Below are 57,671 nucleotides of genomic sequence, written 5' to 3' on the forward strand. Positions count from 1 at the left end.
CCATTTTTCACGAAACCATCCTCTCCTACGACATCGGCCAGCTCTACCAGCACTATCCACCCCTCATCAGCCTGTGCCTGAACCAGCCATCACCGCGGGCGGCGCTAGAGATGCTGCTGGCCTATCGCCCCATCATCGGCAGTTGTGACGAGCTGCGGGTGCGGCGGGGGGCGCAGGCCAGCCAATACCTGTATGTCAATCAGGGGCCCGCCAGCCTGGGGGCGAGTCAGGCCATCCCCAACTTCATCATGCTCTACCGGATTTTGCGGGTCTATCTGGCGGATCCTCGGGTCTCGGTGGGCTTCACGGGGCGGCCGCCACCGCGCCATCAACTGCTGGACCAGTTCTTCGCCACTAGCTGCCGCTGGGAGCAGGGGGAAAACACCCTGACCATCGACAATGCCCAACTCGACTGCCCCAGCCACTGCTACAACGAGCCGCTGGGTCGTCTGCAACTGGCCCAGCTGGCGCAGATCTGCGCCGACATCGCCGAGCGGGCCCCCTTTGCCTGTCTGGTGGGGGAGCGGATCCGCCACAAGATCCGGGAAGGGGAGCTGGAGAGCAACGAGAGCCTGCTCAAGGAGGTGTGCGCGGCCATGAATGTCAGCCGCTGGACCCTGAATCGCAAATTGCAGGGGGAGGGGAGCAGTTTCTCGACCCTGCTGAGGGAAGCGAGGGTGAGCGAAGCCTGCCGCTTGCTGGGTGAGGGGGATCAACCGCTGCAGAGCATCAGCGATCGGGTCGGTTTCTCGTCCCAGAGCGCCTTCAACCGCTTCTTCAAGGCCAACACCCGGATGACGCCGCTGGCCTATCGCAACGCCCGCCAATAAAAACGGGACCGGTGCAAGGCCGGTCCCGTGGGCGGGTCATTGCTGGGCAATGTTCGGGCAAGGCCGGGCTGGGGGCCCGGCCGTGCCTGCCTTTGTTAGCGGGTGATGGTGGTGACGCTGGCGGGATCCACCCCGGTCGGCAGTGCCAGTGCCCCTGGCGTGGTGTTGCTCACCACGATCTCCTTGCTAACCGTGAAGCTGACCGGCGTGCTGGCGGAGACATCCGACGAGGGGCTGATGTAGGCGCTGTAGCGGCCCGGCTCCACGATCCACTGGTTGCTGGCCTCATCGAAGCTGGCGAGGATGCTGGCCGGAATGGTGAAGCTCAGCTGTTCGCTGGCCCCCGGTGCCAGTTGCGCCGTCTTGGCAAAGGCCTTGAGCTCGATGAGCGGTTTCTTCAGCTTGACCTCGGGGGCGGTCACATAGACCTGGGCCGCCTCCTTGCCTGCCACGGCGCCGGTGTTGGTGATGGTGGCGGTCAGCACCAGGTTGCCGGCGCTGCCGTCCGCTAGGGTATTACTGGCGATGGCGGGGCTGGTGTAGCTGAAGCTGGTGTAGGAGAGACCGAAGCCGAACGGGTAGGAGACCGCCTGCTCGAAGGTGCTGTAGTAGCGATAGCCCACGTAGATCCCTTCGTTGTAGTAGAGATCGTCCGGTTCGCCGTCCCCGTCGGTGTCCTCGCCCGGGAAGGTGCCGGCGGAGGGTACGCTGGCGTAGCTGTGCGGGAAGCTCTGGGCCAGTTTGCCGCTCGGGTTGACCGCGCCGGAGAGCACGTCCGCCACCGCGTGACCGGTCTCCTGGCCGGCCATGTAGGCCAGCAGGATGCCATCCACCTTGTCGCTCCACTGGGCGGTGTCGATGACGCCGTTGACATTGAGCACCACCACCACCTTCTTGCCCTGGGCGTGGAAGGCGCTGCTCACCGCGTCGATGAGGGCGCGTTCGTCATCACCGAGCAGATAGTCCCCCTTGCCGCTGCTGCGATCCGCCCCTTCCCCGGCCTGGCGGCCGATGCTGATGACGGCGGCTTGCTGGGTGGCTGCCGCACTGGCGATCAGCGCCGCCAGATCGCCGCTGATCGGTGCCTCGGCGCAGGTGTAGTAGCCCTTGGCGCCAAATTGCCCCTCGTGATAGACCTTGTTGTTCTCGTAAAAATCGCGGTAGTAGCTCTGCAGCGCCTCGTTGACCGGGAAGTGTGCCGCCAGTCCCTGCGCGATGGTGGTGGTGCTGGCGGCGTTCACATCGCCGCTGCCGGTGCCGCCCTTGTAGGTGTTGATCTGATTGATGCCGAAACTGGCCAGGGTGCTGCTTGCCGCCAGCGGCAGGGCCGCGGCCTCGTTGCGCAGCAGCACCATGCTCTCGGCGCCGGCCTGACGGGCCAGTTTGGCGTGGGCAGTCAGATCCGGGCTGTTGCTGATGGCCAGCTGGCTGTAGGAGGGGCTCTTCATTACCTGGGTCAGGATGTGGATGGCGGCCTCGTTTACCTTGGCTTCGTCGAGATCGCCGTGCTCGATGGATTGCTGCAACTGCTCCTTGACGTTGCCCGGCTCGATCAAATCCTGTCCCGCCAGCACCTGCTTGTAGGCGTTGTTGGCCACGTCGCCGGCAAACCAGTCGGACATCACCAGGCCGTCGAACTTCCACTCGCCGCGCAGCAGGTCGGTCACCGCATCCCTGCGCTCGTTCACATAGGTGCCGTTGATCTTGTTGTAAGAGGTCATCACCGCCCAGGGCTGGGCCTCGTCCACCGCTATCTGGAAGCCGCGCAGGTAGATCTCGCGGAAGGTTCTCGGTTCGCCGATGGCGTTGATCTGGTTGCGGTTGGTCTCGGAGTTGTTGCCGAAGTAGTGCTTGATGGTGGTGCCTACCCCGTTGCTCTCCACCCCGTTGACCATGGCGGCGCCGATTTTGCCGGTGAGCAGGGGGTCTTCCGAGTAGTACTCGAAGTTGCGGCCATTGAGCGGGTTACGCTGGATGTTCATGCCCGGGGCCAGCAGGATGTCGACCCCGTACTGGCGCACCTCGTCCCCCATGGCTTCGCCGACGGCCTTGACCAGCTTGACGTCCCAGCTGGAGGCGAGCAGCGAGCCGATGGGCCAGGCGGTGGCATAGTAGCTGGCGCTGTCACCGTCGCGGTTGGCGTTGATCCGCACCCCGGCCGGCCCGTCCGCCAGTTTGAGGGCCGGAATGTCGATGCCGTCCGCGCTGCGCAGCACGCCGTTGATGTAACCCGCCACGCCGGGCACGTCCTGCTTGACGTTGATGGCGCCGTTGGCACTGCCGTAACCGGGGCCGGAGAGCAGGTCCAGCTTCTCGCTCAGGGTCAGCTTGGCCACCATGGCCTCGGCCTGGCCGCGGTAATAGGCATCGTCCTTGACCAGGGGATCCGAGTCATTCTGGTTGCAACCGACCAGCAGGCCGGCCAGCGCCAGGCTGACACCCAGTGAAACCGCTTTCAATTTTGTGGTGATAGGCATGAAGACGTCCTCGTAACTGTCTGAATAAAAATACAAAGGAGATATCGACACCGGGCGCAAGGCATCCGCCCGGGCTGGGCCGCTCTGCTGGCGGCTGCCATTGGATATCGCAAGGAAGGCCGAACGTGCCGGTGGGCCGGCGTTTGGCTGCAGGCAGGTTAACAAGCCGGGCGATGGCTGCCTTGCCCCGAGGGAGCGAGAAATGTGCCGGCGGGAGCAAGGGGGCCGAGTTGTGAGCAAGGTCGCATCGAAAGGCGGTGCCAAAGCAAAGGTGGGGGTGGCAAGAGGGGAAAGGGCAGGGGAGAAGGAGGGAAAACGGATGGCCTGACGGCCAATGAGGATGGCTGCGATCAACACGCGAGGGGGCCGGCGGCCCCCTCGAAGATCAGCTGATATGCCCGGGCAATGGCCCGGGACGGCTCACTTGGGCTGTTTGAGGGCCCCGGCGAGTTCAATCTGCACCTTGACCCCCTCCTGCTTGAGCGCCGTGGCGACGGCGTTCAGATCGGTGCCCGGCTTGGCTTCCAGCAGGGCGATGCCGCCGCTGCTCTGCTTGAAGCGCAGGCCGTGCCGGCTGGCCAGCGCGCTGGCCTGGTTGTCATCGGCTTCCACCAGCAGGGTGCCGCTGACGGTGAGCTCGGGGCTGGCGGCCCCTTGCATCAACACGTCACCGCGGCGCAGGGTCTGTTGCGGGACCTTGCTGTCAAGGCTGCGGGCGACCCGCTTCTTGCTGCCGTTGTCAGGAATGAGGTAGGTCTGGCCATTTACCTCTATAGTGCTGTACTGCTTGCCATCCATGGTGACGGACTCCTGGGCGCAGAGCTGTCCCGAGAGGGGGGCCAGCAGGGTTGCCAGAAGCAAGGTAACAGGTTTGTTCATGGTAATACTCCTAGCGTGTTAGCTGCGGTTGGCATCGTGACCCAGGACCCGCAGGGACCATGAGATCAGCTTGCCCGGTTGGCGATTGTTGCGCTCGGTCAGGGTGGTACGCTCACGGGTCTCGCGATTGAGCAGAGAGACCTGACGGGTACCGTTGGCAACGTCGGTTACTTCCAGTCGCCACTGGCCTTGCGCCGATTCGCCGTAGAACTTGTTGGATAGCATCCGCATGTCGCGCAATCCCTTGGTTCGCACAAAGCCCAGTTGCTGCTGGTCGAGAGATTGGCCGACCAGGCTGTTGAAGGGGCTCAGCAGGATGCTGCGGGTGCCGGCGGGGGAGACCAGTTCGATCAGCAGATCGGGCAGACGCTGATGATCCAGACTCACCATCACCTGAACCGCTTCTACCGTCAAGGGTGTCGCGATGCGGGTTGTTGAGCTGGTCGGGCTGTTGCCCACATCGGCAATGGCGGCGGCACTGCCGGTGACATTGATCTTCTGCCATGGCAGCTGTACCAGCGGGGGGAGGGGCTGGTGATTGGCTGCCAGCTCAAGGGCCTTGTTGACGTCAATCAGACCAAAACCGTAAGTCGGGCTGAACCACATGCCGGCGGCATTGCGCTCCCACCCTTCCAGCCCTTTCATATCACGCACCTTGCCGGTGCTGCTGGTGTAGCTGACCATCACAGGTTTCTGTGTGGCATCGACCCGGGTTGCGCTGCGCGCCAGCAGATCCCGCAGGTCACGTACCGACAGATCCGGGTAGGCGGACATCAGCAGCGCCATGGCGCCGGAGGTGCTGGGGGTGGCGGAGGAGGTGCCGTTCATCACACCGTTGTAGTCGCAGCTGGCATCCAGTTGCGGGTTGCCGTGCAGCCGGTTGGTGCTGGGATCGTCGGTGCGGTTGTAACCCATGTCGCAGCCGGGCAGATCCGTGGTCACCATCGCCGGAGAGTCGGTACCGTATTCGCCGCCGGTCGCGCTCAGGAAGATGTTGCTGCCGACGCTGGAGTAGGAGGATCTGACGCCATCGGCGTTGAGCGCGCTCACCACCAGGTTCCAGAAGTTGCTGTTGGAGGGATCGAGGTTGCTGTTTTCAAACGGCAATTTGGGGCCATTGCCGGTGCGGTTAAGCACATAGCCGCCCGCCGCTATCTTGTTGAAGCCGTTGCCGGCGGCCTTGATATAGGCCGCGCCCTGCGCCTTGAGGGTCTGCTGTTCAAACAGACGATCAAGCTGGGATTGATCCAGAGAGTTGGCAGAGCGGGGATCCACCACACTCATGCCGTAGCTCTGGTTGAACACCCGGTTGTCGCGACTGGCATCGCTGTCGCCAAGGGCGTAGAGCCAATCCTTCTGCAACTGCTGGCTGTTGTCATCCAGCAGGTTGAATCCCTGCAGCTGGGCTCGCGGGGCTATCCCCTTGGTACCGATGGCGTTGTCTACCGCCGCAATAATGCCGGAGACCGAGGTGCCGTGGGCCGTATCCGGATCGGTCGGGGTCGGGTCATCGCTGCCGGTCACCACGTTTTTTGAGCCCGGACGGACGTTCTCCGCCAGATCCGGGTGGGCGATAGCCAAGCCATCATCCACCACGGCCACATTGACTCCCTGGCCCAGCACGCCGGTGCGATGAGCCCACCAGAGGTTGAGATCATTGCCCGCTATACCACCACGGGCGCTGAATCCATCCTGCCCGCTGTTGAGCAGATACCACTGCTGATCCTGCAGGGGATTGGTACCTGGCAGGCAGCGCTCGGTGCTGCTGCGTCCGATATCCATGCCGCTCTCCTTGCCGGTGAGCGGCGCACAACCTTCATTTGCCTGAACGAGCGCACTGGGCAGGGTCGACAGCAGTGCTGTGATCGCCAGTGCTAACGATGTTTGCTTCATTATTTTTTTAACTCCATCTTGGATCGCACCATCCTGAGTGCGACGGAAATCTATACACGGGTGGTAGGGGTTCAAAAAGAGCCATTTTCAAAAAACGCAATGAGGTTCAAAGAAATCCGATTCAGTTTGTGGTAGGTATTCCAATGACACTGGTTATGTGTTCTATTGAGAATGGTTCTCACCGCTCGCTACTGATCTTTTTATCTGTAATTCACTCCTCTCGCGACTCTCCTTCGCCGCAGCCATCTCGATTCGGGGCAATCCCGAGTGGAGCTCGTGCGCTCTTGAACGTGAGTGGCATGGTTGTGTGTGCCAACGTGAGAGCAGCTATGCATTCGGGGGTGACAGCAAGGGTGATGGGGTGGGACCAGCGGTTTATTGCTTGGCGGCGGTGGATGGCTCTGTTATGGTAATTGAAATAGCCGTTTGGATGGCTAGATTGCTGCGGTTTGAGGGGCCTAATCTATGAGTGTCGCCCCGCCGCAGTCCCATAGCTTGATGCGTACCTGACAGGGAGTCCCTATGCCGTTTCGTTCCTTCTTATCTTCTCCTTTGACTGTTTCCTTGCGCGCCACTGCTGGCGCCAGCACCTTTATTGCCGCGATGGCGGTCGGGAGCCTCTCTTTTCCCGCGGTTGCCGCCGATGCGCCCTTGCCGGCCAAACAGGAGATCGTGATTGGTACCACTGTGGGGGATTTTGCCGACATGGTGACCGACTCCATCAAGCCGCAGCTGGAGGCCAAGGGGTATAAGGTCAAGCTGGTGGAGTTCACCGACTATGTGACGCCCAATATTGCTCTGGCTGACGGATCACTGGATGTGAACTGCTTCCAGCACAAACCCTATCTGGAGAGTTTTGCCAAAGATCGCGGCTTGTCGCTGGCGCCCATTACCCAGGTGCCAACCGGTCCGATGGGACTCTATTCCGGCAAGCTGGCAGCACTCGACAAGGTGAAAGAGGGGAGCACGGTGGCCATCCCCAACGATCCCACCAATCAGGCGCGGGCGCTGCTGATGCTGCAGGATCTTGGTTGGCTCACTCTCAAGGAGGGGATAAACCCGCTCAAGGCGAGCGAGTTTGATGTGGTGAACAATCCGCACAATCTCAAGCTGGTACTGCTGGAAGCCGCGCAGTTGCCCCGCTCGCGGGAGGATGTGGACTTCTCGGTGATCAACGGTAATTTTGCCGCCTCCAGCGGAATCCCGTTCAGTGAAGGACTGTTTCTGGAGCGCAGCTACGATTTTATCAACTGGGTGGTGGTGAAAAGCGCAGATGCGGACCAGCCTTTTGCCAAAGATGTGGCGGCGGCCTACAACTCGGCGGCTTTCAAAGCCTATGCAGCCAAGCGTTTCGTCGGCTACAAGTACCCGCAAGGGTGGGGTGGCTAACTGTCGTGAACGTGGCCCGGCTATACAACGAAAAACGCCCCGAATTCGGGGCGTTTTTTATGGTATCAAGCCATCAACGGGCGCTTCACTGGTTGCGATAGAAGCGGTTCAGCTCGTTCATCACCTGGATCATGGCGCCCATATCCGGGGTGCCGTGCTTGATCGGGCGATAGCTGTTGCGCTCCAGCAGTTCGAAGTCACCCTGCTTGTTGAAGTGGGTGATGGTCTCCCCTTCATAGATGGCGAAGTCGTTCTGATCCCCGGCCAGCAGCCAGTTGCGCGGGCTGGTATCAAACAGCGAGCGGCCAACGCTGTAATCGCGCGCCGGATTGCGCACGCCCAGCATCCCCTGCATCAGGGTCGGCGCCAGATCGAAATGGCTGCTTGGTTGTTTCCGAACGTCACTGCCGCGCCCCGGCCAGGCCAGTACCAGTGGTACCTGCACCTGATAGGGTGAGTAGTTGCTGCCTGCGCCCCAGCTGTTGCTGCGGGTGTCGTTGAACTCCTGACCATGGTTGGAGGTGATCACGACGATGGTGTTGCTGTCCATCCCCTGCGACTGCAATTTGGTCAGCATCTGCTCAAGCAACTGGTCGGTATAGAAGACCGAGTTCTTGTAGCGGTTCTCCAGTTTTTGCAAGTTCTCCGCCCGATAGGCGGTCGCCGGATTGAAGTTGGCGAGCTCCGGTTGGAACGGCCCCTTCATGGTGGCGGGCAACTGGTAGTCGCCTGGGCTCGAGAGATAGACCAGCGAGAACCAGGGACGCTCGGGAGAGCGCTTCTCCAGCCACTGTTGCCAGTCGGTCAGCAGCTTGCCATCGTCACTCTGCTCGGAGACAAACACCTGTTTGCGCAGACCGGCGAGGATGCTCTTGCGATACTTCTGGGCATCTTCCATCGCGCCGAACAGCCCGAACTGGTAATCCTGACGCAACATCTCGTCAAACAGCACCGGTGGACGCTTGTCGCTGCTGATGTCCTTGTAGTAGTGACCGGGCAACCCGTAGAAGAGGCTGAACATGCCCATCAGGTCGTCGTTGCCGCCACTCAGGTGATTGCGGAACGTCAGATGCTGATCCGCATAGCGCTGCAGATTGGGCATGTTGATGTTGTTGAGCATGTCAAAACGCAATGAGTCGACCACCACAATCAGCAGATTGTTGTGAGTCAGGGGGGCGTTGACGTTGAGCGGGCGCAGTGGGTAATGCATCCGGCTGTCGCTGTTATCCCCCTGGGAAGCAGCCTGCTTCTCGTACTGATCCAGATCCAGCCAGCCATGTTTGGCCAGGAAGGAGCGGGCCGTCATAGGGTAGGAGAGGGGGAAGTTGGCTCTCTGCATGGTGATGGGCTGATAGAGGGTCGCATCCGCCCAGCTGTTGACCACGTGGGTCAGAATAAAGCAGATCAGCAGGGCCAGCCCCACCTGATTGCCGTACTGGCGGCGCTTGCGCTTGTTGATCTTGCGCCAGACATAGGCCGACAGCAGCAGTTGCAGCAGGAAGATGGTGGGCACGGCAACGAAGATGATGCTCCAGATTGAGCCCTCTTCGGTTTGCGCCTGATCCAGCAGCAACTGCCATACCTGACTGTTGAGGTGGAACTTGAACAGCCGGAATACCTGGGTGTCGATCAGCAGCAGCACCAGCGCCAGGGTGGCGATGATGGCCGAGATGAACCGCAGCGGTTTCTCTTTGGGCAGCACGAAGCTGAGCGGGAAGATCGTCAACAGGTAGGTGACAAAACTCAGAAACGAGAAGTGGCCAATCCAGCTTACAACGAGATAGATCACGCCAAGCGTGGTCGATGGCCAGCTGATGGCACCCAGATAACGGGTGGCGATGAGCATGGCCAGAATAATGTTGAAGAAGGAGAACCAATGCCCCCAGGTGATCAGGCGAGAGACATTATCACGATAGGGGTTACCGGTTTCGACCATAGTGATCCATCTGCGTTGAGAAACGTCAAATCAACAGAGTCGGGGACTCAGTGTGCGTCGTGGCGATTATCGACCGATGCGGTCAGGGCCTGGACAAACTTTTCAGTGATGGCCTGGCGCTGGGCCGGTGCCATACCGTTGATGATATTGGTGGTCAGATTGCCAAGCACCATAAGGCTGAGATCCACCGGCGCTTTATGCTTTTCCAGCGCGGTGATCAGGTCGTTCATCAGGGCGTCAAATTGCTCGTTATTGTACTTTGATACGATAGGCATAATCTTCAGTTCATCTCGGTTCAAAGCGCCTTATAATACTTCACCCTTTCGGCTAACACTATGGCTTTGTGACATGAGTCTCGATATCGACAAGATCATTCTTCACTCCTTGCGCCAGGGCGGCGATGGTCAACCTCACGCCGATACCCGCAGCCAGCTTCTGCCTGCTGACGAGGCAGTACAGGGGCTGATGGCGGAGCTGCACCGCATTTACAATGGCAAGGGGGGCAAGGGCTTTGGCTTTTTTGCAGACCCCGAGGCCGCTGTCGCCGAGCTGGCGGACGGTGAAGAGGCTCCCAAGCAGCCTTCACCCGCGTTTCGTATCGCCCTCGAACAACTGCTCGACGAGCAGCTCGAATTTGTCCCCTTCTCGGTGGAGATGACCCAGCTGCTGGTCAGGCAACTGGTGGAACATGCCCTCGACGAGCAGGGGGTACTGCTGTTTGCCAAGTACAACTATGTGGGGGTTGATTACCTGATGATCGCTCTGCTGGAAGGCAAGGAGAGCGTCACCGTCAGCGAAGCGCTGGAATTGCGCCACATCCAGTATCTGGATATCGGCAAACTCAATCTGGTGGCTCGCATCGATTTGACCGAATGGAAAACCCAACCGGATTCGCGCCGCTATATCACCTTCAGCAAGGGACGTATCGGTCGCAAACTGGGCGACTTCTTTATGGATCTGCTGGGGGCCCGCGAGGGGATGGATGCCAAGGTGCAAAATAAAGGCTTGCTGCAGGCGGTAGAAGATTATTGCGACAGTCGCCAGCTCGAACCGACCGAGCGCAATGACTATAAAAAGCAGGTCTTCAAATATTGCACCGAGCAGGCGAGCGCCGGTGAAGAGATCGAAATCAAGGAGCTGTCAGCGGAATTGCCCGGCGATGGCGATCTCGATTTTTACAGCTTTATCGGTCAGGAGTATGAGCTGGAAGAGCGTTTCCCGGCTGATCGCTCTACCCTGCGCGGCTTGACCAAGTTTGTCGGCTCCGGCGGCGGCCTGACTTTGAGCTTTGAGCAGAAACTGTTGAACAGCCGGGTGTTTTATGACCCGCAGACCGATACCCTGACCATCAAGGGGGTGCCGCCCAATCTCAAGGATCAGCTGCTGCGCCAGTCATAATGTGATCCGGCCTTCATTTTTGGCAAAAAGACACCGCAGTTCGCTGCGGTGTCTTTTTATTTAATGGGGCAGGGGGTAGCGAAAGCAACTCGGTGCTTTGTTAACAAATTAAACAGAATTATCCATGTGAAAGGGTTTTCAATGAGGTGAAAACCCTTTCATTCATGTATTTTTATTTCTATTTGGTAATTTAATTTCTTGTGTTGGCGAGAAATATGCCAATAAATGGCGCTAACCCCCTGAAATAAGAAAATGTTTTCAAAACTTTCTGGAAGGAAATACGTAATTGCATTTCAAAAATGCGAGTTGCGTCATGTGAGCCGTTTGCCGCTTGGGATAATATTCATCTCGCACACAATGCTCTTACAGCGCGGAACTAATACAAGGAAAGGCTCATGAAAAAGAAATTGCTGTCATCCCTGATCGGTCTGGCCACTCTTGGCGTCGCTTGCTCTGCTACTGCTGCCATCGATGAAGGCCAGCTGACCATCTGGATCAACGGTGACAAGGGATACAACGGTCTGGCTGAAGTGGGTAAGAAGTTTGAAGCAGAAACCGGCATCAAGGTTACTGTGGCTCACCCGGATCAGGTTGAAGTGAAATTCCAGCAAGCCGCCGCCACTGGCAACGGCCCGGACATCTTCTTCTGGGCTCACGACCGTTACGGTGAGTGGGTCAAAGCCGGTTTGCTGGTTCCGGTAACGCCGAACGCTGCCACCAAAGGCAAATTTGAACAGCTGGCATGGGATGCCATGACTGTTGATGGCAAAACCTATGGCTACCCGGTTGCCATGGAAGCAGTCAGCCTGATCTATAACAAGGACCTGCTGCCCGAGCCGCCGAAAACCTTCGAAGAGATCGCCAAGATTGACGAGACTCTGAAGAAAAACGGCAAGCGCGCCATCATGTGGGCTTATGACACCCCGTATTTCAGCTATCCGCTGGTGGCTGCCAACGGTGGTTACGCCTTCAAGAAAACCGCTACCGGTTATGACGTCAAAGATACCGGCGTGAACAATGCAGGTGCCAAGATGGGCGTGGGCTACATCTCCGAGATGATCAAGTCTGGTCACCTGGAAAAAGGCATCGACTACGGTGTGATGGACGCCAAGTTTAACAAGGGCGAAGTGGCCATGATGATCAATGGTCCCTGGGCCTGGAGCAACCTGGACAAGAGCGGCATCAAGTACGGCGTAGCGCCGCTGCCGACCCTGAACGGCAAGCCGGCCAAAGCCTTCGTTGGCGTACTGGGTGCCACCATCAACGCTGCCAGCCCGAACAAGGATCTGGCTATCGAGTTCCTGGAAAACTACCTGCTGACCGATGCCGGTCTGGCGCCGGTTAACGCCGACAAGCCGCTGGGGGCCGTTGCGCTGAAATCCTTCCAGAAGACCCTGGAATCCGATCCGCACATCAAGGCCACCATGCTGAACGCCCAGGCTGGCGAGCCGATGCCATCCGTTCCCGAGATGAGCCGTTTCTGGTCTTCCTTCGAAACTGCCCTCAAGAACGTGACCTCCGGTCGTCAGGGTGTTGACGAAGCACTGGATACCGCTGCCAAGCGTATCGTTCAGTAAGCACGCACTACCCGGGAGGCCGTCATGGCCTCCCACTCTCTCAAATCTCTCTTGGCGTTATAAAGGTTAATTGGCATGGAAGTAGTACCTTCTGTTGAGTCCTATGCCGGTCCGAAGGATAAGCACACCTGGCTTAAGTGGACCATAGCGGCCCTGGTTGCCATCCTCAACGGCTACGCAGCCGTGATGATGTACGCCAGTGGCGAGTGGGTATTCGCGCTGCTGGATCTGGTGGTGGTTTCCGTCGGTCTGTATGTCTTCATGAACAAGAAGACCTATGCCCATCGCTACATCTTTCCGGGTGTTGCGGGCATGGTTGTGTTTATCATCTTCCCTCTTGCCTACACCATTGGCATTGCCTTCACCAACTATTCGGGGTCCAACTTGCTCTCCGTGGAGCAGGCGCGGGACTACCACCTGAAGAAAACCTACAAGGTGGCGGGCGGTGAATTCGATTTTACCCTGCTGGGTGGCGACAACGGCCAGTTCCAGCTGCTGCTGACACAGGATGATCAATCCTTTATCAGCCAACCTGTTTCCCTGATGACCAACAAGGCCCGTGAGCTGGCGTCCCGCGAGGGCCGTGTGCAGAACACCCAGCAAGTGGTCGAGCTGCAGCCCTTCACTGGCGAAGCGGCCAGCAAGGCCGCACCGATCCGCGCCATTGTTGAGCATCGTACTCACCTGAGTGACCTTGATCTGGTGCTGCCGGATGGCGGTACCCACCTGACCCTGAGCAGCCTGCGCAAGTTTGCCGCCCAGAAGCAGCACTACACCCGTCTGATGGATGGTGCCGTGCTCAAGTCCGGCGTGGTGATCAAAGACAGCAACCTGCTGCGTGATACCCAGAATGGCGAGCTGATGCTGCCCAATGGCGAGACCGGCTTCTATCAGTACATCGACGAACAGGGTCAGTTTGTCGGCAAGGGTATTGCTCCGGGCTTTGTTGTGAGCGTCGGTTGGAAGAACTTCGCGCGCATCGTCACCGATCCGGGCATCCAGTCACCCTTCCTGCAGATCTTCATCTGGACCGTGATCTTCTCAACCTGCTCCGTCGCTTTCACCTTGGCTATCGGCATGGTGCTGGCCTGTCTGGTGCAGTGGGAAGAGCTCAAGGGGCGCGGTTTCTATCGGGTCATGTTGATCCTGCCCTATGCGATCCCGGCGTTTATATCCATTCTGGTGTTCAAGGGGTTGTTCAACCAGAACTTCGGTGAGATCAACATGTTCCTGGAAGCGGCGTTTGGCATCAAGCCGGACTGGTATACCAACCCCTTCTTGGCCAAGGTGATGATCCTGATTGTCAACACCTGGCTCGGCTACCCCTACATGATGATCCTCTGCATGGGCCTGCTCAAAGCCATTCCGGAAGATCTCTATGAAGCGTCCGCCATGGACGGTGCTGGCCCGGTACAGAACTTCTTCAAGATCACCGTGCCGCTCTTGATGAAGCCGCTGACACCGCTGTTGATTGCCTCGTTCGCTTTCAACTTCAACAACTTCGTGCTTATCCAGTTGTTGACCAACGGTGCGCCCGACATCATCGGCGCCAGCACTCCGGCCGGTACCACCGACTTGCTGGTGAGTTATACCTACCGGATTGCGTTCCAGGGATCGGGTGGTCAGGACTACGGTCTGGCCAGTGCCATCGCCACAGCTATCTTCCTCATCGTAGGTGCGCTGGCGCTGCTCAACCTGAAATTGTCCAAAGCCGACAAGCAGCTGTAAGGAGGCTTCAACATGGCAATCGTACAACCCAAATCAGTCAAATACCGGGTGTGGGCAACCCACCTGGTCATGTGGGGCTTCCTGGCGTTGATCATCTTCCCGTTGATCATGGTTATCGCCATCTCGTTCCGTAACGGTAACTTCGCGGTAGGGGAGATCATCCCCTCCAATCCGACGCTGGATCACTGGAAGCTTGCGCTGGGCATGTCCATCACCAACGCCGACGGCAGCATCACGCCGCCGCCGTTCCCGGTGCTGACCTGGTTGTGGAACTCCATCAAGATCGCCGGCATCACTGCCCTGATGATCGTGACGCTCTCCACCACCTGTGCTTACGCCTTTGCCCGCCTGCGTTTTCGTGGCAAGTCCACCATCCTGCAGGGCATGCTGATTTTCCAGATGTTCCCGGCGGTGTTGGCGCTGGTAGCCATCTACGCGCTCTTTAACAAGATTGGTGACTATATTCCCTGGCTGGGTCTCAACACCCACGGTGGCCTGATCTTGGCGTACATGGGGGGGATTGCCCTGCACGTCTGGACCATCAAGGGCTACTTCGAGACCATCGACTCCTCCCTGGAGGAGGCGGCGGCCATCGACGGTGCAACCCCGTGGCAGGCATTCCGTCTGATCCTGTTGCCTCTGTCGGTGCCCATCCTAGCTGTAGTGTTTATTCTGGCCTTTATCGGTTCCATTACCGAGGTGCCCATGGCCTCCATCCTGCTGCAGGATGTGAACAATCTGACCCTGGCGGTCGGGGCCCAGCAGTACCTCTATCCGCAGAACTATCTGTGGGGTGATTTCGCGGCGGCCGCAGTGCTCTCCGGTTTCCCCATCACAGTGGTCTTCCTGTTGGCACAGCGCTGGCTGGTTGGCGGTCTGACCGCCGGTGGTGTGAAAGGTTAAGTTTATGGCCGGGGGAGCTGACTCCCCCCGCTATCACGATTTGCAAAGATTCAAGAGCGGAGCTCGTCATGGCTGAAGTAGTACTCAACAACGTTCGCAAAAATTACGATCCGGCTGTTCACAAGGACACCCTGCGCAACATCAACCTCTCCATCAAGGAGGGCGAATTCATCGTCTTCGTCGGCCCGTCCGGCTGCGGTAAATCCACCCTGCTGCGGATGATCGCGGGTCTGGAAGACATCACCAGCGGTGAGCTGACCATCGGCGGTCGCTACATGAACGACGTGCCGCCGGTAGAGCGCAACGTCGGCATGGTGTTCCAGTCCTACGCCCTCTATCCGCACATGAACATCTACGAGAACATGGCCTTTGGTCTGAAGCTCAAGAAAATGGACAAGGAGAACATCCACAAGCGGGTGATGCGCGCCGCCGAGATCCTGGGTCTTGAGCCACTGCTGGACAGAAAGCCCAAGGCGCTCTCCGGTGGTCAGCGTCAGCGTGTCGCCATCGGTCGCTCCATCGTGCAGCAGCCGCAGGTGTTCCTGTTTGACGAGCCGCTCTCCAACCTGGATGCCGCGCTGCGGGTCAAGATGCGGATCGAGATCGCCAAGCTGCACAAAGAGCTTAACTCCACCATCATCTACGTGACCCATGATCAGGTGGAAGCGATGACCCTGGCCGACAAGATTGTTGTGCTGAGCCCGCTCAAGGCCGAAGCTGCCACCAACCTGGAACAGTTCGGTTCACCGCTGGATCTCTACCACAACCCAGACAACAAGTTCGTGGCGGGCTTTATCGGCTCTCCCAAGATGAACTTCCTGGCGGGCGAGTTGCTGGAGATTGGCGAGCAGGAGTGCCTGGTCAAGCTGACCTCTGGCGATACCGTGCGTGCCCGGGTCGATGCCCGCAGTGGCGCTGTGGGTGACAAGGTGGAGCTGGGCATTCGCCCCGAGCACCTGATGCCGCTGGATCACCCCCATGCACACAGCAAGGTGAGCGGGATCGTGCAGGTGGCCGAGCACCTGGGTGCCGAGTCCTTCGTTTATATGGATGTGGATGGTCACGACTTTACCGTCAAGGCCACCTCGGATGTGGATGTGGCGACCGGTCAAACCTACAGCGTGGGTATCCCGGCCGAAGCCTGCTACCTGTTCGATGCCAAGGAGCAGGCGTTCCCCCGTACCGCCAAATATATCCGTACCTGATTTTTTGTTGTGCCGGTTTTCCTTTCTTAATAATCAATGCCTTTTTGCCGGTCGTCAGACCGGCTTTTTATTGCCTGCGATTTGAACACGCAGATAGGCAAGGTAACCCGGTTCAGGCCTCGAGTTCGGCGGTAATATCGGGCACAAAGGTCTGGCTGGCCAGCGGCGGGCGCTCATACCCTTCGGTCTTGATGGGGGGGAGTTTGATGGGCTCGTAGTGGATCGCCTCGTAGGGCACCTTGCTCAGCAGATGGGCGATGCAGTTGAGGCGGGCACGGCGCTTGTCGTCCGCCTCCACCACGAACCAGGGGCAATCCTCGGTGTCGGTGTAGGTGAACATGTCATCCTTGGCGCGGGAGTATTCCACCCAGCGTGAGCGGGACTGCAAATCCATCGGGCTGAATTTCCAGCGCTTGATGGGGGTGTTGATCCGCTCCTTGAAGCGCTTCTCCTGCTCCTCGTCGCTGACCGAGAACCAGTATTTGATCAAGGTGATGCCGGAGCGGATCAGCATCCGCTCAAACTCGGGGCAGGCGCGCAGAAACTCGCGATACTCGGCGTCGCTGCAAAATCCCATCACCCGCTCGACTCCGGCCCGGTTGTACCAGGAGCGGTCAAACAGCACCATTTCGCCAGCGGCGGGCAGGTGGGCCACATAACGCTGAAAGTACCACTGGGAGCGCTCCCGATCGGAGGGGGCGGGCAGCGCCGTGACCCGGCAGACCCGGGGGTTGAGCGGTTCGGTAATCGCCTTGATGACGCCCCCTTTACCGGCGGCGTCCCGTCCTTCGAACAGCACCACCACCTTCAGTCCCTCCTGCTTGACCCACTCCTGCAGCTTGACCAGCTCCTCCTGCAGATGGGCAAGGTGGTGCTCGTAGCACTTCTTGTCCAGACGTGGCCGCTTCTTGCTCTTCTCCTTCGCCATGGGCTTCTCCTTTTGGCATCCTTTCATGGGTGACTTCTTTGAGTCACTGTCAGCTTGCACCAGGGAGGCGTCACCTGCCAAGGGGGACGTGATACACTGCCCGCCCATCGCTGGCAACAGGAGATAACATGAAGCATTTTATGGAGATAGCGGGCCGCCGGATGGCCTATCTGGATGAAGGGCAAGGGCCGGTACTGCTGTTTGGCCACAGCTATCTGTGGGACAGCGCCATGTGGGCGCCGCAAATCGAGGCGCTCAAGGGCAGCTATCGCTGCATCGTTCCCGAGCTGTGGGGCCACGGTGATTCCGACCTGCTCCCCGAAGGTGGCTGCACCCTGGCGACTCTGGCGCGGGATCACCTGGCGCTGCTCGATGCCCTCGGGGTTGACGAGTTCGTACTGGTGGGCCTCTCCATCGGTGGCATGTGGGGTGTGGAGCTGGCGCGCATGGTGCCAAACCGCCTCAAGGGTCTGGTGCTGATGGACAGTTTTGTCGGCCTTGAACCGCAGATCACCTGCGAGCGCTACCTAGGCATGCTGGCGATGATCGAGCAGCTCGGCACCGTCCCTGCACCCATCATCGAACAGGTGGCGCCTATCTTCTTTGCCAGCCAGCCTGATGAGGCGCTGATGAGTGGTTTCAAGGCGCGTCTGGCCGCTTGGCCAAACGAGAAGATTGCCGCCATGGTGGCGGTGGGCCGCAGCTTTGTGACCCGCGAAGATCGTATCGAGTGGCTGGAGGAGATCACCACTCCCGCACTGGTGATGACCGGCTGCGAAGACAAGGCGCGTCCGGTGCTGGAGGGCTATCTGATGGCCGAGGTGCTGGGTTGCCCGTTCAGGGAGATCCCGATGGCTGGCCACATCTCGTCGCTGGAAAATCCGGCCTTCGTCAATCAGCAGCTGATCGATTTTCTGGCGGAGCTGTAAGCCTGAATTGGCAGCCTGATGATGGTCGTGAAAAAGGGAGCCGAGGGCTCCCTTTTGTTTGGTCGTGTCTCACGGTTCAAGACCCATAACTGTTACCAGATATAGCCCAGCGCAAAACCCGCATAGAGCTCGCCGTCGTGCTGGACGATGGGGCTGTTTTTGATGTCCCGATCATACCATTCGTAGTTCATGGCAAACATGCCAATCCAGTTGGGGCTGAAGCGGTAGCTGGTGATGAGGGCCGCCATCGGGGATAGGGTGGTGCCGGTATCCCAGGCGGGCCGCTGGGCAGTCGCCTCGCTCTCGGAGATGCCGCCGAAGTAGTAGTTGGCCATCTTGTCGCTGCGCAGCATCAGCCCCATCCCCGGCATGATCAGCAGGTTGTCGCGCAGGATGGGGAAGTCGGCCCACAGCAGCAGCTCCTGCCCCTTGCTGCGGCCGGTGACATCGCTGTTGGCCCGCACGGTCAGCAGGGCATAGGGGGTGATGATGTTGCCACCGATCCCGCCTTCCAGTTGCCATTTTCGCTGCTCCATGCCAGTAAAGGCCGGAGAATCCTCGGGATCCAGATTGCCAAAACGGACCCGGCCATAGCCGTAGAGGGCCACGTTCTCATCCTTGTGGAAGTAGTAGCGGGCCCGATCTCCCAGAAACATAAAGTCGTCGCCGAAGTAGATAAAGCCCGGGATGGCGTAGAGGGCGTTGTCCTGCGCTTCATAACGGGCCTGTCCCCCGATGAGCGCCGCACCGGCGACAAAGCCCTGTGGCACCGGGCTGGTAGGGCTGTCGCTGGTGAGCAGATCCATGGAACCAAGGTCGATATCGGCGCGGGCGGGCAGGGCGGCAGCGAGGAGCAGGGCCGTCAGCCCTGCTGCTCTGATTTGACGAAAAAAGGTCATGGACACTCCGTTGTCACGATTGCAGGGGAAGCAGGTTATTTTGCGGCACTGGGCATCTCTTCACGTTTTGGCCAGGCATTGAGCACCGCCTTGACCAGGGTGGCGAGGGGAATGGCGAAGAAGACACCCCAGAATCCCCACAAGCCGCCAAACACCAGCACGGCGATGATGATGGCCACCGGATGGAGGTTGACCGCTTCCGAGAAAAGCACCGGCACCAGCAGGTTGCCATCGAGAGCCTGAATGACCAGATAGGCCACCATCAGCCAGGCGAACTCGGGGGTGAGCCCCCACTGGAACAGGGCCACCATGGCTACCGGTACGGTCACCACGGCGGCGCCGATATAAGGGATCAGCACCGAGAAGCCGACCGCTACCGCCAGCAGCACCGAGTAGCGCAATCCCATCAGGGCGAAGGGGACATAGGTGGCGATGCCGACGATGAGGATCTCGATCACCTTGCCGCGGATGTAGTTGATGATCTGGTTGTTCATCTCGACCCACACCCGGTTGACCAGGGTGCGGTTGCGCGGCAGGAAGCGGCGCAGGCTGCCCATCAGTACCCGCTTGTCTTTGAGCATAAAGAAGACCATTAGCGGTACCAGAATGAGGTAGATCATGATGGCGACCACGTTGACCAGCGAACTGAGGGAGGCGCTCACCAGATGCTCGCCGCCACTGAGGATGCGCTGGCGAATATTGTCGATGACGGTCTCCACCAGACTGACGTCGATGAGCTCGGGGTATTTGTCAGGCAGGGTGCGCACATAATCCTGAGCGTGGGTCAGCATGGCCGGCGCCTCTTTGGCCAGATTGATCCCCTGACTCACCAGCGTCGGGATAAGACCCAGCAAGGAGGCGACTGCTACCGCAATAAAGAGGATCAGAATGACGCTGGTGGCCAGGGTGCGCGACAGCCCCGCTTTTTGCAGCCGGGCGACCGGCCACTCCAGCAGATAGGCCAGCACCAGCGCCACCAGCAGGGGAGCCAGCAGGTCGCCAAACAGCCATAGCACCGCAAAGCCAAACACCAGCAACAGGAACAGGGTAACGGCATCGGGATCGGAAAAACGGGTCTGATACCAGTGCTTCAATACTTCTAACATGACGGCATCCTTACATCACTGGGGCTCAAGATGGCTGTTTCGCCCCGACAACCAACTGCAAAGAGAGGGTATTGTCCGGTTCTTGCTGCATCTCGACATGGTGGCCCTGACGGTGCAGATAGGCCGGAATATCCTGCCGGGAGCCCGCATCGGCCAGCCGGATGGTGACGGTTTGACCGCTTTTGGCCTCCCTTAACCAGAGCTTGAGCCGGATCAGCGGCTCGGGGCAACGCCAGGGGGTCAGGTCGAGAACTTCCATGGGGGCTCCATCAGGCAGGTGGCCGCTATTATGGCCGTGATAAGAGCGTGAAACAACGCTTGTAGCCCTTGATGGGCAAGGGTATTCTGCCGAGGCCCTTTCTGATGGAGATAGAGATAACGTGGCACGCTTTTCCCCCCTGATGGCATCGCTTCCCCTGCTGGCTTCCCTGATGGGCGCCACGTTTCATGCCGAGGCCAACAATCAGCTTCCCGACATCGGCACGGCCGGGGTGGCGGCCCTGCCCATCGAGCAGGAAGTGCGTTACGGCAACGCTTTTATGCGCTTTGCTCGTGCGGGTTTGCCGATCATCGATGATCCGGTGCTGAGCCAGTACATTGACGATCTGGGTCAGCGACTGCTGACCAACGCCGATGGGGTGCGTTTCCCGTTTACCTTCTTCCTCATCAATGATCCCAGCATCAACGCGGCCGCTTTCCTCGGCGGGCGAGTCAAGGTGCACACCGGTCTCTTCCTCTACGCCGACAGCGAGAGCGAGCTGGCCTCGGTACTGGCCCACGAAATCACCCATGTGACTCAGCGCCATATCGCCCGTTACATGGAGGCGCAGGCGAGCAGCTCTGCAGTGACCCTGGCCGGTCTGGTGGGCTCCATCGCGCTGGCGGTGATCAACCCGACTGCCGGTATCGCCGCGCTGCAGACTACGCTGGGCCTCTCCATGCAGTCGGCCATCAACTACACCCGCGACAACGAATATGAAGCGGATCGCATCGGCATGAAGACCCTCTATGATGCCGGTTTCGACCCCATGGGGATGGCCAACTTCTTCCAGAAACTGGCTGCCGAATACCGTTACGCCAGCAAGCCGCCTGAAATGCTGCTCACTCACCCGCTGCCGGAGACCCGGATCAGCGAGGCCCGCGCTCGGGCGGGCAGCTATGGCCGCCGCGACTTGCCGCCCAGCCTCGACTTCTGGCTGGCCAAGGTGCGGATTCAGGTGCGTTTTGGTACAGATACCCCGCAGGGGCTGCTGAGCTACTTCGATACCCGGATCCAGAAGGGGGATTACCCGCTCAAGGATGCCGCCATCTATGGCAAGGCGCTGGCGCTGATCCAGCTCAAGCGCACCGACGAGGCTGATACCCTGATGCAGGAGCTGGCGGCCCGTCATCCGGAAGATCTCTTTATCGTCGATGCCCAGACTGACATCGATCTGGCCAAGGGGCGCAGTGCCCAGGCCATTGCGCGCCTCGAGAAGTTCCGCAGCCGGATGCCGGACAACGAAGTGGTGGTGGTCAATCTCGGCAACGCCTACCTCGAGAGCGGCAACTACAAGAAATCCATCGCTATCCTTGACCCCTATGCCCGTGCCCATGAGGAGAACAATCTGGCCTGGAACCTGCTGGCTGATGCCTATCGCAAGGCAGGCAGAATGACCGAGCTGCATATGGCGCGGGCCGAGATGCTCTCGCTGCGCGGGGATTATCAGGCAGCCATCGACGAACTGATCGTGGCGCGCGGTACCACCAGCGACCGGATGACTCTGGCTCGTCTGGAGGCGCGCATCACCGAGCTGGAGCGGGCCAAGAAGGATCTCGACAGCCTCAAGGGCTAACGAAACCTATCAAACAAGGGCGCACTATGGTGCGCCCTTGTTGTTTATGGCGGTGGCGTTGATGTGGGGGACGGTGATAGCAGCGATGGGCTAGTGACTCATGCTGCTGGCGGTCGCCTTGAGCATCTCGATCTGCTGCTGGTCGAGCTCGCCGACCAGCGTCTGCTTGAGCTTGCCCTCGCTATCGAGCAGATAGCTGGTGGGCAGGCCGCTTGGGCGCGGGAAGGGAAGCCTGGCATCTTCATTGGTAATAAGGAGCGGCACCTTGATGTGGTACTGGGCAGCCAGCCTGTCCAGCTCTGCCGGGGTGGTCGGGTCGTAGTTGATGGCCACCACTGTGATCTGGCCCTCCGCTGCCAGCCTGTTGAGGCGCGGCATCTCCCGCAGGCAGGGGGCGCACCAGGGGGCGAAGTAGTTGACCAGCAGCGGCTTGCCGGCAAAGTGGCGCAGGCTGACCGACTGCCCTGTGGCATCGGTAAATTCGGGGGCGGGTGTGCAGGCGCCCAGCAGGCCAGCCACAATCAGCCAACAAATTCGTTTCAATTCCTTTCCACTGCTGCTTACCCTGACCATCACTTTCCCCTACAATAGCGCCGTTTCTAATCCCATCTTGCGATTAATCAGGGAGTTACCATGAGCGAGACCCAAATCTACCACAATCCGCGCTGCTCCAAGAGTCGCGAAACCCTGGCCCTGCTGGAACAGCACGGGATCGCCCCTGATGTGGTGCTCTATCTGGAGCAGGCCCCGAGCGAAGATGAGATCCGCAACCTGCTCTCTCTGCTCGGTTTTAGCGATCCCCGCCAGCTGATGCGCACCAAGGAGGATCTCTACAAGGAGCTGGGATTGGCCGATGTCAGCGGTGATGCCCTTATTCGCGCCATGCACCAGCATCCCAAGCTGATCGAGCGCCCAATTGTCATCAAGAATGGTCAGGCCCGCATTGGTCGCCCGCCGGAGCAGGTGCTGGAGATCCTCAAGTGAGCACCCGCTTCGCACGTTGGCTGACTCTGGTCGGCTTCTTCGGCCTGCTGTGCTGGGTCATCCTCTGGCATCTGTGGCTGTCGCCCCATCCGGACCTCAACCCCTGGCTGCTGCCGGTGATCTGGACGGTGCCGCTGCTCTTCCCTCTCAAGGGTATAGTGCAGGGCAACCCCTACACCCACGCCTGGGGCAACTTCGTGTTGATGCCCTATTTCCTCCACGCCCTCACCCTGATCACCACGGATGAGGGGGAGCGGTGGCTGGCGGTGGTGGAGCTGGTCTTCACCACTATCGCCTTTGTCGGCACCATCTATTACGCCCGACTGCGTGGTCGCGAACTTGGCTTAAGCATTCGCAAAAAGAAAGACGAAGCCAACTGATGACAAACGCCCCGCAAGGGGCGTTTTTTATGGGGACGCAGGGCTATCCAGAGGGATTACTGTGCCCCGTGGGCTGCCCGATATTGGGCCAGCTGTTGCTGGCTAAAGTCCATCAACTGGGGATAGAAACGCAGAAATCCCGCCTCGCATGTTTGCCACTGCGACTCATCGAGGGTCAACAGCGCCTCTCCCAGTTGTACCGGACGGCGCAGTCGGCGGCCGATGCCATTCAGCGCTTGCCCCAGCCCCTCCTTGTGGCGGTAGGAGGCGATCCAGTTTTGCTCGGCCATCCGCTTGAGGGGGAGTGGCAGTCCATCCGGCAGGCGTGGGTGATCCGCCAATAGCTGTTCATAACTGCGTTGCAGGAAGCGGGGAAGGGGCTCGGTACTGAACAGCTCCCAGTGCTGGCTCAGCCAGTGGTCGTAGATCATATCCACCACTATGCCGCCAAAGCGGCGCCAGGGGGCCTCGAAACAGGCGACGGCCGCCTTGTGCTCAGGGTGGCCGTCGGTGAAAGCGTCAATTTTGCGGTGTAGCCAGATCCCCTCATCGAAGTGGGCGGCAAGCCCCGTGGGCAGCGTGCCTTTGACGAAATCGCCGAGCAGATTACCGGTGAGGGAGCTTCGGGTGTGGGCAGCCAGATGGAGATGGGCCAGAAAATTCATCGGTCGCTGTGGGTCTGTTATGGGATGGCAAGGTGCTTCGAGCCTAACGGATCCCGCCTGCCTTGACCATGATCGGGATTTTGCTACTGCCCTGCGGCTGCCTCTTGCCGGGCAAAATTCGGGCGTGCTAAGGTGATGCCATCTTTGTCACAGGACGCGACAAACCACCATGATGCGCAAAGCCAGAGGCTTTTTTCTGGCCTTCTACTTCAAGCCTTTCTATCTCTCCGAGTGGTTCGACGAATAGATCGAACCCCTGGAGCAGTTCACTGACGCCCGCTCGGGCGTGATCTCGCTCATCCAGATTTTGCTGCTTTTGGTCATCGCATGTATTCGCCTGCGGTGCCTTGTCCGCGCCTGTGCGCTTTTTATGTAATGGAGTACACATGATGAAGATCAGACTGACCCTCTCAGCCCTGTTTGTTGCCAGCCTGCTGGCCACCCCCGCTATGGCCAAGGAGTGGAAAACCGTGCGCTTCGGGGTGGAGGGGGCCTACCCGCCCTTCTCCTGGACCGATGCGTCGGGCGAGATCAAGGGGTTTGATATCGATCTCGCCAACGCCCTGTGTCAGCAGATGGCGGTCAAGTGCGAGTTGGTGGCGCAGGATTGGGACGGCATGATCCCGGCCCTGCTGTCGCGCAAATACGACGCCATCATAGCCGCCATGTCGATCACCGACGAGCGGCGCCAGAAGGTCGACTTCACCGAGAAATATGCCCATATTCCCAATCGCTTTGTGGCGGCCAAGGGGACCGAGCTGACGCTGACCCCGGAAGGCATGGCGGGCAAGCGCATCGGGGTGCAGCGTGCCACCACCCACGACAAGTACCTGACCGACAATTTTGGCTCGAATGTCACCATAGTCCGCTACGGCAATGCCGATGAGGCCTATCTCGATCTGAAAGCGGGTCGGGTGCTGGCCCTGCTGGCCGATGCCTCTGCCATCGAGCAGGGGCTGCTTGGCAAAGAGGGGGGCGACAAGTTCGACTATGTGGGGCCCACCCTGACCGATCGCCAGTGGTTTGGTAATGGCATGGGGATCGCCGTGCGCAAGAGCGATAAGGAGCTCAAGGGCAAGCTGGACGAGGCGATCAAGGCCCTGCGTGCCAATGGCACCTATCAGCAGATCAACCAGAAGTACTTCAAGTACGATATATATGGTGGTTGACGGGGGGAGGGAGCTTGCTCCCTCTCTTTTCATTGGGCAAGCGACAATCGTGCAAGGAGGATCGCCATGCTGACCCTGATCGAGGGAGCCGAGATCTTCAGCCCCACCCACCTTGGCCAGCAGGATCTGCTGGTGGCCGATGGCCGTATCGCCTGGATGGGCAAGGGGTTGACGGTGCCCGCCGACTGGCCGCTGCATCGGGTCGATGGTCGTGGCCGCTATCTGGTGCCCGGGCTGGTGGATCCGCTGGCCCATATCACGGGGGGCGGTGGTGAGGGGGGCTTTGCTTTTCGCACCCCTGAACTCGCGGCGAGCGAGGCGCTTATGGCCGGTGTCACTACCCTGGTGGCGGCGCTCGGCACCGATAGCCTGACCCGCTCCCCCGCGCAGGTGCTCGGCAAGGTGCGCGAGTTTCGCGCCGCCGGGGTGAGCGCCTTTATGTATACCGGCTCCTACCATCTGCCTGTCAAGACCCTGACCGGTACGGTGGAGTCGGACATCATCCTGATCCCCGAGGTATTGGGGGTGGGGGAGGTGGCCATCAGCGACCACAGATCCAGTGCGCCGACCCACGATGAGCTGGCCAGGCTTGCCAGCGAGGCGCGAGTGGCCGGGCTGCTTGCGGGCAAGAGCGGGGTCAGCTTCTTTCATGTCGGGGATGGCAAGGGGGCATTGGCCCCCCTGCGGGCCCTGCGCGATGAGACCGACATTCCGCTGCGCCAGCTCTATCCCACCCACTGCAACCGCAACCCCTGGCTCTTTGCCGAGGCCATCGAGTGGGGCAAGGCGGGAGGTTGGGTCGACCTCACCACCTCGAGCTTTGCCGATCTGCTGGAGGATGGCGAGCGGCTTGCCGCCGATGCGCTCGTCGAGCTGCTGGCCGCCAATGTGCCTGCCGATCGCATCACCTTCAGTTCGGATGCCAACGCCAGCCTGCCGCGCTTTGATGGCGAAGGGCGGCTAATCGAAATGCGCTGTGGCCAGATTGCCAGCCTGTGGCAGCAGTGCGTGCGCGCGACCCGGCTCGGTGTCTCGCTGGAGAGGGCGTTGGCCGTGGTGACAAGCAATCCGGCGCAGGCGCTGGGGCTCTGCAGCAAGGGCCGTATCGGGGTCGGGCAGGATGCGGATCTGCTGCTGGTGCACGACCGGACGTTTGCTATCGAAAGGGTGATGAGTGGCGGCCTGTGGCGCGAATAAGGCTGCGAGCAATATCGCAGCCAGTGCGTGGTTGCTTCAAACAGCAAAAGCCCGACAACAAGGTCGGGCTTTTTTATCTGCAATGTGGAAATCAGGCTTAGATCGCCAGAAACCCGAGGATCAGGATGGGGCCGAGCAGGCTCAGGATAAAGCCGGAGACAATGGCCACCGGCACCACCTGAATGCCCCCTGATTTCTGGATGACCGGCAGGGTGAAGTCAAGCGCCGTGGCGCCGCCATAGCCAATGGCGGCAGAGGGGTGATGGCGCATCAGCACCGGGATGATCAGAATGGCGATAAGCTCGCGCCCAAGATCGTTGATAAAGGCAGCAGAACCGAGCACCGGCCCCAGTTTGTCGGCCACCAGAATGCCGGAGAGCGAATACCAGCCGAAGCTCGAGCTCATCGCCAGACCATGGGCAAAGGGCATGCCCAGCAATTGGGCCGCCAGCAGGCTGCCAAGCCAGCTGCTGAGGATGACGGTGGCGGCGATCTTCATCCCCCAGGGGTTGAGCAGGATCTGGCGCAGCCGCATGCCGGAGTTGCGCATCTGCACCCCGATGAGAAACAGCAGCAGCATCAGGGCCCACTCACTCCACTTGTCGATGGGCAGTGCGCGCAGATCCACCAGTAGACCCAGCAGCACACCGCCGAGCACCACAAAGCAGAGCTGCAGGGATTCCCACAGCAGGTGCAGCTTGCTCGGCATTTTGCTATCGCTCGCCTCGTGGGTCGGCGGCGTGCGCTTGTCGAGCCACCAGAGGGCCAACAGGTTGCAGAGCGTGATCGCGGTCAGCATCACCCCGGCGACCTTGAAGATCACCGCCAGATTGCTGCCCAGGTTCTCCACATAGGCAAGCCCGAGCCCCATCAGAAACAGAATGAGGTAGACCATCTTGCCCAGACTCTGGTTGACCAGCTTGATCAGCCGGGCAGAGGAGAGGGGGATCAGATAGCCGATTGCCAGTGGCAACAGGATCAGCAACACATTGAGCAGCATCGAGGCCTCGATCACAAAAACTGATAAAAACACCACCTTATCATTACTTATTGGCTCTGTGTCACATATCTCTCGCCTTCATGGTCAAAAACAGCCCTTTTGGGGGCTAATTGTTACTTTTTTGCCACAACCTCTCTGTTTGATAAGGTTCTGTGCGAGCCCGAGTGCACCAATGAAATCAAGTTGATCCGATCTTGGGGTCTGATATTTCGCTCTGCAAGGGTCTGCATAAAGCCATTTTGGTGCCGGTTTGGCACACATCACGCTTTTCTCTTGCCACTGATATGATTGGGGTATAAAAAGGCGGTATCGGAACAGCCATTGAAACGGCTGTTTATGCAAACAAAGTGCTGAAAAATACGCAAAGAGCGAATAAAAATAGAGCGAATCCTCTGAAGACCCTCGTTCTGTATTGTTTTTTCACTATCCGGGTGATATTTTCGCTGAAGGTTGCCATCGGTTAACTTTTTGTTAAATGGACGATGGTTGAGTCACGCCCCTGCGGCGTCTAGGGACAGACAAGGTTGTAATGGATGAGCGACGTTGCCGCACTGGAAGTACGTGATCTGCACAAATATTTTGGCACCCACGAAGTGCTCAAGGGCATCGACATGACCGCCCACAAGGGGGATGTGATCTCCCTTATCGGCTCCTCCGGCTCGGGGAAGTCGACCTTTCTTCGCTGTATCAATCTGCTTGAAACCCCCTCATCCGGCACCGTCTCGCTCCATGGCGAGTTGATCCGGATGAAAACCAGCCGCGCCGGCGAGCGGTTGCCCGAGGATATGCGTCAGGTGGAGCGGATCCGCAGCCGGCTGGCCATGGTGTTTCAAAGTTTCAATCTCTGGTCACACATGACCATCATGCAGAACATCATCGAAGTGCCGATCCAGGTGCTCAAGGTGCCTCGCGCCGAAGCACTGGCCAAGGCGGAGCAACTGCTCAACCGGGTTGGACTCTGGGAGCGGCGCGACTACTATCCCGGTCACCTCTCCGGTGGTCAGCAGCAGCGGGCCGCCATTGCCCGTGCGCTGGCGGTAGAGCCCGAGGTGATGCTGTTTGACGAACCCACCTCGGCGCTGGATCCCGAGCTGGTGGGAGAAGTACTTGGCCTGATGCGCGAGCTGGCCGAAGAGGGACGCACCATGCTGGTGGTGACCCACGAGATGTCGTTTGCCCGGGATGTATCGAACAAGGTGATGTTTCTGCATCAGGGGCGGGTGGAAGAGGAGGGCAACCCCAAGGAGATTTTCGCCCATCCCAAATCCGAGCGGTTCAAGCAATTCATCTCCTCCATCTACTGATGGCGGGATGCCTGGTTACCCAATCAACTGTTTTATCAAGGAGAGATACATGAACAAGCTGATGCTGGCGACAGCCGTAGTTACTGCCCTCGCGTCCGGTAGCCTGATGGCCAAGGAGTGGAAAGAGGTCCGGATCGGGGTTGAGGGTGCCTATCCCCCTTTCTCCTGGACCGAGCCCAGTGGCGAGGTGAAAGGCTTTGATATCGACATCGCCAACGCCCTGTGCGAAGAGATGAAAGTGAAGTGCACCCTGGTCAAGCAGGACTGGGACGGCATCATTCCTGCGCTGCTGTCACGCAAGTTTGACGCCATCATCGCCACCATGGACATCACCGAAGAGCGCAAGAAGAAGGTGGACTTCACCCAGAAGTACCAGCACATTCCGGCCCGCTTTGCCGCCAAGAAGGGCACTGATGTGCAGCTCGACAAAGCCTTTATGGAAGGCAAGTCCGTCGCGGTGCAGCGTGCGACCTCCATGGATACCTTCATTACCGACAACTTCCCCAACGCCACCATCAAGCGTTACGGTACGGCCGATGAAGCCTATCTCGATCTGAAATCCGGTCGTGTGGACTATGTGCTGGCCGACTCTGCCGCCATCACCGACGGTCTGCTGAAGAAAGAGGGGGGTGATGCCTTTGAATTCGTCGGCCCGAAACTGACCGATCCCAAGTGGTTTGGCGAGGGTGCCGGTATTGCGGTGCGCAAGGCTGACAAGGATCTGAAAGAGAAATTCAACGCTGCCATTCTGGCGCTGCGCGCCAACGGCAAGTACAAGGAAATCAACGACAAGTACTTTGAGTTCGACGTATACGGCGAGTAAGTCCAAAGACGTCTACGGCAAGTAACGACAGGTTGATCCCGTCAGTAGTCATCGGGCCCGTCACCTCCCTGAGGGAGTTTACGGGCCCGCATTGATTGCAATGGAGCTGCACATATTTCACTCGGACTGCTATGGAGCCTTCTGGTTAGCAGGTACGTGAAGATTCAGTGGCGATGGAGCTGCATATGTTTGATTTGAAAGGATACGAAGCCTCGCTGCTGGAGGGCGCCTGGGTCACCCTGGAAGTGGCGCTGGCCTCCCTGCTGCTGGCGTTGTTGCTGGGGATGCTGGGGGCGCTGGCCAAACTCTCTCCCTACAAGTGGGCCCGGGCCATCGCCACCGGCTACACCACCATCATTCGCGGTATCCCCGATCTGGTGCTGATGATGCTGCTCTTCTTTGGCGGCCAGGTGCTGATCAACGGCATCTGCACCTGGGTCAACGAGACTTACAACAGCTGGTTACTGGAGAGCAATCCCAATCAGGAGTGGGTCTCCCTGCTTCCGGACTATATCGACATCAGCCCCTTTGTGGCCGGTGTCGCGACCATCGGCTTTATCTTCGGCGCCTACATGACCGAGACCTTTCGCGGCGCCATTCTGGCAGTGGACAAAGGCGAACTGGAGGCCGCACGGGCTTTTGGCATGCGGGCAACCCAGGTGTTTGTGCGGATCCTCTTCCCCCAGATGATGCGCCACGCGCTGCCCGGGTTTGGCAACAACTGGCTGGTGCTGCTGAAAACCACCGCGCTGGTCTCCATCATCGGCCTCGATGACATGGTGCGCAAAGCCTCGCTGGCGGCGGGCTCGACCCAGCAACCCTTCACCTTCTACATGGCGGTGGCGCTGATCTTCCTGATCTTCACCGCAGTCTCCACCTCGGCGCTCAAGTGGGCCGAGCGTCACTATGCCATCAAGACGAGGTAAGCCATGGATTTCTCAATCATTCTCAAAGAGTGGCCCACCTACTGGGAGGGGCTCTATACCACCGTCTGGCTGGTGGCCCTCTCTCTGATCCTTGGGTTGATGCTGGCGGTGCCCATGGGCATCCTGCGCAACAGTCGCAACTGGCTGATCAAGGGGCCAATCTGGGCCTATATCTACTTCTTTCGCGGCACCCCGCTGCTGGTGCAGCTCTTTATCATCTACTACGGCGCCGCCCAGTGGGAGTGGCTGAAGAACAGTGCCGCCTGGTCGCTTTTCTCCGAAGCCTGGTTCTGTGCGCTGCTGGCTTTCACCCTCAATACCGCCGCCTATACCGCCGAGATCGTGCGCGGGGCGGTGCACAATATGCCGCGCGGCCAGATTGAGGCTGCCAACGCCTTTGGCATGACCCGCTGGCAGACACTGACCCGGATCATTTTGCCCAACTCGTTTCGTCGGGCACTGCCGGCTTACAGCAACGAGGTGATCTTCATGCTGCAGGGTTCAGCGGTGGCTGGCATCATCACCATCGTCGATCTGACCGGCGCGGCGCGGATCATCAACTCCCGCTACTACAGTCCGTTCGAGGCGTTTTTGACCGCTGGGCTGCTCTATATGCTGCTCACCTTTGTCATCGTCTGGCTGTTCAAGAAGTGGGAAGCGCGCTGGCACGCCCACCTGCGTCCGCGCAATGTGTAAGGGTTGAGCTGCCAAGATGAGCGAAAATGGCTCCGCCTGTTGCAGGCGGGGCCATTTTTTATCTTCAGCCTCTGCCCGCCCAGTTTGCCAAATAGTGCCCGAGCAGGGAGAATGCAGCACTCCCGAGCGCCGCCAGTCGTTGGCTGTGAGCCTTATTCCCCAGTTCCCGAGGTTTTATGTACCGGATATTGTTTGAGCATCCCGCTTTCCTGGTTATCGACAAGCAGCCCGGCATAGGCATGCACGACGAGAAGGGCGACGGGGAGTCGGTCAATCCGGGACTGGTCAATCGCGTGAAAGCCGATACCGGGCTCACCCTCTATCCGGTGCACCGGCTCGACAAGATGACCTCCGGGCTGGTGCTGCTGGCCCGCACCACAGAGGCGAACCGTGAGCTGAGCATGGCTTTTGCGGCCCGTGAGGTGAGCAAGCAGTATCTGGCGCTCTCCGATCGTAAACCGAAGAAGAAGCAGGGTTGGGTGAAAGGGGATATGCAAAAGGGGCGTGGCGGCAGCTGGCTGCTGGCGCGCACGCTGGATAATCCTGCCATCAGCTGGTTCGATTCGGTGTCGGTGCGCGAAGGGCTGCGGCTCTATCGCGTCAAGCCCCAGACCGGCAAAACCCACCAGATCCGGGTTGCCCTCAAAAGTATCGGTGCCCCCATTCTCGGGGATGAGCGCTATGGCGGCACGTCAGCCGATCGCGGCTATCTGCACGCCTGGCGGCTCAGCTTTACCCTTTCGGGCGAGCCGTTCGATTTTGTCTGCCCGCCCACACAGGGGGCTGAGTTTGTCACTCCTGAGCTGACAGCCGCGATCGCCACCCTTGTTGTGCCCTGATGTTTATGCGCCGAGAGCCTGACGCCATGATCCATTTAGCAAAAGAGCGTGATGCATCCAATGTCTCTGACGGGAGCACTCCGCGCTGGATCCTGGCCGACTTTGACGACACTCTGGCCCCCGGCGACAGCCACGCCGGTCTGCTGCGCTATATCCTGCGCCGCCGGATCTGGCCGCTGCTGCTGTTGCCGGTGATTGCGCTGGGTGGCTTGGTCTATTTGTTGCCAAGTCAGCTGCTACCCAGCCAGCGGCGGCGCGGTATCTCCCTTATCTGGTGGGCCATCACGTTGGGGCTTTCCCCTTTGGGCTGGCGCAAGCTGGTACGCGCCTACTGCCGCACCAGGCCGGGACTGTTTTGTCAGGCTCGCGATCTGCTGCAAAGCGAGGGCGCGCGCTGCTGGGTGATCTCCGCCAGTCCCTGCGCGCTGGTGCGAGCCCAGCTCTATCAGCAACTGCCCGGCCAGTTGCCCCACCGGATCATTGGCTCGCAGATGCACTACCGTTTTGGCGGCCTGATGCCGCGTTTCTATTGCCACGGCCAGCACAAGCTGCTGCCGGAGATCTGCGCCCTCGATGCCGAATTGGCCTTGAGTGACAGCCTGCACGATTTGCCGCTGCTGGGGTTGGGGGAAGAGGCGTGGTTGATCAATCCGACGCCCACGCGACTGCAAAAGGCCCGGGCCCGCTTGCCCCATCTGATGGCCAAAAACTGGCAACTGTAATGCAAAGCTGACAGCCATGCGGGTCGTTACCGTTTGATCCGCAAGGCTGCGGCTTGAATGTCACAATCCATTTACATTTTTTTGCTGCCAGCTGCGAAAAACTATCTGCAACACGCCTCTTCTCTTCCTGCTACGCCCTGCTTCTAATGAAACAAGTTGTTAACACTTGCCGCGCCGCTGGGTGCCGCAATCCGTTTTAACCGAATCAAGAGCAAGGAGCGCCCGATGAATGCCACCTCTTCCGCCACCCATACCATCAATCCGTTAGGCACTGACGGTTTCGAGTTTGTCGAGTACACAGCCCCCGATGCCAAGGGGATTGCTGCCCTCAAGAGCCTGTTTGTTTCGCTCGGGTTTGCCGAGGTCGCCAAGCACAAACACAAGCAGTGCTGGCTCTACCGGCAGGGGGATATCAACTTTGTGGTCAATGCTGAGCCTCACTCCCAGGCGGAGCAGTTTGCCAGCCTGCACGGGCCGAGCGTTTGCGGCATGGCGTTTCGGGTGAGCGATGCGGGCAAAGCCCAGCAGTACGCCATCGCCAAGGGGGCAAAGCCTTTTGTCGGCAAGATTGGGCCGATGGAGCTCAATATTCCCGCCATCTACGGTATCGGCGAGAGCACCCTCTCCTTTGTCGACCGCTATGGCGACAAGGGCTCCATCTACGACGTGGATTTTGTTTTCTACCCCGACTGGCAGGCCCGGATGGCAGAGGTGGATGCTGGTCTCATCGAAATCGATCACCTGACCCATAACGTGCATCGCGGCAATATGGATGTCTGGTCCAATTTCTACGAGCGGATCGGCAACTTCCGCGAAATTCGCTACTTCGATATCGAGGGCAAGCTGACCGGGCTGCATTCACGCGCCATGACCGCTCCCTGCGGCAAGATCCGCATCCCCATCAACGAGTCGGCGGATGACAAGTCCCAGATCGAGGAGTACCTGCGTCAGTACAAGGGGGAGGGGATCCAGCACATCGCCATGGCCTCCAGCGATATCTACCACACCATCCGCACCCTGCGCAGCCGCGGTACCGGCTTTATGCCGACGCCCGATACCTACTACGAGAAGGTGAACAGTCGGGTCGAGGGGCATCAGGAGGATCTGGCGGCCCTCAAAGAGCTGCGCATCCTCATCGACGGCTCCCCTACCAAAGATGGCATCCTGTTGCAGATCTTCACCGATACCGTGATAGGCCCGGTCTTCTTCGAGATCATCCAGCGCAAGGGTAACGAAGGGTTTGGCGAGGGCAATTTCAAGGCACTGTTTGAATCGATCGAGCTGGACCAGATCCGCCGCGGCGTGCTGGATGGCGCCGAGGATGAGAAGGGGGCCCGCAAAGAGGGAGCGAGCAATGCGTAACTGGATTAACTTTCCCCACCGGGAGGGAACCCACTCCCGACAGGCCCATGCCGACCTGCCGGAGCAGGCCATCTATGAGCGCGAGCTGGGGCGTAGCGGCTTTTTCGGCCCCGCCACCCACATGCACCACAAACATGCCCCCACCGACTGGAGCAGTTGGGAGGGGCCGTTGCGGCCACGGCTGTTTGACCTCAATGCCCTCCAGGAGGAGGTAAGCTCGCTCTCTCCCTGGGTGGCTCCCGACATTCTTAGCAACCCCCACTGCCGCTATCGCATCTGGCGGCTCTCCGAGGCGATGCCGTTTCTGGTGCGCAACGCCGATGGCGACGAGCTGCTCTTTATCCACGAAGGGAGCGGCGAGCTCTTCTGCGACTACGGCCACCTGACTCTTCGCGATGGCGACTACGTGGTGATCCCCCGTGGCACCATGTGGCGCATCGAGCCGACGGCGCCCCTGTTCATCCTGATGATCGAGGCTACCAACGACAGCTACCAGCTGCCGGACAAGGGGCTGGTGGGCAATCACGCCATCTTCGACCCGGCGGCGCTCGATGTGCCCGCCATCAATGAACGCTTTTTAGCCCAGCAGGATGAGAATCCCTGGTCGCTGCAGGTGAAGCGCCACGATCAGGTGTCGGTCATCACCTGGCCGTTCAACCCGCTGGATGCACAAGGGTGGCACGGCGACTTGTGCGTGGTGCGCCTCAACTGGCGGGATATCCGCCCGCTGATGAGCCACCGCTACCATCTGCCGCCATCGGCTCATTCGACCTTTGTGGCGAGCCGCTTCGTGATTTGCACCTTTGTGCCGCGCCCCATCGAGAGTGACCCCGGCGCCCTCAAGGTGCCCTTCTATCACAGCAATGACGATTACGACGAGGTGCTCTTCTACCATGCAGGGGACTTCTTCAGCCGGGACAATATCGAGCGGGGCATGGTCACCTTCCATCCCGCCGGTTTCACCCACGGCCCCCATCCCAAGGCGTTTGCGGCAGGGCAGGCCTATGCCAAGAAGTTCACCGACGAGGTGGCGGTGATGCTCGATACCCGCGATGCGCTGAACGTCGGCAGTCTGTGCGAAGGGATCGAGAACACCCGGTATGTCTCCAGCTGGCAGCGACCGGACGCTGCTGCCGGCAAATAAGGAATCGCTTATGAAATTGGCAACATTGAACAATGGCAAGCGCGATGGCGCTTTGGTGGTTGTGAGCAGGGATCTGGCCCGGGCGGTGCGGGTGAGAGAGATTGCCCCGACTTTGCAGGCCGCCCTCGATGAGTGGGCCGAGGTTGCCCCCAGGCTGGAGGCTGTCTATCAGCAGCTTAACGAGGGCCGCGTGGCCGAGGCGTTCCCCTTTGACGAATCGTCTTGCCTCTCTCCCTTGCCGCGTGCCTACCAGTGGGCCGATGGCAGCGCCTACGTAAACCATGTGGAGCTGGTGCGCAAGGCACGCGGTGCCGAGATGCCCGAGAGCTTCTGGCACGATCCGTTGATGTATCAGGGGGGCTCCGACAGCTTTTTGGCTCCCCGTGGGCCGATTGTGATGGGATCGGAGGAGTGGGGGATCGATTTCGAGTCGGAGGTAGCCATCATCACCGACGATGTGCCGATGGGGGTGAGTGCGCAGGGGGCCGCCAGCCACGTCAAATTGCTGATGCTGGTCAACGATGTGAGCCTGCGCAACCTGATCCCGGGAGAGCTGGCCAAGGGCTTTGGCTTTTTCCAGTCCAAACCGTCGAGCGCCTTCTCGCCGGTGGCCATCACCCCGGACGAGCTCGGCGATGATTGGTGCGATGGTAAAGTGCATCGGCCGCTTCTGACCCACCTCAACGGTGCCCTGTTTGGTGCACCGGATGCCGGGGTGGATATGACCTTCAGCTTCTTCGAGCTGATTGCCCACGCCGCCAAGACCCGTCCCCTTGGCGCTGGCTGCATCATTGGCTCGGGCACCGTCTCCAACTACGATCGCAGCGCCGGCTCATCCTGCATCGCCGAGCGCCGCATGCTGGAAATTCTTGATTGTGATCAAGCTATAACCCCCTATTTGCAGTTTGGTGATAGAGTGTCGATCGCGATGGAAGATCGCTCTGGCCAAAACCTGTTTGGCACTATCTCTCAACAGGTGGTGCCATCGAGCGGTCAGGGAGGTTGATGACCAGCGCCGGTTGGCGGCAAGGATATTCGGGATATGTCCGGATCACGACGAGCCCTCAACCGGTGCCGGATACACAAGGAGGCAGGTGGCGAGCACCTGCCGGGCTTCGGGCCCAGATAAGATGCAGGGACAGATTATGTTGCAGTTGTTTGGCTATTGGCGTTCGTCGGCAAGTTTTCGGGTGCGGATCGTGTTGCAGCTCAAGGGGCTCGCCTACGAGCAGCATCCCATCAATTTGCGGCAAGGCGAGCAGAGCGAGAAGGCCTATCGCCGGATCAACCCGCAAGGGCTGGTGCCGTTTCTGGTGGATGGCGATGTGCAGATCGGTCAGTCGGTCGCCATCATGGAGTACCTTGACGAGACCTATCCCGCCTATTCTCTGATGCCCTCTTCCCCCGACGCGCGGGCCCGAGTGCGCCAGATCGTCAACATGATCGCCTGCGATATTCACCCGCTCAACAATCTGCGGGTGCTCAACTATCTGGAAGAGCACTTCAGGGCCAACAACGAGCAGGAGGCCCGCTGGTATCGCCACTGGATTGACGAGACCTTCACCGCCCTCGAACAGCTGTTGATGACCACCGCCGGTGTCTACTGCGTCGGCAACGAAGTGACCTTGGCTGACTGCATGCTGGTGCCTCAGGTCTACAATGCCCGCCGCTACGACATGACCCTAGACGATTACCCCACCATCCGCCGCATCGTCGCCAACTGCGAACAGTTGCAAGCCTTTATCAAAGCCGCCCCCGCCAACCAGCCGGATGCGCAGTGACCTACTGACTTGAATCGCGGGATGGCGTCAGCACGCCATCCCGCGCGTTATATCTCCTCATCTCTTTATTTCCCTTCTGTATGCGCCTTGCGTGCCTTGTGTTGACGGCTGAATGTCGCCAAGGATCCTGCACTTGTCACACTTATCAACATTTTGCATCGATTGAGTCTTTATTGTTGGTGTTTTGGGCTGTCAGTCACACTCAAGTCAGTTGATTGGGCCTAGTATCGCCACGCCAGCGGGACAGCGGAAAGCAGAAATGCGCACAGGTCGCCTATCAGGGGGCCTGGCTACCTCCCTGGTTTCCATGGTTTATTCGCACTGCTCTTTTTCGTGTTTACGGTTTGATGGCCCGCACTGTCCGGCCCGTGTCACCGCGCAGATCCCTTGTGACAGCGGCAGGTTGACTGGCGCGCCACCGCTTATTTGCAACCACTCTGTGCAACAAGGAGATCTCATGTATTCCTTCAAAAAGTGCGTCGTCGCACTCTCCATCAACTTTGCTCTCTTCTCGTCGGCGTTCGCCTGTACCACCTTGCTGGTCGGCAGTGAAGCCAGCGCCGATGGCTCCATGATGGTGGCCCGCAGCGCCGACAGCGATGCCCTGAAAGCCCAGCATTTCGTAATCCATCCGGCCAAGCAGGGGCAGAGCGGTATGTACAGCTCCAAGGCTCACAATGGCGCCAATGATTTCAGCTACCCCTTGCCGAAAAACTCCCTGCGCTATACCACGGTACCGAACTGGAAGACCCAGCTGCATGGCGCCACCGGGTTCAACGAGAAGGGAGTCGGGGTGAGCGGCACCGAGTCCATTTTTGCCTCACCCGAAGCGCTCGCCTTTGACCCCTATGTGGAAGATAAGGGGATCACCGAGGATGACATTCCCGATGTGTTGCTCTCCCGGTCCACATCGGCCCGCGAGGCGATCTCGTTGCTTGGCAACATCATCGAGACCATAGGCGCGGGAGAGGGATTTGGTGTCGCCGTGGTGGATGATAACGAGCTCTGGTATCTGGAGACTGCCACCGGCCATCACTGGATGGCGCAGCGTCTGCCGAAAAATCACTACTTTGCCACCGGCAATCAGGGCCGCCTGCAGCAGTACGATCCCGCCAGTGCCGATATGATGGGATCGAAAAATCTGATCGAATTTGCCACCGAGAAGGGGCTCTACCATCCGCAAAAGGATGGGGCGTTCAACTTCTCGAAAGCCTATACCCGCGATGACGAGCGGGACCGCACCTATAACGATCCGCGGGTCTGGACCATCCAGCAGATGTTCAACCCCTCGCTCAAGCAGGCAGTGGATGCCGGTCGTCAGTTCCCGGTCACCCTCGTCCCCGAGAAGAAGATGACGCTGGAGGAGGTCAAGGCGGTGCTGCGCAATCACTATGACGGCACCGAACACGATCCCTACAGCAAGGGGTTGAACGGTCAGGAGCCGTGGCGCCCTGTCAGTGTGTTCCGTACCTACGAGTCCCACGTGATGCAGGTACGCCCCTGGATGCCGCGTGAGGTGGGGGAGGTGACCTATGTGGGCCTCGGCATGGCAGATCTGACCGCCTTCGTTCCCTACTACAGCGGTCTGGAAGCCTATCCGGCGCACTATGCCATGGGTAGCGACAAGGCCGACAGCGACTCCATCTACTGGAAATATCGCAAGCTGCAGACCCTGATAATGACCGATTACCCCAAATTGGCCCCCATAGTGAAGCAGGCTTACCAGAGCTGGGAGGCGAAGATTGCCAAAGAGCAGAAAGAGATGGAAGCCAACTATCTGAAAACGGTCAAAACCGACAAGGCCGCCGCCAACAGCATGCTCAACGACTTCAATCTGCGGGTGATGAAGGAGGCCGAAATGCTGACCGACGATCTCACCAACCAGATCTTCACGGTGCGCACCCAGGATATTCAGACCGATATTTTCTTCGCCAACAAAGCGAAAAAGGACTGATTGCACCCCATGATGTGGTGGGGCGGCAGAGCGTGTCGTCATCCATGTCTTGAGTATGGTGATCTTCTCACTGTCACCTTTGTTATCAGAAGACGACATAACGAAAAGCCTTCACGGGAGTGAAGGCTTTTTTGCAGAGTGTGTTCAGATGAGCACGACGAAGTCTGTCTGGCTAAAAACGGTACTCGATATGGAGGGTATGGCTGTCCAGCCCCGGGTTCTTGTCATACATATAGGCGTTGGACATGTGCTCATACTGATAGCCGATCAGCCAATTCTTGGTGATGGCGTAACCGAGGCCGATACCCAGAGCGAACTGCAAGGGACCGCCGTAATCCTTGTAGCCGTGGCCGCGGGTGCCAAATTGATACTGATCGAGCCAGACCATTTCGCCGGGGATCCAGGTCACCCAGTTACCCCATTGGCATTCGATACGGGCACCGCCTCCCAGTCTTGCTGTCTCTTCATCTTCTACCTTGAGGGTACCGCCACGCACTCCCAATCCAAATTGACAGGCCGAGTCTCCCCAGCGCCAGAACATGTGGTGAAACTTGGCATCGGCGATCTTGATGTCAAGCTTTTCATTGCTGAACGCCTTGCCCAGCTGCAGGGCAAGAATATTGTCATTGGCCACGGCCCCTGTGCTGGTGAGCAGTGAAACCAGCAGGCCAATCCTTGATAGAGTGTTAGCGTCCATGCCCCCTCCAATGTCGTTGAGACCCTGTGGTGCCGATTCAATCGGACACATATCAGGCATAGTCAACAGGCAATAACCCTGTCAATCACGGCCAGAAAAACTAAAAAAAACCATGTTGGCGAATAAATGGTCTATCGCTTTTATGTTCTCAATAACGGGGGAAAAACGGAGTCTGGCTGAACGTTATTTGAACAGCTTGTTATGTGTGATGTTAATAGCGGTCACTTTTCAGGCAATGGCTGAGTGGATTGATGGGGATATCAGAGAGGTTGCCGAACTCGAATAAAGTATTGCCAACCATATTTTAATTGAAATTTCAATGGATGTGACTCACAAAAAATTAATTTCTTTTTGGAGGAGCGAGGGATAATTAAGAAATTTCTAAATTAATCTTGCTTGTCGTCAAAAATATTTACACCGTGCGAATACATTTATTACCAATGTTGCTTTGTGCGTAAATCTTTTAAAAACAGAGTCTTGTGTCCCTCCTTGTCGTGTGAAGAATGCAGGTGAGTTTTTTGAGTGTTGACCCAATTGTGGCTTATTGATAGCATTCGAAAAAAATGAGAATAAGTATGATATACGTCACATTGTGACGTTCTCATGCACGGGGTGGGTGCTTACATTGCAATCAATCTCTGTCTGCTTTTTGAGCTGGCAGGCATCGTTATTTTCCCTCCTGTTTTAGTTTTACATCCATTTTGTCTGTTTTTTGTCCGGGAAGATGTCATTGCCGTGCGGTAGCTATGGCAAAAAAACAGTGTTTCGCATCAACATCGCTACATCTTTACAGCAATTGAGCAGCATTGCTCATTTTAGAGCTCATGCCTACTCCTGATGAGACTATTGCTGTTCTGTCTGAGATCCATCATATATCGTGTCTTGCTCGATTCACTCAGAACATTCTGAAATGTGTGCTGTAAATGGTAATTTTTTGAGCAAAGCCCTCTTGTTCAGACTGCCTGGTATCGCTTCGCAGTCTCGGCAGATTGTCTGTTGATGAGGAACTCAAAACCCGCTTTTGCAGTTGCAGGGCTGGGGATGAACAGCCACATGTCAGTTCGTTTTTTGGTCATGAAAGATAATGAGTCGATCGGCAATAGCGTTGCCAGACCATAAGGCGACCTGGCTTTAACAGTTCAACACTTGACTCCATGGGAAATATTGACACATGAATTTTGCAACCCGGTTATTGGCCATATCGTTAGCCATACAAGTTGGTGGCTGTGCATATGAGCCAAAGCAGGTAGAAGCGTCTCGTCCTCTCGTCAACCCGTCAGTTGCTACTGAATTGTATGCCATGCCTCCCGATCTGCAGCAGGCGCTGAATACACTGCCACAAGGCGCTGCATTCAGTAGAAACAATGTTACCTATACCCTGGGGCAACGCTATGTTTCGGCTCTGGGTCTTGAGTGCGTTGAGTTGTTGTTTAACAGCATGCAAGGCCATTCGCAAAGGCGCGCGGCATGCAAGACTGAAGAACAATGGTATCTGATACCTCAACTGGAACAGACCTCTGTCAGCAACCTTCTTGCTGAGCAATAAAATGAAGGCACATGTTTTGAACAAAATGAAAATTTATCAGCTCGGCACACTTCTGTTTCTCATCAGTACATCCTGCGCAACCATGGCCATTGCCGCCCCGGATTTAGCGCAAGCAAATGGATCATCATTTGGTTACACCCTTTCAGGAAAGGCTGCTGAAAACACCGGCACCCAGCTTGGTGGTCAAGCAGCACTGAGTGGGCAGGCCAACACAAGTTCAACGACCGGGAGTTTTACTCAACAGAATCGTCAAGGGATGTTGTTACCCGGTGAGGCAGATGTACGTAAATTACTGCCCCTGGCAGAGGCTGGATTACCTCCTCCCTATGGCGCCAATCTGTTTGCCGGTGGCTATGAGACCGAACGCAGCGATGGCTTGAATGACAATTATCTGATAGCGCCAGGGGACAAGCTTAATATCTGGATCTGGGGTGCCGTCAATTTTTCAAATGTAGTGACGGTAGATAATCAGGGCAATATTTTCATCCCTGATGTCGGCCCGATAAATGTCAAGAATGTGCCAGCCAGCCAGGTCAATAATCTGGTGACCAGCAGGATTGGCGATGTTTTTACAAATAATGTCAATATCTACGTCAACCTGCTGACAACAACTCCCGTGAGTGTGTTTGTAACTGGCCCGGTAATACGGCCAGGCCAGTATGCGGGTCAATCCTCTGACAGTGTGCTCTATTTTCTAAAGCGGGCTGGGGGGATCGACTCGGAGCGCGGCAGCTATCGTCAAATAAAGGTATTACGCCAGAACCAGGTCATCCAAAAAATCGATCTGTATGAATTCATGCAGCAGGGCAAAATGCCCAAGCTCTCTTTTAAAGATCAGGATGTCATCCTAGTAGAGCCACAGGGCCCGATGATAAATGTCGCGGGCAAGGTTCGTAATCCCTTCCGTTTCGAATTGACTCAGCGTAATACGCTAGGCTCGGAGCTGGTTAACTACGCACTGCCGCTTGCCAAGGTGAGTCATGTCGGGGTGATAGGTGACCGTCCAAGTGGTCCATTCTCCATCTATTTACCTTACAAGGATTTTGCCAGCCTCCAGCTTAAGGATGGTGACAAAGTCTTGTTCAATGATGACATGCATGCACAGGTTTATGATGTGCAGGTCGCTGGTAGCTATATGGGGCCCTCATATTTCACTGTGCGCAAGCAGACCAAACTGCATGAGCTGCTCAACCATATTCCCATTGACCCACAGCTTGCCGATTACCAATCCATCTACCTGATGCGCAAGAGTGTCGCTGCGCGGCAAAAAGAGATGTTGGAAGAGTCGCTCAACCGGTTGGAACGCAGTGTGTTTACTGCTCCTGCCAGCTCGGATGGTGAAGCGTCGATCCGTGCCAAAGAGGCTGAACTGGTGATGCGCTTTGTCGAAAAGGCCAGAAAAATCCAGCCTCTTGGCAAGGTGGTGGTCGCAGACAAGGGGATTGTTGCGAACATTCAGTTGGAACAGGGTGACCAGATTGTCATACCGAACAGAACGGACCTGATCCAGGTCGGTGGGGAAGTATTGATGCCGCAAGCTGTGGTCTATAACGCCAATGCAACTCTCGATGACTATGTGGCCTGGGCGGGTGGATTTACCGAGCGTGCGAATGACCAGCGGATTGCCGTGGTTCATGCCAACGGGTTGGTGGAGTTTAAAGATAAGGGGAGTGTCCAGCCCGGTGATCAGATCCTGGTGTTGCCCAAGGTCGACAGCAAAACCATGCAATCGGTCAAGGATATTACCCAAATCATCTATCAGATCGCCGTGGCTGCTAACGTAGCAATTAACTAAGCCGCTTCTTGATGAGAAAAAGCAGACTCGCCAACGGGCGAGTCTGCTATGGGTAAAGCGAACTAATGAATAAACCGATTCTTAATCAAACGCCGCGCACATCCCTGCAGGTGTTGCGAGATGTTGTCTTTGGCCTGCTTATTCGTGAGCTTAAAACCCGCTTTGGTAGTTATCGGTTGGGTTATGCTTGGGCACTACTGGACCCTCTGCTGATGATCGGTGCCTTTAGCCTGATCTTTGGCTTGCGCGGTCATAGCGGATTTGGCGGAGCGCCAGCACCACTCTTTATCACCGCAGGGTATCTGCCTTTTCTCTTTTTTAAAAATGTGGTGAGCAAACTGCAAACGGCAGTTAGCTCCAATATGGGGCTGTTTTGCTACCGTCAGGTCACCCCATTCTCAACCTTCATCGCTCGTTTTATGCTCGAAAGCATGGTGGGGATGATGGTGGGAGTAATACTGGTCCTAGGGTTACTCTGGCTGGGCTTTGATGCCATCCCCGCCGATCCGCTGCAGGTGATACTTATCTATCTGCTGCTGATGATATTCTCGTTTTCTCTCGGTATTGTTTTTTGTGTGATCTGCAACCTGATGCAAGAGGCCGACAAGTTTCTCGGTCTGCTGATGATGCCATTGATGTTTATCTCTTGTGTCATGTACCCGCTGGCCACTATTCCGGCCCAATATAGGCATTGGTTTTTATGGAATCCGCTGGTGCATGCCCTCGAGCTGATTCGCAGTGGCTGGATTGCCGGCTATAGCAGCCCATATGTCAGTTGGGAGTATCTAGCGGCTGTCACCCTGATACTGCTCACCTTTGCCATGAGTTGCTATCGGTTAAGCCACCGTCGCTTGATTGCAAGTTAAAGTGAAACCAGATGATCGTTCTTGATTCTGTTACCAAGTACTACCCGACCAAATTTGGCCGTAATTATGTGCTGCGCGATGTCTCGCTCACTTTGCCCCAGGATCGCAATATCGGCATTCTGGGGGTCAACGGGGCGGGCAAATCGACCCTGCTACGACTGCTCGGGGGCATGGATATGCCCAACCGTGGCAAGGTGAGCCGGCATTGCCGGGTCTCCTGGCCACTGGCATTGGGGGGGGGCTTTCAGGGCAGCATGACGGGGCGTGAAAATACCCGTTTTGTTTGCCGTATTCATGGGGTGCGCGAGACGGCTGCTGTTGAGGAGTGGGTCAAGGAGTTCTCGGAAATCGGTCAGCATTTCGAGCTGCCAATCAAGGGATACTCCAGTGGTATGCGTTCCAAATTTTCCTTTGCGGTTAGCATGGCCTTTGATTTCGATATCTATCTGACTGACGAAATCACTTCGGTGGGGGACGCTCGTTTTAAGCAGAAGTGTATCGATGTTTTTAACCAGAAACGTGAAACTGCCAGCCTGATTATGGTGTCGCACGATATGAAAAACCTGCGTCAGCAGTGTGATATGGGTATTTTATTACGAAATAGCAGATTGGAGGTATTTGACAATATCGACGATGCGATCCGTATTTATCAAAATCTATAATAAGCACAATTAAACATGACACAACCTATCAGAATTGAAAAGCCATCACGCTTCGTGCGGAAGCTTCGCAAACTTGGCAAAGAGCCGAAGCGTTTCTTCATTGATTCCAACGGTTATAAAATCGCCCACAGGTCTTGGCAACAGAGTCTGAAACTGGGCAGCTTTTTGTGGGTTGTAGCCTGCTTTACCATGGCATCGATCTATTTTGGCGGGATTGCTTCAGACCGTTATGTCAGCCGAAGTGACATCATTATCAAGCAGGCAGATCAAATCAAAATGTTGCCCGATGCCCTGTCTATGCTGGGGCTGGGTGGTAGCAATCATCAGGACGTATTGCTGGTACAAGAGTACCTGCGCTCTTGGGATCTGCTGGCCAAGCTGGATCGCGAATTGGCGCTCAAAGCGCACTACCAAAGCCATGATGCCGACTTCTTCTCCCGTTTATCGGGGGAGGCGACCCGCGAAGAGTTTCTTGAATATTACCGTGATCACCTGACCTTGCGTCTTGATGAACTCTCCGGGGTATTAACTATCGAATTGCAGGCTTTTGATCCCGTATATGGCCAGCAGGTAGTGAGCATGATGCTGAAAGAGGCGGAAGGTTTTATCAACAAGCTGGGCCACCAGGTCGCCATGGATCAGCTCGCATTTGTCGAGCAAGAGGTTAACCGTTCCCATCAACGCTTGCAGGCAGAGAAAGCCAAGGTACTGGCGTTTCAAAATAGCCATCAGCTAATCAGCCCGGAATCGACCAGCACTGCACGCCTTGGTGTGGTCAGTGAAATTGAAGCCGAGCTGGTGCGCCAGCAGGCAGAACTGAAGCAATTGCGCAGTTATATGAAAGAGAGCGCACCAGGGGTGGTATCGGTGCAAAGTCGTGTTGATGCGTTAAGCAAGCAACTGAAACAGGAAAAGGCGAAATTGACCACCAATGATGCCGGTGCTGGCACTCAGGTGGCACCTGAGGCAATGAACGAAATCACTGCCCAATATATGGATCTGAAAACCCAGGCCACTCTGGCTGCTGATCTCTACAAGACGGGCCTTATCAGTCTGGAGCAAGCCCGCGTTGAGGCATATCGCAAGCTGAAACACCTGCTGGTTGTGACGAAGCCAACCTTGGCGGAAGAAGCCGAATACCCACGTCGCTTGTATAACCTGGTCACAATTGGTGTTCTGCTTTGCCTCTTCTATGGCCTGATTGTTATGGGGTTGGCGACCTTGCGTGAACACCAGGATTGATAAGGTGATGCAAGATAGGTCAGATCTGTATTCTTGGCAGATGAGAATATCATCTGCCAAAGAGATAACGTTGAGGATTGAGGTCTGCCTGTCAGAATATAGCCAAGCAACGACTTTATAAAAACTTATTGGTTTTTGATAAAACCTGCATGCTGTTCATATTCCACGCTATGTAGATAATAGGTGGCTATGATTTTCACTTAATTATATATGTGGAACAATTTCTTTGGGCAATAATAAACGACCATGTATTGCTTTAGTGGCCGACCAGTTTACTACATTCAGTTTGGCTCCAGACGCAGATTTAATTCAAATAACACCGATAGATTGGCAATGGAAGTTAAGGTTTTTCAAACCTGACTTTTTATTTGTCGAATCAGCCTGGCGTGGTTATAAAGATAGCTGGAAAGGGAAAATAGCCAGTTATGCCCATAGTTCGCCCAATAAACCAGAGCTACGCAGGTTGCTGGAATTCTGCCACAAGCGGAAAATCACAACAATTTTCTGGAACAAAGAGGATCCGTTTCACTTCGAACGCTTTGCTGATGCGGCCGCGTTGTTTGATGTGGTATACACTACGGATTCCGGCTCACTGAGGCGCTATCATGCGCTCCCCCATCAGCGTTTTCAGCATGTCGGTGTGCTGATGTTTGCTGCCCAGCCACGCTGGTATCACCCTGCAGAGAAGGGAGTGCGGGGTCCGGAGGTCGCATTTCTGGGGGGCTATTATGGTAATGAGCTGGCTGAGCGAAGCAGGGCTCAAGAAGATATTCTTCTGGCATTGCGAGATAAAAAACTGATTATTTTTGACCGGTTTTGGCAGAAGGGAAATGGCTGCAGCTATCCTGAGCAACTACAACCTTACTGTAAACCTGCGATCACTCAAATGTCGGTTGCCAAGGCATATCAGAAATATCAAATATATTTAAACTTCAATACGATTAGTCAATCTTCAACAATGCTATCCCGTCGGGTGTTTGAATTGGCCGCTGCTGGCTGCCCTATTATCAGCACCCCTTCGATCGCCATGGATAACATTTTTGGCAAGAGCATTGTCGCAGTGCAGGATGGTGCTGCGGCGCGCGAATGGTGTGAACAATTACAAAATAATGTTCGACTAAGAGACGAATTGGGTCAAAACGCGATGGAAATCGTGCTGGCCCAACACACCTGGCAACACAGGCTGACACAGCTCAACAGTGAACTCAGTCTTTATTAGTTAATTTCGGATAGATAAAACCAATTAGCTCACACGGGAGTGATTATTATGCCAATTAAGGCGCAGCGAGTATTGATCGTTTTTGGTACCAGACCGGAAGCCATCAAGATGGCCCCTATCGTCAAGGCTTTCCAGGCTAATCGCAAGGTTGACGTCAGGGTTTGTGTTACCGGGCAACACCGGGAGATGCTGGATCAGGTTCTCAACCTGTTCGAAATTGAGCCGGAATATGATCTCAACATCATGAAGCCGGGCCAGGATCTGACCGATGTCACGACCGCCATCTTGCAGGGGCTCAAACCTGTTTTTGCCGAGTTCAAACCGGACCGCATTCTGGTGCACGGTGACACGGCTACGTCGTTTGCGGCGACACTGGCTGCCTACTACCACCGTATCGCAGTTGGCCATGTTGAAGCTGGGCTGCGCACCGGCAACATCTACTCTCCCTGGCCGGAAGAGGGGATGCGTCGTTTGACTGGCGGCATCGCCGATCAACACTACACCCCGACGATCAGCTCGCTGAAAAACCTCATCATGGAGAACATCGCTCCGGAGACCATCTTCGTCACCGGTAACTCGGTGATCGACGCCCTGATTGAGGTTTCCCAACGCATTGATAAAAACCATGGCATGAAGGCTGAGCTGGCCGCGCGCTTCCCTTTCCTCGACAAGAGCAAGAAGCTGATCCTGGTCACCGGTCATCGCCGCGAGAATCACGGTGATGGCTTTGAACGGATCTGCAAGGCGCTCTCCGTGCTGGCCCAGCGGGATGATGTGCAAATCGTCTATCCGGTTCATCTCAACCCCAACGTACAAGAGCCGGTCAACCGCAACCTCAAGGGGCTCGACAATGTGCATCTGATCGAGCCGCAAGATTACCTGCCGTTCGTCTATCTGATGAAGCAGAGCTACCTGATCCTGACCGACTCGGGCGGTATTCAGGAAGAGGCACCCACCCTGGGCAAACCGGTGCTGTGCATGCGAGACACCACAGAGCGTCCTGCTGCTGTCAAGGCCGGAACAGTTCGTCTGGTGGGGACCTGTGACGAGACGATCGTTGCAGAAACCGTTCGCCTGCTGGATGACGAGCTGGCCTACCAGGTGATGAGCCATGCCAACAACCCCTATGGGGATGGCAGAACCAGTCAGCGCATCGTCGAGGCCGTCATCGGTCTGAGCGGCGCCCTCGGTCAGCAGATTGACAGCAGCCTGCAAGTGGCCTGATTTACAGATTACATACCTGTCCTTGGGGGCATGCATTATGTCCCTTTTTTACTTTTGAGAGCACAAAATAATGAAATTTGAAACCATCTCCGTCGTTGGTCTGGGTTATATCGGTTTGCCAACAGCTGCAGTCATCGCCAGCAACGGCATTCGGGTTATCGGAGTCGATGTCAACCAGCATGCGGTAGATACCATCAACCAGGGCAAGATCCATATCGTGGAACCGGGCCTGGAAGATTTGGTCAAGCAAGCGGTGCAGGATGGCCACCTGAGCGCCCATACCTGCCCGCAGAAAGCGGATGCCTTCCTGATTGCCGTACCGACTCCGTTCAAGGGTGAAGATCACGAACCGGATCTGAAATATATCGAGAGTGCTTCCCGTGCCCTGGCACCCATGCTGGAGAAAGGCAATCTGGTGGTGCTGGAGTCCACTTCTCCGGTGGGGGCCACCGAACAGATGGCCAAATGGCTGGCCGAAGAGCGCAGCGATCTGACCTTCCCGCACACAGTGGCAGAAGGCCAGACCCCTGACATCTTTGTTGCCCACTGCCCGGAGCGCGTGTTGCCCGGTCAGGTGATCCGCGAGCTGGTGGAGAACGATCGCATCATCGGTGGCATGGACAAGGCCAGTACCGAAGCCGCCACTCAGGTCTACAAGATGTTTGTCAAGAAGGGTGAGTGCATTGCCACCGAAGCGCGCACCGCCGAGATGAGCAAGCTGACCGAGAACGCTTTCCGTGATGTCAATATCGCCTTTGCCAACGAACTGTCGCTGATCTGTGACCAGCAAGGTATCAATGTATGGGAGCTGATCTCCTTGGCCAACCGTCACCCGCGCGTCAATATCCTGCAACCGGGTTGCGGCGTGGGGGGCCACTGCATCGCAGTCGATCCCTGGTTTATCGTCAATCAGAATCCTGACACTGCCAAAATCATCCATCAAGCTCGCCTGGTCAACGACTACAAGCCGCACTATGTGGTGGCGCAGGTGGAAAAAGCGGTTGCCGGCCTGAGCAACCCGAAAATTGCCTGTCTGGGTCTGGCCTTCAAACCGGATATCGACGATCTGCGCGAGAGCCCGGCGCTGGATATCACCAAGACCTTGGCCAACAACCCTGCCTATCAAATTCTGGCGGTGGAACCGAATATCGAAACATTGCCTGCTGTATTGGAAAATCGCAACAATGTCACCTTGGTATCTTTGTCTAATGCATTACAACAGGCAGATGTTGTATTGATTCTTGTCAAGCATAAAGGGTTTATTGGTATCCAGAGGTCAGATATTAATTCAGCCAAGTTTATCGATGTCGTGAATGCTGTCTCAATATGATCACTCAGTTATAAATACCTAACTAGATTAGTCAACTTAGTCTAAGCAATAGTGAGTGATTATAGTGTATGTACTATTTAAAGTAATATATTAACATTGTCAATCACTCACTTTCTTTAAGGTTTATTCATATAAATGCTTCTAATATTATAAGTGAGCATGAGATATTTTTACGGGACTGTGATGAAAGAAAATATAGAACAGACATCTTCTCAGCTTAACAAACTAGTTGTCGAGTATGAGAAGGCACTTAGTGAATTAGAGACAATCAGAGTCATCAATGAAAAGTTAAAAAATAGCTATTCCTATAGACTTGGAAATGCACTTATCAAGTCAAAAGGGAGCTTTAGTGCACTTATAAAATTACCTAGTAAGATTCTTAATATCAAATCTGAGATAAAGCGGCAAGATGAAAGGATAAACTCATCTATTTCCGCAACGAAAAACCATAACATTGATATACCATTGGTTAATTTTTGTAAGTTAGGAATAAATCCTATTCGCCTCGATAAGAACGTTTTATGGTATGAGTTCAGTCTTGATAAGCTCAAAACATTCAGCGTTCTGCATAGACTATTTACCGAGAGCATTGATGATATAAAAAATCATGAGCAAGCGGTAATGCGTGTAGAAATTTATGATAATAAAAATAATAATATAACATCCAAAAAACATGATCTTTATCATTCTAAAGCGGTTGGTTATTATAGATATGTTGATTCTAGAAAGCCTTATAGTGAATTCAACGTATCCAAGGATGTGCAAAAGATAAGATTAGGATTCCATGCATGGAAAAATCATGGAGATATATTTATTGATAACCAGGTTTTTTTATTTGATGAACGTGGTTGGAGTGATGAACAGCCTATATCAACACCATCCTCAATAAGAGTAATAAAAAATGAAACTGCAAAAAAATACAACCAAATAAAAATCGCTTGCATCCTTGATGAGCTTACATTTGAATGCCTACAGCATGAAGTAAATACAATCAAGTTAAGCCCCAATTCATGGAAAAGAGAGATATCAAATTCAAAGCCAGACTTTTTATTGGTGGAAAGTTGTTGGAGAGGAAATGATAACTCATGGGGAACTCTAACGAAGGGGAGTGGTGGTGGGAAAAAGCTCTCTGAACTACTTAAATATTGCAAAGAAAATAATATACCTACTGTTTTTTGGAATAAAGAAGACCCTGTACATTACGAGAAATTTTCTGCCATCGCAGCCATGTTCCAACACGTATTTACATCAGATGTGAACATGGTTAAAAGATATAAAGATGACCATAACATTGATGTTGGTGTATTAGCGTTCGCTGCACAACCAAAGCTCCATAATCCTGGTGTTGCCATAAAGATGGGCAGAAAGAACAAAGCTGTATTTGCCGGAAGTTACTATGTCGAAAAAGAAGACCGCTGTAATGACTTCAATAAAATCATGGATATAATCTCTGACGCTGGGCTTGATGTAGATATTTATGATCGCTGCTTTAACCTGGATGACCCTAGGTTCAAATACCCAGAAAGATACAAGAATAAGATAATTGGCAATTTAAAACCAAATGAACTTAGTATTGTCAATAGTGGTTATAAATTTCAGATAAACATGAATAGCGTTCAAGATTCCAGCTCAATGTTTGCAAGACGTGTATTTGAATCATTAGCTTCCGGGACACCTGTTATTGGGAACTATTCGAAGGGTTCACAAGAACTGTTCGGTGATATGGTAATAGATGCCACGACTCAAGAAAATGCTCTTGAGATGATCTCATTACTCAACTCTAAACCCGAATTATATGAAGAAATATCAAAACGTGGTGTCAGAGAGGTTATGAGGTATCATACCTATCGACACCGGGTAAAAACCATATGCGATAGAATAGGCTTAAATATCGCTATTGAAGATAAAAAACTAACTATGGTTATATCTGCCAAGAAAAAAAGTGACGTAGATAATGCTATATCGGTTTTCAATAAGCAGACTCTCAAAAATAAAAAACTACTCATTATACTTGATGAATTCCCTGGATATGTAGATTTACTCTCCGCGAAAATAAAAGACGTAGACTTTACAATGAGATTCTCAGAAAGTTTTTATGAAAATAAAAACGACTTCATTGGAAACGATTTTTTTGTGGAAGTCAAAAATGTCATGATGATCAATGAAACATTTTTGGAAGACTATTACTACAGCAACTTTTGGGCATGAAAATGAGTAGCAATCAGCATATTTTTCTTATCTCTTGGCACTTTCCTCCTTATAAGTCTTCGTCAGCATTTAATTTATTTAAACGAATAAAGTCTCTTGATAAAACATTTGATGTTGCGCAAATAAAACGTGATGGCCCTCAAGACAATATTTCAATGTTTGAATTTTCCGATGCGATATTTAATCGCTTCGAAATCGATGTCGGAGGGGAAAACTCTAGGTGTGTTGAAACAAGAGATAAATACATCGACTCAGTAATGAATCTTTTTGAAGAGCTTAAGAAGAAAAACCATTACGAATATATTTTCTCTCATTCACATGAATTTGTGTCTCATCTGGCAGCAATAAATATAAAAAGGAAATATCCACATCTCAAATGGATAGCATCTTTTGGTGACCCAATAAAGTCAAATCCATATGATAAATACTATAATTTCCCTTTGGGAGATGTTGATGCAGCGTCTGAAGGAGATGTTATATCTCTTGCGGATAAAATTGTTGTAACAAATGACTATCAGAAAGAATTTATGCTCCAAGCTCACGGAGCACAAGACTCTAGTCATAAATTCGCCTCACTGCATCACTGCTTTGACAAAAGAATGTACACTCAATCACACAAGAAAAATGATGTGTTTACATTCATGCACATTGGCATGTTATACAAATTCAAAAGAACATCAGAACCATTTATTTCTGCTGCAAGAAATTTAATTAACACCCATCCAGAATACAAAGATAAATTTAAGATAGAATTCTAAGGGGCAAATGACAAATATATAAAAGATGCCGAGCTTGGTGATTTATCTGGTGTTGTATCTTTCAATGGTTCAGTCTCATATCTTGATAGCCTTAAATTGATGACTCAAGCTGATGCATTGCTCTTACGTGAAGCAGACTTCGCGCAAGATGGTCTATCGACATCCCCATTCTATCCTGGGAAATTAGCCGATTATTTTGCCGTTAAAAAACCAATGTTATCTGTTGGTATGAGCAAAGGTTTTGTCACTGATATTTTTGGTGAAATTAATATGCCAAGTTTGGTCGAAACGGACATTGATGGCATTGCATTCGCATACAAGAGCTTTATTGATGGAAAAACTTCACTAAATAACTCCGTAATTGAAAAGTTTGATGCGGAAAATAATGTGGAAAACGCATCAGAAGTATTTAAAATACCAAAAAAGAAAACTATTCTTATTGCTGGCCACGACTTGAAATTTGCAAAACATATAATAGAATATTGTAATGACAATATTGACTGTGAGATTATATTTGATCATTGGAAAGGACATGATAAACATGATGAGTCAGTGAGTCGGTCTCTTCTTAATAAGGCTGATATTATCTTTTGTGAATGGGGGCTTGGAAATGCAGTTTGGTATTCTAATAACAAAAAACCAGGTCAACGATTAGTCGTTCGTCTTCACCTTCAGGAGATTCATACCGACTACCCCAATCAGTATAACATTGACGCGATAGATGAAATAATTTGTGTCTCGCCATACTGGATGGAACAGTTCCGTTCAAAGTTCCTTTTCCCTCGCTCTAAAATGAATATGATTTACAACTTGATTGATGTAAATTCATATAATACGGAAAAGCATGAAGATGCTAGATTTAACTTAGGTTTTATTGGCATGGTTCCTCAGAGGAAAAGGCTGGATCTTGCTCTTGATGTACTAGATGAACTCTATAAAAAGGATCACAGATATAAACTATATATTTTAGGTAAACGCCCTGAAGAATATAGTTGGATGGCATCTAGAAAAGATGAAATGGATTACTACGAACATATTTACTCTCGGATAAAAAATTCTGCATGGCGGGATAATGTTATTTTTGATGGACATACAGATAATGTCCCCGAATGGATGAGGAAAATTGGTTGGATGTTATCAACAAGCGATTTTGAAAGTTTCCACATGGCCCCCGCTGAGGGTATGGCATCTGGTGCAGTACCATTACTATTAAAATGGCCAGGTGTAAATACCATTTACCCCAAAAAATATATTTTCAATTCCACCTCTGATATTTGTAAGTTTGTAAGTAAGGGAATGAAAAGTATTGATTTTGATATTTTAAATAAATATGTAGTAGATAATTTCTGCTCAATTCGTAATGCAAAAAATATTTCAAAATTATTTGATTGGTAATTATTAAATGTCAAGCTATTTAAACCAGGTTTTTTTCTACTGTAATTTATCAATCAACGAAGGGAATAAATTTTGGAAGGATGATGCTCTAGTATTCTTAGGATGTGAGCCATTCCCCATTACCCTTCCGGTAAGGTGGGATTCTGATCCCTATAGTTACCGTAGTTGGCAACGTCTTTTACATACATTTTGTTGGATTGATAAACTTATTGCGGATTATAAATATAATAAAAATATCGAATCGATGCATACGGCTGTACGATATTTGCTCGACTGGTACCAATTCTCCGTAAAAGATGACAATAGTTACGCATTTAGATGGAAAGATGATGCTGTTTCATTTCGTGTAAGAAGGATTGCCATTATCGTCAGATGGGCTTTAGATGATGATAATATTTCTGAAGAAATGAGAGCTGATTTAATCGCGCTCGCACAATTACATCTTGACAACCTATTAGATAGCAAGCTCTTTCAAAAAAATAACCATGGGTTATTTCAAATGCGGGGGTTAGTTACGATATCAACTCTTCTACCACAATTAAATGCTGCTGATAAAGCATATAGTTATGCTATTGAGAAGATTAATTTTTTGTGGAAAACTCAATACGGCATAGAGAATATGCACTTTGAGAATAGTCCTGCATATCATCTACATATCATTAGAGAATTTGAAGAAATACTAGATAGCCCTGAATTTAAAGGGGCCATGTTTTGTTTTGATATGAATGATATTGAGGCCGTGAAAAGTAATTTGAAATATCTTTTCCATCCTTGTGGGAAAGGGACCCTTTTTGGTGATAGTAACATAATGGATTTGGATCTTCCTACTGTTACGGGTGACCATTTTTTTGATGAAACTGGATATATAATTTTATCTGGGGATATGGAGCACAAACTAAATTCGTATCTATGTTTAAGAGCCGGTTTTGCTAGTAACATACACAGGCACTCTGATGATTTTTCTTTTGAATGGTCTGAATATGGTCAAGTAATTATAACAGACTCTGGTAAATACTCTTATGATTATGATGATCCCGTTAGGCAGTACATGACAAGTACTAGGGCTCATAACACTGTGAGTGTTGATGATAGCCAATATCCATGGTGGGGGGATTTTAAAAAGAACGAATTTTATAGTTCCGCAATCCAGTCATATCAAAAGAATGATAATATAAGTGAAGTTAAAATAGCGCGTTTATTTAAGCGCTTATCAGTTCATTTTGAAAGAAAAATTTATTTTGATAAAGGAAAAATACTACGAATAAATGATAGTTTAACATCTTATTCTGGTATGCGTAAATTTATACAGTGGTTTCATTTTTCATTAGACTTTGTTGTTGCCAAAATTAGCAGTGATTTATATTTAGCTCAATCCATGGATTTACATGTGTTAATTCGCACACCAAAATCTATAAATAGCTATTTGCAGAAAGGCTTAAAAGAACCTTTTTACCAAGGATGGATTAGCCTAAAAGAAAAACATCTTGAGCCTAATTTTGTATTGGGTGTTGAAGTTGATGATGAAAAATGTATTCTCTCTACCACTTTCAATGTCTTCCCTAAAACAAATAAGCTAGACGAGCTAGACGAGCTAGACAGTATCCCATCAAGTAATCAGCTATCTTATTTTAAAAATAAATTTAATCGTTTTATAGATACTGGTATTTACCCATTTGATAAAAATGACATTGATAACCTAAATTCAATGCGCAATGATGAATGGATGGCATTCACTAACCATTATGCAGTAAATGCTAACACTGGCCTCGAAGTTAGTGGTTTTAGAGTCGGTGAGGCTTTCTTCTTATTTGCTATTGCTGGTAATGAATTGCACCTAAAAGGTTCAATTTCATTTGCTTTTTATTTAATGTCGGGAGGCGAAAAAATTCGGATTCAGTGGTACTCTAGCGAGCCCCGGTGTGTGCTATTAGTTCCTGACTATCAAGGTTATAAAGATATAAGGGTTGTTGGATTCGTAATGGATTCGACAGGTAAGAAAATTTCAAAAAACCGCCCGATCGAAACATTTAGCATTTGAGTAATATAGAGGTTCAGCATGTTTCAAGGTGTTTCATATGACTATACATCAGAAAGCAACAGCGACACCATCATCATTTTTCTCCCATCTGTTAGGAAGAAGAATTTATACCCATTCTATCCTAGGCAATCATGGAAGAATGACTTAAAAAATAAGTATGATTTGCTATTCTTATCTGACCCATATCAAAATATGGATGACTATCAAACCCCTGGAGGCAGTTGGTACATAAATACCAGTGGAAAATCTTTTATATATGAGTTAGCTCAGATGATAAATGATTTTGTGACTAATAAAGGGTATAAGAATTTAATTTTATATGGATCATCTATGGGAGGTTATGCGGCTATTTGCTTAGCTTTTTTATGTAAAAATTCAATAGCTATAGCTGAGTGTCCACAAACTATTTTAGAAAAACATAGTGGTAGCTCTTATGTTCTAAATAAATTCAATGTTACTGAGAGTCTAGACCCTATCTCATTTTTTCGTAAAGAGTCACAACCAAAATATATTTCAATTGCTTGCTCTATATACGATCACCATTTAGATAGTCATGTTATGCCATTCATTAAAAATATAAAGAAATTAGATTTCGATTTTTCTTTGTCAACTCACTTGTTTTCATCTAGTGCATATGCAAATGGACATGTGGCATTAAATAAAGAGGATGCAATGGCATTAATAGATGAAACATATAGAAAATATTGCGTTTGACATTGTCAATATATTGTGCGCCAATTACTTTAATGTTCACTCAGATAATACGGTATAAATAATGTCGCGCAATATCAGCGTGATCATCCCGTTTCACTTTCAGCAAAGTGGACGTGGGGATCTGGGCACTGCGAGAAAGAGACTGGAGGCGTGCCTCCAGTCTCTTTCTATGAGACCAGATCTGGATATTCTGATCCCAACGAATCGGAAACAAGCTCTGTCAGACAGAGTGAACACTCGCTTTATCGAGGATGAACAACCTTTTCCTGTCTACTCACCCGGGATTGCCCGTGACCACGCAATCAAATACAGCACGACAAAAGCACTCTTCCTTATGGATGCAGATCTGCTCTGTCCCCCTGAGCTGGTTGGGCAATTATCTGAACGTAGCCAGACATACCGTCAATACGGCTTAACTGCTTTTGAGATGTACCCCTGCCTATATCTGACCAAGGAGGAAACAGAGTACTTTGACGGGGATTTTCAGGGCTGCCTGGAGTCCTTCTTGCGCGGGGAGAATCATCGAGTGGAGGGAATCGCCCTGGCCAGCAGCTGTCTGCTGATGAATCGCGAGTGGTTTTTGCAGCTGGGGGGCTTTGATGAACAGTTTGTCGGCCATGGCGGAGAAGATCTCGAACTGATTGACAGGCTCACCCGTCATTACCCCATCGGGCCACGACCTGATGACTATGCCCTCAATATCAAGGCACAGCATCCGGGAGATTATCAGGGGTTTCGCCGCTATTTCAGTTATTATGCGCTGCCCCATCTGTTTGCCGGCCGGTTTCTGGTTCACCAGTGGCATCCGCGCCCCCTGACTCACCCTTACCACAAACGGCGGGCTAACAATGATCAGTTGCTTGAGCAGATGCTGGCTCGCAGTGAAGCAGAGCGAGGCCCGTTGAAAGGGCCCGTGGTGCCCTGTAACGACCTTGGCGGGGAGCTGCCGGATTTTCGCGAGTGGATGATCCGTTTGCAGGAGGAGGCGGGCTATCCGGTGAGCGAATATCCGGGGCTGTTGCGCTGGCAAGAGGGGGTGCAGCGCAAGCGGCCACTGTGGCGCAAGCTGCGCAAGCTCTACCTCAACCCTCGGGCCTTTTTCAGAGATATGTTTAAGCC

General features: G+C 54.4%; 51 protein-coding genes (2 of these 51 running past the window's edge). 38 read left to right on the forward strand and 13 right to left on the reverse strand.

Annotation, left to right across the window (positions count from 1 at the left end):
* Window positions 1–830 carry the 3' portion of an AraC family transcriptional regulator gene (locus tag I6L44_RS03830; RefSeq protein WP_216953339.1) on the forward strand. The gene continues 148 nt to the left of window position 1, outside the view, so only the last 830 of its 978 coding nucleotides appear in the window; its start codon lies beyond the left edge, outside the window; it ends in the stop codon at window positions 828–830.
* Between the two features lie 95 nt (window positions 831–925).
* On the opposite strand, the gene I6L44_RS03835 is transcribed toward I6L44_RS03830, so the two are convergent.
* The 3 genes from I6L44_RS03835 to I6L44_RS03845 all read right to left on the reverse strand — a co-directional run bounded on the left by I6L44_RS03835 (window position 926) and on the right by I6L44_RS03845 (window position 6,079).
* Window positions 926–3,307: a glycoside hydrolase family 3 protein gene (locus tag I6L44_RS03835; RefSeq protein WP_216953340.1), complete on the reverse strand. Its 2,382-nt coding sequence runs from the start codon at window positions 3,305–3,307 to the stop codon at window positions 926–928.
* Window positions 3,308–3,727: 420 nt separating this feature from the next.
* Window positions 3,728–4,186 carry a hypothetical protein gene (locus I6L44_RS03840; RefSeq protein ID WP_216953341.1) on the reverse strand — a complete coding sequence of 153 codons (459 nt, stop codon included), beginning with the start codon at window positions 4,184–4,186 and terminating at the stop codon, window positions 3,728–3,730.
* 18 nt (window positions 4,187–4,204) lie between these two features.
* Window positions 4,205–6,079, reverse strand: coding sequence for a S8 family serine peptidase (locus I6L44_RS03845; RefSeq protein WP_216953342.1), 1,875 nt, complete (start codon window positions 6,077–6,079; stop codon window positions 4,205–4,207).
* A gap of 603 nt (window positions 6,080–6,682) precedes the next feature.
* Between I6L44_RS03845 and I6L44_RS03850 the strand changes: the two genes are divergently transcribed.
* Window positions 6,683–7,468 (forward strand): MetQ/NlpA family ABC transporter substrate-binding protein, encoded by a 786-nt coding sequence (locus tag I6L44_RS03850; RefSeq protein ID WP_254204306.1) that lies wholly within the window; start codon window positions 6,683–6,685, stop codon window positions 7,466–7,468.
* Between the two features lie 85 nt (window positions 7,469–7,553).
* Here the strand turns inward: I6L44_RS03850 and I6L44_RS03855 are convergent, their stop codons facing one another.
* Both I6L44_RS03855 and I6L44_RS03860 read right to left on the reverse strand, forming a co-directional pair.
* Entirely contained in the window at window positions 7,554–9,404 is a 1,851-nt protein-coding gene (locus I6L44_RS03855; protein ID WP_216953344.1) for a DUF3413 domain-containing protein, read from the reverse strand.
* A gap of 47 nt (window positions 9,405–9,451) precedes the next feature.
* Entirely contained in the window at window positions 9,452–9,679 is a 228-nt protein-coding gene (locus I6L44_RS03860; RefSeq protein ID WP_005333874.1) for a YejL family protein, read from the reverse strand.
* Window positions 9,680–9,752: 73 nt separating this feature from the next.
* Here I6L44_RS03860 and yejK point away from each other — a divergent pair, with 73 nt between their 5' ends.
* The 5 genes from yejK (at window position 9,753) to I6L44_RS03885 (ending at window position 16,215) form a co-directional block, all read left to right on the forward strand.
* Window positions 9,753–10,802 carry a nucleoid-associated protein YejK gene (gene yejK / locus I6L44_RS03865; protein WP_216953345.1) on the forward strand — a complete coding sequence of 350 codons (1,050 nt, stop codon included), beginning with the start codon at window positions 9,753–9,755 and terminating at the stop codon, window positions 10,800–10,802.
* Window positions 10,803–11,197: 395 nt separating this feature from the next.
* Window positions 11,198–12,379, forward strand: coding sequence for a maltose/maltodextrin ABC transporter substrate-binding protein MalE (gene malE / locus I6L44_RS03870; RefSeq protein WP_005333871.1), 1,182 nt, complete (start codon window positions 11,198–11,200; stop codon window positions 12,377–12,379).
* Window positions 12,380–12,454: 75 nt separating this feature from the next.
* A complete protein-coding gene (gene malF / locus I6L44_RS03875; protein WP_005333870.1) occupies window positions 12,455–14,107 on the forward strand; it encodes a maltose ABC transporter permease MalF in 1,653 nt (550 codons plus the stop codon).
* A 12-nt stretch (window positions 14,108–14,119) separates the two neighbouring features.
* Window positions 14,120–15,010 carry a maltose ABC transporter permease MalG gene (malG, locus tag I6L44_RS03880; RefSeq protein ID WP_005333868.1) on the forward strand — a complete coding sequence of 297 codons (891 nt, stop codon included), beginning with the start codon at window positions 14,120–14,122 and terminating at the stop codon, window positions 15,008–15,010.
* Window positions 15,011–15,078: 68 nt separating this feature from the next.
* The gene (locus I6L44_RS03885) at window positions 15,079–16,215 is read left to right on the forward strand and encodes an ABC transporter ATP-binding protein (RefSeq protein WP_005333867.1); all 1,137 of its coding nucleotides are present in this window, start codon (window positions 15,079–15,081) and stop codon (window positions 16,213–16,215) included.
* A gap of 112 nt (window positions 16,216–16,327) precedes the next feature.
* Here the strand turns inward: I6L44_RS03885 and ppk2 are convergent, their stop codons facing one another.
* Window positions 16,328–17,143 (reverse strand): polyphosphate kinase 2, encoded by an 816-nt coding sequence (gene ppk2 / locus I6L44_RS03890; RefSeq protein ID WP_005361444.1) that lies wholly within the window; start codon window positions 17,141–17,143, stop codon window positions 16,328–16,330.
* A 128-nt stretch (window positions 17,144–17,271) separates the two neighbouring features.
* Between ppk2 and I6L44_RS03895 the strand changes: the two genes are divergently transcribed.
* The gene (locus I6L44_RS03895; protein WP_216953346.1) at window positions 17,272–18,072 is read left to right on the forward strand and encodes an alpha/beta fold hydrolase; all 801 of its coding nucleotides are present in this window, start codon (window positions 17,272–17,274) and stop codon (window positions 18,070–18,072) included.
* 92 nt (window positions 18,073–18,164) lie between these two features.
* On the opposite strand, the gene I6L44_RS03900 is transcribed toward I6L44_RS03895, so the two are convergent.
* The 3 genes from I6L44_RS03900 to I6L44_RS03910 are packed head-to-tail and all read right to left on the reverse strand — an operon-like array spanning window position 18,165 to window position 20,336.
* Window positions 18,165–18,971, reverse strand: a complete 807-nt coding sequence (locus I6L44_RS03900) for a MipA/OmpV family protein (protein ID WP_139411890.1) — start codon at window positions 18,969–18,971, stop codon at window positions 18,165–18,167.
* Between the two features lie 35 nt (window positions 18,972–19,006).
* A complete protein-coding gene (locus I6L44_RS03905; protein ID WP_216953347.1) occupies window positions 19,007–20,077 on the reverse strand; it encodes an AI-2E family transporter in 1,071 nt (356 codons plus the stop codon).
* Window positions 20,078–20,102: 25 nt separating this feature from the next.
* Complete coding sequence (locus I6L44_RS03910) at window positions 20,103–20,336, reverse strand: sulfurtransferase TusA family protein (protein WP_193859642.1); 234 nt, start codon at window positions 20,334–20,336, stop codon at window positions 20,103–20,105.
* A gap of 121 nt (window positions 20,337–20,457) precedes the next feature.
* On the opposite strand from I6L44_RS03910, the gene I6L44_RS03915 reads away from it, so the two are divergent.
* Window positions 20,458–21,912 (forward strand): M48 family metalloprotease, encoded by a 1,455-nt coding sequence (locus I6L44_RS03915; RefSeq protein ID WP_367948260.1) that lies wholly within the window; start codon window positions 20,458–20,460, stop codon window positions 21,910–21,912.
* Window positions 21,913–22,002: 90 nt separating this feature from the next.
* On the opposite strand, the gene I6L44_RS03920 is transcribed toward I6L44_RS03915, so the two are convergent.
* On the reverse strand, window positions 22,003–22,485 hold the full coding sequence (locus I6L44_RS03920) for a TlpA disulfide reductase family protein (protein ID WP_216953348.1): 483 nt from the start codon (window positions 22,483–22,485) through the stop codon (window positions 22,003–22,005).
* Window positions 22,486–22,545: 60 nt separating this feature from the next.
* Between I6L44_RS03920 and arsC the strand changes: the two genes are divergently transcribed.
* Both arsC and I6L44_RS03930 read left to right on the forward strand, forming a co-directional pair.
* Window positions 22,546–22,896, forward strand: a complete 351-nt coding sequence (gene arsC, locus I6L44_RS03925) for an arsenate reductase (glutaredoxin) (protein ID WP_042657676.1) — start codon at window positions 22,546–22,548, stop codon at window positions 22,894–22,896.
* Window positions 22,893–23,276, forward strand: coding sequence for a DUF2069 domain-containing protein (locus I6L44_RS03930; RefSeq protein WP_100654018.1), 384 nt, complete (start codon window positions 22,893–22,895; stop codon window positions 23,274–23,276). The genes arsC and I6L44_RS03930 overlap by 4 nt, the downstream gene beginning before the upstream one ends.
* A gap of 56 nt (window positions 23,277–23,332) precedes the next feature.
* Here I6L44_RS03930 and I6L44_RS03935 read toward each other — a convergent pair whose 3' ends face one another.
* The gene (locus I6L44_RS03935; protein ID WP_216953349.1) at window positions 23,333–23,941 is read right to left on the reverse strand and encodes an ACP phosphodiesterase; all 609 of its coding nucleotides are present in this window, start codon (window positions 23,939–23,941) and stop codon (window positions 23,333–23,335) included.
* Between the two features lie 389 nt (window positions 23,942–24,330).
* Between I6L44_RS03935 and I6L44_RS03940 the strand changes: the two genes are divergently transcribed.
* Together I6L44_RS03940 and iadA are read left to right on the forward strand one after the other, a co-directional pair.
* Window positions 24,331–25,110, forward strand: coding sequence for an ABC transporter substrate-binding protein (locus tag I6L44_RS03940; protein WP_216954345.1), 780 nt, complete (start codon window positions 24,331–24,333; stop codon window positions 25,108–25,110).
* Window positions 25,111–25,176: 66 nt separating this feature from the next.
* Complete coding sequence (gene iadA / locus I6L44_RS03945; protein WP_216953350.1) at window positions 25,177–26,307, forward strand: beta-aspartyl-peptidase; 1,131 nt, start codon at window positions 25,177–25,179, stop codon at window positions 26,305–26,307.
* A gap of 97 nt (window positions 26,308–26,404) precedes the next feature.
* Here the strand turns inward: iadA and I6L44_RS03950 are convergent, their stop codons facing one another.
* Complete coding sequence (locus I6L44_RS03950) at window positions 26,405–27,307, reverse strand: lysine exporter LysO family protein (protein WP_216954347.1); 903 nt, start codon at window positions 27,305–27,307, stop codon at window positions 26,405–26,407.
* 533 nt (window positions 27,308–27,840) lie between these two features.
* Between I6L44_RS03950 and I6L44_RS03955 the strand changes: the two genes are divergently transcribed.
* The 11 genes from I6L44_RS03955 to I6L44_RS04005 all read left to right on the forward strand — a co-directional run bounded on the left by I6L44_RS03955 (window position 27,841) and on the right by I6L44_RS04005 (window position 38,858).
* Window positions 27,841–28,611, forward strand: coding sequence for an ABC transporter ATP-binding protein (locus I6L44_RS03955; protein WP_005337310.1), 771 nt, complete (start codon window positions 27,841–27,843; stop codon window positions 28,609–28,611).
* A 49-nt stretch (window positions 28,612–28,660) separates the two neighbouring features.
* Window positions 28,661–29,434 carry an ABC transporter substrate-binding protein gene (locus tag I6L44_RS03960; RefSeq protein ID WP_005337307.1) on the forward strand — a complete coding sequence of 258 codons (774 nt, stop codon included), beginning with the start codon at window positions 28,661–28,663 and terminating at the stop codon, window positions 29,432–29,434.
* A gap of 185 nt (window positions 29,435–29,619) precedes the next feature.
* Window positions 29,620–30,360 carry an ABC transporter permease gene (locus I6L44_RS03965; protein ID WP_005352911.1) on the forward strand — a complete coding sequence of 247 codons (741 nt, stop codon included), beginning with the start codon at window positions 29,620–29,622 and terminating at the stop codon, window positions 30,358–30,360.
* A gap of 3 nt (window positions 30,361–30,363) precedes the next feature.
* Window positions 30,364–31,056: an ABC transporter permease gene (locus I6L44_RS03970; protein WP_005337302.1), complete on the forward strand. Its 693-nt coding sequence runs from the start codon at window positions 30,364–30,366 to the stop codon at window positions 31,054–31,056.
* Window positions 31,057–31,232: 176 nt separating this feature from the next.
* Window positions 31,233–31,895, forward strand: a complete 663-nt coding sequence (locus tag I6L44_RS03975; RefSeq protein WP_216953351.1) for a TIGR01621 family pseudouridine synthase — start codon at window positions 31,233–31,235, stop codon at window positions 31,893–31,895.
* A 26-nt stretch (window positions 31,896–31,921) separates the two neighbouring features.
* Window positions 31,922–32,617, forward strand: a complete 696-nt coding sequence (locus tag I6L44_RS03980; protein WP_216953352.1) for an HAD family hydrolase — start codon at window positions 31,922–31,924, stop codon at window positions 32,615–32,617.
* 225 nt (window positions 32,618–32,842) lie between these two features.
* A complete protein-coding gene (gene hppD, locus I6L44_RS03985) occupies window positions 32,843–33,979 on the forward strand; it encodes a 4-hydroxyphenylpyruvate dioxygenase (protein WP_216953353.1) in 1,137 nt (378 codons plus the stop codon).
* Entirely contained in the window at window positions 33,972–35,123 is a 1,152-nt protein-coding gene (locus I6L44_RS03990) for a homogentisate 1,2-dioxygenase (RefSeq protein WP_216953354.1), read from the forward strand. The genes hppD and I6L44_RS03990 overlap by 8 nt, the downstream gene beginning before the upstream one ends.
* A 10-nt stretch (window positions 35,124–35,133) precedes the next feature.
* Entirely contained in the window at window positions 35,134–36,129 is a 996-nt protein-coding gene (locus I6L44_RS03995; RefSeq protein ID WP_216953355.1) for a fumarylacetoacetate hydrolase family protein, read from the forward strand.
* Between the two features lie 139 nt (window positions 36,130–36,268).
* The gene (gene maiA, locus I6L44_RS04000) at window positions 36,269–36,904 is read left to right on the forward strand and encodes a maleylacetoacetate isomerase (RefSeq protein WP_005361400.1); all 636 of its coding nucleotides are present in this window, start codon (window positions 36,269–36,271) and stop codon (window positions 36,902–36,904) included.
* Window positions 36,905–37,361: 457 nt separating this feature from the next.
* Entirely contained in the window at window positions 37,362–38,858 is a 1,497-nt protein-coding gene (locus I6L44_RS04005; protein ID WP_216953356.1) for a C69 family dipeptidase, read from the forward strand.
* A gap of 172 nt (window positions 38,859–39,030) precedes the next feature.
* Here I6L44_RS04005 and I6L44_RS04010 read toward each other — a convergent pair whose 3' ends face one another.
* Complete coding sequence (locus I6L44_RS04010; protein WP_216953357.1) at window positions 39,031–39,555, reverse strand: acyloxyacyl hydrolase; 525 nt, start codon at window positions 39,553–39,555, stop codon at window positions 39,031–39,033.
* Between the two features lie 1,171 nt (window positions 39,556–40,726).
* On the opposite strand from I6L44_RS04010, the gene I6L44_RS04015 reads away from it, so the two are divergent.
* The 14 genes from I6L44_RS04015 to I6L44_RS04080 form a co-directional block, all read left to right on the forward strand.
* Window positions 40,727–41,101, forward strand: a complete 375-nt coding sequence (locus I6L44_RS04015; protein WP_201996467.1) for a hypothetical protein — start codon at window positions 40,727–40,729, stop codon at window positions 41,099–41,101.
* Window positions 41,088–42,896, forward strand: coding sequence for a polysaccharide biosynthesis/export family protein (locus tag I6L44_RS04020; protein WP_254204258.1), 1,809 nt, complete (start codon window positions 41,088–41,090; stop codon window positions 42,894–42,896). Before I6L44_RS04015 ends, I6L44_RS04020 begins: the two co-directional genes overlap by 14 nt.
* Before the next feature lie 65 nt (window positions 42,897–42,961).
* Window positions 42,962–43,762 carry an ABC transporter permease gene (locus I6L44_RS04025; RefSeq protein WP_216953358.1) on the forward strand — a complete coding sequence of 267 codons (801 nt, stop codon included), beginning with the start codon at window positions 42,962–42,964 and terminating at the stop codon, window positions 43,760–43,762.
* 11 nt (window positions 43,763–43,773) lie between these two features.
* Entirely contained in the window at window positions 43,774–44,424 is a 651-nt protein-coding gene (locus I6L44_RS04030) for an ABC transporter ATP-binding protein (RefSeq protein WP_201989227.1), read from the forward strand.
* Window positions 44,425–44,439: 15 nt separating this feature from the next.
* The gene (locus tag I6L44_RS04035; protein WP_216953359.1) at window positions 44,440–45,666 is read left to right on the forward strand and encodes a sugar transporter; all 1,227 of its coding nucleotides are present in this window, start codon (window positions 44,440–44,442) and stop codon (window positions 45,664–45,666) included.
* Window positions 45,667–45,892: 226 nt separating this feature from the next.
* Entirely contained in the window at window positions 45,893–46,885 is a 993-nt protein-coding gene (locus I6L44_RS04040; protein WP_254204259.1) for a glycosyltransferase, read from the forward strand.
* A 48-nt stretch (window positions 46,886–46,933) separates the two neighbouring features.
* Window positions 46,934–48,109: a non-hydrolyzing UDP-N-acetylglucosamine 2-epimerase gene (wecB, locus tag I6L44_RS04045; RefSeq protein ID WP_216953360.1), complete on the forward strand. Its 1,176-nt coding sequence runs from the start codon at window positions 46,934–46,936 to the stop codon at window positions 48,107–48,109.
* A gap of 70 nt (window positions 48,110–48,179) precedes the next feature.
* Window positions 48,180–49,439, forward strand: coding sequence for a UDP-N-acetyl-D-mannosamine dehydrogenase (gene wecC / locus I6L44_RS04050; RefSeq protein ID WP_216953361.1), 1,260 nt, complete (start codon window positions 48,180–48,182; stop codon window positions 49,437–49,439).
* A gap of 183 nt (window positions 49,440–49,622) precedes the next feature.
* Window positions 49,623–51,647, forward strand: coding sequence for a glycosyltransferase (locus tag I6L44_RS04055; RefSeq protein WP_216953362.1), 2,025 nt, complete (start codon window positions 49,623–49,625; stop codon window positions 51,645–51,647).
* On the forward strand, window positions 51,644–52,405 hold the full coding sequence (locus tag I6L44_RS04060; RefSeq protein ID WP_216953363.1) for a hypothetical protein: 762 nt from the start codon (window positions 51,644–51,646) through the stop codon (window positions 52,403–52,405). The genes I6L44_RS04055 and I6L44_RS04060 overlap by 4 nt, the downstream gene beginning before the upstream one ends.
* A gap of 99 nt (window positions 52,406–52,504) precedes the next feature.
* A complete protein-coding gene (locus tag I6L44_RS04065; protein ID WP_216953364.1) occupies window positions 52,505–53,800 on the forward strand; it encodes a glycosyltransferase in 1,296 nt (431 codons plus the stop codon).
* Between the two features lie 7 nt (window positions 53,801–53,807).
* Window positions 53,808–55,838: an alginate lyase family protein gene (locus I6L44_RS04070; protein WP_216953365.1), complete on the forward strand. Its 2,031-nt coding sequence runs from the start codon at window positions 53,808–53,810 to the stop codon at window positions 55,836–55,838.
* An 18-nt stretch (window positions 55,839–55,856) separates the two neighbouring features.
* Entirely contained in the window at window positions 55,857–56,552 is a 696-nt protein-coding gene (locus I6L44_RS04075) for a hypothetical protein (RefSeq protein ID WP_216953366.1), read from the forward strand.
* 61 nt (window positions 56,553–56,613) lie between these two features.
* Window positions 56,614–57,671 carry the 5' portion of a galactosyltransferase-related protein gene (locus I6L44_RS04080; protein ID WP_254204260.1) on the forward strand. It continues 13 nt past the right edge of the window, so the window shows 1,058 of its 1,071 coding nt (coding positions 1–1,058); it begins with the start codon at window positions 56,614–56,616; its stop codon lies beyond the right edge, outside the window.

The organism is Aeromonas sp. FDAARGOS 1414 (assembly GCF_019047065.1).
GTDB lineage: Bacteria > Pseudomonadota > Gammaproteobacteria > Enterobacterales > Aeromonadaceae > Aeromonas > Aeromonas veronii_A.

Bases quoted from the DNA above. Each gene is read 5' to 3' on its own strand.
- I6L44_RS03835 (WP_216953340.1), bottom strand. From the start codon at position 3,307: ATGCCTATCACCACAAAATTGAAAGCGGTTTCACTGGGTGTCAGCCTG.
- I6L44_RS03840 (WP_216953341.1), bottom strand. From the start codon at position 4,186: ATGAACAAACCTGTTACCTTGCTTCTGGCAACCCTGCTGGCCCCCCTC.
- I6L44_RS03845 (WP_216953342.1), bottom strand. From the start codon at position 6,079: ATGAAGCAAACATCGTTAGCACTGGCGATCACAGCACTGCTGTCGACC.
- I6L44_RS03850 (WP_254204306.1), top strand. From the start codon at position 6,683: ATGGCGGTCGGGAGCCTCTCTTTTCCCGCGGTTGCCGCCGATGCGCCC.
- I6L44_RS03855 (WP_216953344.1), bottom strand. From the start codon at position 9,404: ATGGTCGAAACCGGTAACCCCTATCGTGATAATGTCTCTCGCCTGATC.
- I6L44_RS03860 (WP_005333874.1), bottom strand. From the start codon at position 9,679: ATGCCTATCGTATCAAAGTACAATAACGAGCAATTTGACGCCCTGATG.
- yejK (WP_216953345.1), top strand. From the start codon at position 9,753: ATGAGTCTCGATATCGACAAGATCATTCTTCACTCCTTGCGCCAGGGC.
- malE (WP_005333871.1), top strand. From the start codon at position 11,198: ATGAAAAAGAAATTGCTGTCATCCCTGATCGGTCTGGCCACTCTTGGC.
- malF (WP_005333870.1), top strand. From the start codon at position 12,455: ATGGAAGTAGTACCTTCTGTTGAGTCCTATGCCGGTCCGAAGGATAAG.
- malG (WP_005333868.1), top strand. From the start codon at position 14,120: ATGGCAATCGTACAACCCAAATCAGTCAAATACCGGGTGTGGGCAACC.
- I6L44_RS03885 (WP_005333867.1), top strand. From the start codon at position 15,079: ATGGCTGAAGTAGTACTCAACAACGTTCGCAAAAATTACGATCCGGCT.
- ppk2 (WP_005361444.1), bottom strand. From the start codon at position 17,143: ATGGCGAAGGAGAAGAGCAAGAAGCGGCCACGTCTGGACAAGAAGTGC.
- I6L44_RS03895 (WP_216953346.1), top strand. From the start codon at position 17,272: ATGAAGCATTTTATGGAGATAGCGGGCCGCCGGATGGCCTATCTGGAT.
- I6L44_RS03900 (WP_139411890.1), bottom strand. From the start codon at position 18,971: ATGACCTTTTTTCGTCAAATCAGAGCAGCAGGGCTGACGGCCCTGCTC.
- I6L44_RS03905 (WP_216953347.1), bottom strand. From the start codon at position 20,077: ATGTTAGAAGTATTGAAGCACTGGTATCAGACCCGTTTTTCCGATCCC.
- I6L44_RS03910 (WP_193859642.1), bottom strand. From the start codon at position 20,336: ATGGAAGTTCTCGACCTGACCCCCTGGCGTTGCCCCGAGCCGCTGATC.
- I6L44_RS03920 (WP_216953348.1), bottom strand. From the start codon at position 22,485: ATGGTCAGGGTAAGCAGCAGTGGAAAGGAATTGAAACGAATTTGTTGG.
- arsC (WP_042657676.1), top strand. From the start codon at position 22,546: ATGAGCGAGACCCAAATCTACCACAATCCGCGCTGCTCCAAGAGTCGC.
- I6L44_RS03935 (WP_216953349.1), bottom strand. From the start codon at position 23,941: ATGAATTTTCTGGCCCATCTCCATCTGGCTGCCCACACCCGAAGCTCC.
- I6L44_RS03940 (WP_216954345.1), top strand. From the start codon at position 24,331: ATGAAGATCAGACTGACCCTCTCAGCCCTGTTTGTTGCCAGCCTGCTG.
- iadA (WP_216953350.1), top strand. From the start codon at position 25,177: ATGCTGACCCTGATCGAGGGAGCCGAGATCTTCAGCCCCACCCACCTT.
- I6L44_RS03950 (WP_216954347.1), bottom strand. From the start codon at position 27,307: ATGCTGCTCAATGTGTTGCTGATCCTGTTGCCACTGGCAATCGGCTAT.
- I6L44_RS03955 (WP_005337310.1), top strand. From the start codon at position 27,841: ATGAGCGACGTTGCCGCACTGGAAGTACGTGATCTGCACAAATATTTT.
- I6L44_RS03960 (WP_005337307.1), top strand. From the start codon at position 28,661: ATGAACAAGCTGATGCTGGCGACAGCCGTAGTTACTGCCCTCGCGTCC.
- I6L44_RS03965 (WP_005352911.1), top strand. From the start codon at position 29,620: ATGTTTGATTTGAAAGGATACGAAGCCTCGCTGCTGGAGGGCGCCTGG.
- I6L44_RS03970 (WP_005337302.1), top strand. From the start codon at position 30,364: ATGGATTTCTCAATCATTCTCAAAGAGTGGCCCACCTACTGGGAGGGG.
- I6L44_RS03975 (WP_216953351.1), top strand. From the start codon at position 31,233: ATGTACCGGATATTGTTTGAGCATCCCGCTTTCCTGGTTATCGACAAG.
- I6L44_RS03980 (WP_216953352.1), top strand. From the start codon at position 31,922: ATGATCCATTTAGCAAAAGAGCGTGATGCATCCAATGTCTCTGACGGG.
- hppD (WP_216953353.1), top strand. From the start codon at position 32,843: ATGAATGCCACCTCTTCCGCCACCCATACCATCAATCCGTTAGGCACT.
- I6L44_RS03990 (WP_216953354.1), top strand. From the start codon at position 33,972: ATGCGTAACTGGATTAACTTTCCCCACCGGGAGGGAACCCACTCCCGA.
- I6L44_RS03995 (WP_216953355.1), top strand. From the start codon at position 35,134: ATGAAATTGGCAACATTGAACAATGGCAAGCGCGATGGCGCTTTGGTG.
- maiA (WP_005361400.1), top strand. From the start codon at position 36,269: ATGTTGCAGTTGTTTGGCTATTGGCGTTCGTCGGCAAGTTTTCGGGTG.
- I6L44_RS04005 (WP_216953356.1), top strand. From the start codon at position 37,362: ATGTATTCCTTCAAAAAGTGCGTCGTCGCACTCTCCATCAACTTTGCT.
- I6L44_RS04010 (WP_216953357.1), bottom strand. From the start codon at position 39,555: ATGGACGCTAACACTCTATCAAGGATTGGCCTGCTGGTTTCACTGCTC.
- I6L44_RS04015 (WP_201996467.1), top strand. From the start codon at position 40,727: ATGAATTTTGCAACCCGGTTATTGGCCATATCGTTAGCCATACAAGTT.
- I6L44_RS04025 (WP_216953358.1), top strand. From the start codon at position 42,962: ATGAATAAACCGATTCTTAATCAAACGCCGCGCACATCCCTGCAGGTG.
- I6L44_RS04030 (WP_201989227.1), top strand. From the start codon at position 43,774: ATGATCGTTCTTGATTCTGTTACCAAGTACTACCCGACCAAATTTGGC.
- I6L44_RS04035 (WP_216953359.1), top strand. From the start codon at position 44,440: ATGACACAACCTATCAGAATTGAAAAGCCATCACGCTTCGTGCGGAAG.
- wecB (WP_216953360.1), top strand. From the start codon at position 46,934: ATGCCAATTAAGGCGCAGCGAGTATTGATCGTTTTTGGTACCAGACCG.
- wecC (WP_216953361.1), top strand. From the start codon at position 48,180: ATGAAATTTGAAACCATCTCCGTCGTTGGTCTGGGTTATATCGGTTTG.
- I6L44_RS04055 (WP_216953362.1), top strand. From the start codon at position 49,623: ATGAAAGAAAATATAGAACAGACATCTTCTCAGCTTAACAAACTAGTT.
- I6L44_RS04060 (WP_216953363.1), top strand. From the start codon at position 51,644: ATGAAAATGAGTAGCAATCAGCATATTTTTCTTATCTCTTGGCACTTT.
- I6L44_RS04065 (WP_216953364.1), top strand. From the start codon at position 52,505: ATGACTCAAGCTGATGCATTGCTCTTACGTGAAGCAGACTTCGCGCAA.
- I6L44_RS04070 (WP_216953365.1), top strand. From the start codon at position 53,808: ATGTCAAGCTATTTAAACCAGGTTTTTTTCTACTGTAATTTATCAATC.
- I6L44_RS04075 (WP_216953366.1), top strand. From the start codon at position 55,857: ATGTTTCAAGGTGTTTCATATGACTATACATCAGAAAGCAACAGCGAC.